The following is a 56,768-nucleotide window of genomic DNA, read 5'->3' as shown; positions in this document are numbered from 1 at the left end:
CCTATGAGGCGTCAGCCTCATAGGCCACTGGTATCAGGGGACGATCTCGACGAGGGGCACCTTCGGGATCTCGCCCGCCGTGAAGGCCGCGAGGTCGATGGTCAGGTCGTCGGTGTCGAAGCGGACCGGCACGTCGAAGGCGAAGCCCGCGGTCACGGCTTCGCCCGCGGCCGGGACATGGCCGGACGCGAAGGCGACGAGCCCGGTGGTCGGGTCGCAGGCGAAGGCCTCGGGCCCGACCTCCCGGCCCGACACAGCCACCCGGACGCTGCCGGCCACCGGCTTGGCGATCCGGCGGCGATAGGGCGCGAAGCCGGTCCCGTAGGTCTTCACCAGCGGGAAGGTCGCGGTGGCGCCATCGCCGGTGCCCAGCGGCTGATCGAGGGGGCCGATCGCCCGGCCGGGCGGCCCGGAGCGGCCGTCGACCCGGTCGCGGAAGCGGAAGCCGTAGAGCCGGCCGCGCCGCTCCTCGAAGAAGGCCAGCACCGCGTGGAGCGCGTCGAGGCCGCGCAGCCCGAACCCGGCCTCGTAGCGGCGGCGGGAATCGGCCCAGCGGCCGTTCCGGTGCTCCCGGCCCGAGGCCAGGGTGACGATCTCGGTCAGCCGCTGCGGGCCGCCGCCGGCACGCAGCGACACGTCGAGGGGGAACAGCACCTCGTGGAAATCGTCGGCCATGGCGGTCCCGGGGGTTGGAGGCAGGGGGTGGCCCGGGCGCTCACGTCGCCCGCTGGCCCCGCGCCACCGCCCGGGCGAGGCTCGCGGTCACCTGGGCCTCGGAGCGGCGGAAGGCCGCCGGGTCGGGGGTCGCGATATTGACCGTCACGGAGACCGGCCGGGCCGGGGCGGCGCCGGCCGCGACGCCGAGGCGGCCGTCGGGGCCGCGGTTCAGCGGCAGGATCGCCTCCGGGCCGGCCTCGCCCATCAGCCCGGCGCCGCCGGCCATCGGGAAGTAGGTCGGCGCCGCCACGACCCCGCCGGCCGCGAAGGGCTGCACCCGCCCGCCCCGGAACACGCCGCCCCGGGCGAAACCGGGCTCGGACCCGGCCCCGAGCACGGCGTTGAGCAGGCCGGTGACCCCGGACTGGAGCGATCCGGCCGCCGCCCGGGTCGCCGCGCCGGCGAGCCGGGTCCCGATCAGGCCGAGCACCCCGTCGAGGCTGCGCCCCGAGGCGGCGCCGCGGGTCAGCGCCGCGTCGAGGCTCCGGCCGAAATTCTGCGCCAGCCGGTCGAGGGTTTGGAGCCGTTCGACCCGCGCGGAATCCTGGGTATCGGCGTCGGTATCGATCATCGGTCAGCCCCGTCTGAGGTCCGGTCGGGATAGGCGGCGAGCAGGTCCTCGAAGGCCTCCCGACTGAGCGGTTCCGGCCGGGCACGCCGGCCGAGGGCGGCGGCGAATTCCCGCGGGGTCGCCGACCAGAAGTCGCCGGGGCGCCAGCCCAGCGCGCCGAGGCCGAGGGCCAGGGCATCGTCCCAGGGAAAGGCTCTCGGGATGCAGGTCTGGACCGGTGGATCCGGTTCCGGGCCCGGGCCGCTCTCCGCCGACGGGGATGCCGCCTTCTCCGACTGAAGCACGGGTCCCCGCTCCCGTGCGGAAGAGGGACAGGGTGAGGGATCCGGTTTTGCCGAAGGGGGCGCGCCCCGAACGTGCGGCAATCGCGCGCTCTGTCCTGCTCCTCCTCCTCCCTCACCCCAACCCTCTCCCGCTCGGGAGAGGGAGCCCGTCGCGCCCGCCAGAGGCGTCGGTGCGCCACTGTCATGACCCGTGTCGCCAGGGGATCGGGAGCGGCCCTGAGGAGTTGCCGGCGCCTCCCCGAAGGCCGCGGCGAGCGCCGCCCCGAGGGCCGTCGTGACGGCCTCGATCCCGCCCGCCAGGGGCAACCCTGCCACCGCCCCGTCGTCGAGATCGTGGCCGCCGCCCCGCAGGGCGACGCCCAGCAGGGCGATCAGGTCACGCGCCGAGAGCCGGCCGGCGCTGAAGCGCGCCGCGAGGCCGGTGAGATCGCCGGCCCCGAGCAGATCCTCCAGTTCGGCGAGGGCCCCGAGGGTCAGGCACAGGGTGTAGCGCTGGCCGCCGAGGTCGAGCGGCACCGCGCCGCGGATCCGGTTCGCCATGGCGTCAGGCCGCCGTGAAGGCGAGCGCGCCCGCCGAATCGAGGCTCATGTCGAAGGTCACCTCGCCGGCATGGTCGCCCCGGTATTCGAGGCTCGCGATCTGGAACGGCCCCTCCAGGATCCCGAAGGCCGGCACCACGATCTGGAAGGTCTCGATCGCCCCCTCGAAGAAGATCAGCCGCAGGCGCGCGTCCGAGGCCTGGTCGCGGAACACCCCGGAGCCGGCGATCGCGGCCCGGCGGACCCCGGCGCCGGCCAGCAGCTCCCGCCAGCGCCCGGCGGAATCGGCGTTGGTGACGTCCACGGTCTCGGCGTTGAGGGTGATCTGGCGGCTGCGCAGGCCGGCCACCGCCACGAAGCCGCCCGCGCCGTCCCCGGCCCGGATCAGCAGGTCCTTGCCCTTCTGCGCGCCCATCAGCCCTCTCCTCACTGGATCTCGGTGACGGCGTCGACCGTCAGGCTCGCCCGGCCCTCGCCGGTCCGGGCGTCGCGGTGAACCCGGATGGCGCGCACCCGCAGCGTGACGAGGCGACAGCCGGCGAGCGGCATCGCCGCATCGGCCAGGAGCGCCGCCATGCGCTCGGCGGCGTCGAGGGCGGTGCGCACCGAGCCGGGTCGGGCGATCACCGCGACGTCGTGGCTGTGGCGGTGGCGCTCGGCCCCGTCGACGGAATCGTCCTGGATCTCGGCATCGCCGAACAGGGCGTAGACCGGGAGCGCCCCCCGGGGCGGCTCGTCGTAGAGCCGGACCCGGCCACCCAGCAGGGCCGCGAGGGCGGCGTCGGGGGTGAAGCGCGCGATCAGGCCGGCGCGGAACGCCAGCAGCGGGCTCGGATCGGTCACGACCGGCTCTCCCCGGGCAGTTCCTCGACATGGCAGACGCGGTCGCGGCCGCGCCCGTCGGGGTCGGTGACTGCGCGGATCGCGAAGCGGCGGGGGCCGGCGGCGAGCCGCATGGTCGGGTCGAGTTCGGCCCGGCCGCGCAGGGTGACCCGGTAGGCGGACAGCGTGTCGGTCCGGCCGCCCGCGAGGCGCTCGACCACCCCCGCCGGCGCCAGGGCGCCCCACAGGACCGGGCCGGCCACGTAGCGGCGCAGCACCCCGCCGAACCCGTCCGGCTCCTCCAGGGGCCGTTTCAGCACGAAGCGCCGCCGCCGGGCGCCCAGCGGCGGCGTGCGGGGTGGGGTCGCCATCGGGTGTCCTCCGGGAGAGGCCGTCACAGCCGCATCCGGCGGAAGGGCGCGGCGAGGTCGGCGGCATCGGTGCGGGCGGCGTCGGGCTCGTCGCCGCGGTGCTCGTAGCGGGCGGCGGCGAGCCGCAGGATCGCGAGGCGCAGGGGCTCCGGCAGGGGCGGCCCGTCGCCGCCGAACCCGGCCGCGACCTCGATCAGGATCGTGCGCCCGGCCGGGTCCGGCACGGCCGGATCGACCCGCAGGGACGGCGCCTCGACCGGGTCGGGGCCGAGGCGCACCAGCCCGGCATCGAGTTCGGCGACGCCGCCCCGCCCGTCCGCCAGCTCGGCGCGGACCAGGGCCACGAGCGGGCTCAGCGGCAGCGGCAGCACCCCTTCCGGCGGCCAGGCGGCCAGCGCGATCCGGTAGCGGCCCGGGACCAGGATCCGGCGGGTCTCGATCTCCAGGCTGGCCCGGACGGCCGTGATCAGGGCCTGGAGCAGCGCGTCCTCGGCACCGCCATCGTCGGAATCGAAGCGCAGGTAGGCGCGCAGCTCGGACACGCCCACCGGCTCGACGGCGGCGGCATCGATGCGTAACGGGATCATCGCGCGTTCCTCTCGCGGGTGGTCCGAATGCTGGTCTCGAAGCGGGTCTCAAAGCGGGTCTCGATGCGCCGCCCGGCGGCTCTCGCCGTCGCCGTGGCGTCCCTGGCGCTCGCCGGCGTTCCGGCGCGGGCCATCGTCGGCGGCGCCGAGGCCCCCGCCGGCGCTGCCGTCATGGTCCTGTCCTCGAAGGGCGGGGTCTGCACCGGCGTGGTGCTCGCCCCCGACACGGTGCTCACCGCCGGCCATTGCGCGGCCGACGCCCCGGAGCACCGCATCCATTTCCGCGACGCCGCGGGCGCGCCGATCCTCGTGGAGGTGGCCGCGCGGGCGGTGCATCCGGGCTACGATGCCGGCGCCGCGAAGGCCCGGCGGCGCTCGATCGATCTGGCCCTGCTGCGCACCGCGACGCCGCTGCCGCCGCGCTTCGCGCCGGCGACCCTGAGCGCCGCGCCGCCGCAGGCCGGGGAGGCCCTGACCCTCGGGGGCTACGGCGCGGCGCGGCCCGGCGACCCGCGCTCCACCGGAACCTATCGCAGCCTCACCCTGCCGGTGATCGAGCCCTACGGGCCGAGCCGGATCCTGGTCTGGCTGCGGGGCGGCACGGGCGGCGCCTGCCAGGGCGATTCCGGCGGGCCGATCGCCGGGCCGGACGGCGTGCGGGCGCTCGCCGCCTGGATCGGCGGCGCCTGCGGGGGCCTGACCCAGGGCGTCCTCGTAGGGCCGCAGCGCGGCTGGATCGACGGGGTGCTGGAGGGCTGGGGCCGGAGCGCGCGCTGGGCGGGTTGAGCGCCCCGCGGGTTCCGGGCGACCCGTGAATCAGATCGCCGCCGGATACGGGCAACGGCCGGACCCAGGCGCGCGTCCCCCTCCCCCCCTTTGCGCGACGCTATTCACCGATCGCTGGCCGAGCCGCTCTCTCCTCCCTTGGCGATCCCGGGCTTGCCCGGGATCGCTCGAGCTTGCAGGGAGGCGTTGAAGGTGGGGGTGGTGCAGGATGGAGCGGTGCGGTGCCGTCTGCACCACCCCCACCCCTTTCCCCTCCCCGCAAGGGGGAGGGGAAAGCGCCTCCCTTTCAAGATGGTGGTGTCAGCCCGAGGCGTGTGAATCCGGTAGCCGCTGCGGGGGAGGGGGACGCGCGCCCTCGCGGGAGGGGGCAGGCCGTCCAAAACAGCTCCGATCGGGATGCCGGCGGTCCGATCGAGGGCCGTCAATCCAGGACCGCACCATAGTCCGCCCGGCCGCGCCGCTTGGCCGTCTCGTAGAGCACCTGGGCGAGCTGCTCGGCCGAGTAGGGCTTGCGCACCAGGGCGAATCCGTGCGCGTCGTCCATGGCCAGGACGTGGCTGTAGCCGGAGGTCAGCACCACCGGCAGGTCGGGGCGGGTGACCTGCAGGTGGCGCGCGAGGGCGAAGCCGCCCATGCCCGGCATGACCACGTCCGAGAAGACCACGTCGAACCGGTTCGGCGTGCTGTCGAGTTCGGCCAGCGCCTCCTCGGCGGATTTCGCCCACACGGGGGCATGGCCCAGATCCTCCAGGATCTGCGTGCAGAAGCGGCCGACCCCGAGATTGTCCTCCACGACCAGGATGCACAGGCCCCGCTGCGGCGCCGGCGCCCGCTGCGCGTCGCGGCCGGCCTCGGCCGCCGCGGCGGGCGCCGCGACCTGCGGCAGGTAGAGGGTGAAGGTGGTGCCGCCGCCCAGCGCGCTCGCCACGTCGATGTCGCCGCCCGATTGCTTGGCGAAGCCGATCACCTGGCTGAGGCCGAGCCCGGTCCCCTTGCCGACCTCCTTGGTGGTGAAGAACGGCTCGAAGATCCGCCCCAGGTCCGGGGCCGGGATGCCGGCGCCCGTGTCGGAGACCCGCACGGCCACGAACGGCCCCCGCGCGCCGGCATGCCCGCGGATCGCGGGCATCGGGCTGTCGCCGTCGAGGCGCAGGGTCAGGCCGCCTTCCCCGTCCATCGCGTCCCGGGCGTTGACCGCCATGTTGATCAGCGCCGTCTCGAACTGGCTCTCGTCCGCGCGCACGAACCGGGGCGTGTCCGGCAGGTCGATGGCGACGCGGATCCGCGCGCCGGTGACCGAATCGAGCATGTCGGCGATGCTGCGCAGCCGCGCGCAGACGTCGAAGACCTGCGGCGTGAGCGCCTGGCGCCGGGCGAAGGCGAGGAGCTGTCCGGTGAGCTTGGCCGCGCGGTCGACCGTGTCGGAGACCGCGTCGAGGTAGCGCCGCCGGCGCTCCTCCGCGAGCTCGGGCCGGCGCAGGAACTCGACCGAGGAGCGGATGATCGTCAGCAGGTTGTTGAAGTCGTGCGCCACGCCGCCGGTGAGCTGGCCGATCGCCTCGAGCTTCTGCGATTGCCGCAGGGCCTCCTCGGCCTGGCGCTGCTCGGTGATGTCGCGCCCGAACCCGTAGAACATCCCGTCCTCCGGGACGACGGTCCAGAGCACGCGCCGCTGGTCGCCGGCACGGGTCACGCAGGACAGCTCCACATCCTCGACCCGCCGGTCCTCGCAGAGCGGCCGGAGGGCGGCCTGCGCCGCCGCGCGCTCCGGGGCCGCCACGAAATCCAGGGCGGTCCGGCCCAGGGTCTCCGCCTCGGACCAGCCGAGCGCCCGGCTCCAGGAGGGGTTCACCGCCTGGACCTGCCCGTCCCGATCCGCGACGAGCTTCAGCACCGGCGAGAGCGTCCAGACCCGGTCGCGGTCCCGGGTCTGCGCGGCGACCTGCGCCTCCAGGTGCTCCGCCCGCGACCGGAGGAGTTCCTCGATCCGCTTCCGCTCGGAGATGTCGTGCGCAAAGACGTAGAACCCGTCGACCGCGCCGTCCGGCCCGCGCCGGGGCAGGTAGCGGGTGTCGGCGGTCCGGCTCTCGCCGTTGGGGAAGGTCCAGGTCCATTCGTGCCGGGCCTCCTCCCCGGCGAGCGTCCGCGCGATGGCGTGGCGCCGGGCCTCGAAGGCCTCGGGACCGAGGAGGTCGGCCACGGTCCGCCCCACGACATCGGCGGCGGAGAGGCCCGTCCAGGTCTCGTAGGCGGCGTTGGCGAACTGGTAGACGAGGTTCCGGTCGATGAAGGCGATCAGCACCGGCATCGCGTCCGCGACGAGGCGCAGCTCGGCCTCCCGCGCCAGGAGCGCCATCTCGCTCCGGCGGCGCTCGGTGATGTCGTTGAACAGGATGGCGACGCGGTTCCGCATCGGCCCGTCGACCCGGTAGGCGTGCACGTCGTACCAGCGCCCGAGGCCCGCGGCCGGCTGCTCGAACCGGACCGGCTCCCCGGTCCGCGCGACCTGGCCGTAGAGGTCGAACCAGCGCTGCTCGTGGTCGGGCACGAGTTCGCGCATCCGCCGTCCGACCACCTCCGTCAGGCCGGTCTGCCGTTCGAAGGCGGCGTTGACCTCCAGGAAGCGGTAATCGACCGCGCGTCCGCCCTCCGCGAAGATCGGCTCCACGAGGCAGAAACCGGCATCGATGAACGCGAACAGCGAGCGGCAGCGCTCCTCGTTCCGGCGCAGGGCGGCCTCGGTGCAGCGGGACTCGAGCTGCGTCATCACCGCCCGGGCGAGCGCCTCGAGGACGAAGACCTGCTGGTCGGTGAGCGTGCGCGGCGCGTGGTCGAGGACGCACAGGGTCCCGACGACCCAGCCGTCGGGCGTCACCAGGGCGACGCCCGCGTAGAAGCGCAGGTGCGGCGGTCCGCCGACGAGGGCGTTGGCGGCGCGGTCCGGCTCCGCCGCCAGGTCCGGCAGGATCAGGACGCCGTCCGCACCCATGGCCTCGGTGCAGAACCCGAGATCGAGGGGCATCACCCGCGCCGTGTGGCCCACCGCGGCCTTGATCCATTGCCGGTCGGCGTCGATGAAGTTGATATGCGCCATCGGCGTGCCGCAGGCCTGGGCGGCCATCTCGGCGATCTCGTCGAAGGCGCGCTCCGGGGGCGTATCGAGGATGGCGTAGGCGTGCAGGGCGGCCAGCCGCCGGGGATGCTCTGGCTCGAAACCCGACCGGCGGGGCATTGTCTGGTTCGGCGACACGGGGCCGTCATAGCCTACGCCTTCGACCCCCCCAAGGGGTTCGATGCGACGGCGCGCCCCCGACAGGGCCAACGACGGGTTGCCGCGACCGCCCGCTCGCGCTGCGGGCGGCTATCTGCAATTGCAGATTGCACGCTCAGGTCCGCATCGCCGGCGGCATCCCCGGCCGGTCCTGCGGCGCTCGGGAGCCGATCACGAGTTCGTGTTCCGGTCCGTTCCGCGAGGGATCGTGACGACGGGGCGGATCAGGGCTGTGGATTGGATCGCCGCGCCCGGGAGCCGCGGCGGCCCATGCCGCGTTGGCCAGCGCTGAGGACACGGATTCGGACGGGCATGGCCAATCGCAGGTTGAAGCCGGGTACACAGCCGGGCGTCGAGGACGCGCCGCTGATGCCCACGGGGGCGCTGGCGGTGGCACTCCTGGGCTTCGCCGCGGGCGCCGGCCCCGTGGTTCACGTCGCCCGGGACGGCCGCCGCCTGGAGGATCTCGCCGCGACCCTCCGGGCCCTCGACCCCGAGATCCGGGTCGCGGTCTTCCCGGAATGGGACTGCCTGCCCTTCGACCACGCCTCGCCGTCCCGGGCCACGATGGGGGCCCGGGCCGCCGTGATGCGCTGGCTGACCGACCGCGCCGCCCTGCCGGATTTCGTGCTGACCACGGCGCCGGCCCTGGTCCAGCGGGTGCCCCCGCCGGAGACCTGGGCCTCGGCCCGGGTGACCCTGCGGGTCGGCGACCCGCTCGACGTCGCCGCGGCGACCGCCGACCTCAAGCGCCTCGGCTACATCCTCGACGAGCGGGTCGACGAGCCCGGCGAGATCGCCGTCCGCGGGCGGACCGTGGAGGTGTTCCCCGCCGCCGCGCCGCGCCCCTGCCGGATCGAGCACGCGGAGGGGCGCGTCGCCGCGATCCGCTCCTACGATCCGATCTCGCAGCGCTCGGTGGCGGAGGCGGACGAACTGGTGATCGATCCCGCCACCGAGATCGTCCTGGAGCCGGGCTCCGGACAGAGTTTCGAGCCCTTCACGGGCCAGGAGCACCGGCTGGACCGCTACTATCCGCGCCTCGTCACGCTCCTCGACTACCTGCCCGAGCCGCGCCTCGTGGTCGAGGACGGCACGGAGGCCCGGATCGACGCCTTCTTCGAGCAGATGGAGGAGGCGCGGGGCCGGTTGAAGGCCCGCGACGGAAGGGGCACGGCGGGGGCGGGCCTCTATCTCACCCCTGCGGGATGGCGGGAGATCGTGGCCGAACGGGGCCGGCTCGCCGCCACAGAGGCCGCCGGTGAGCCGCTGACGCTCCCGTCCTTCGCCCGGGAGCGCCGGCCGGGGACCGCCTTCGCCAAGGCGCTGCGCGCGCGGCTGAAGGCCGGCGACATCGTCGTCCTGGCGGGGACCCGCCAGCCCCTGCGGCGCCTCGTGCGCCAGGCCGGCCGGACCGCCGAGCGCCCGATCCGCCTGATCGACGCCTGGTCCGACGTCGCCGCGGCGGCACCGGGCGACGTCCTGGCCCTGGAGGCGCCGCTGGCGGCCGGGTTCCGGGTGCCCGGCCAGGGCGCCACCGTGATCGCCGCCGCGGACCTGTTCGGACCGGAGGCCGCGGTGGCCGGGGGCGTCCGGGCGATCCTGCCGATGGGCGAGGTCGACCTGCGCCCGGGCGACGTCGCCGTCGACCGCGACCGCGGCCTGTGCGTGTTCGAGGGGCTCGAGCCCGTCGCCACGCCGGGCGGCGAGCCCTCCGAGGCCCTGCGCCTGCGCTTTGCCGGCGGCGGGATCCTGATGGTGCCGGTGGCCCAGGCGGACCGGATCTGGCGCTACGGGCCGGAGCCCGACGCGGTCACCCTGGACAAGCTCGACGGCGGCACCTGGCCCCGGCGCCGGCTGGAGGCCGAGGCCACGATGGCCCGGACCGCCCGGCTCATGCTGGAGGCCGCCCGGGCCCGCCGGGAGACCGAGGCGCCGGTGCTGGCGCCCCCGCCCCAGGACATGGAGCGCTTCGCCGCCGGCTTCGGCTTCGCGCCGACCCCGGATCAGGCCGCCGCCGTCGACGCGCTGATGGCCGATCTCGCCTCCGGCCGGCCGATGGACCGGCTCGTCTGCGGCGATGTCGGCTTCGGCAAGACCGAGGTCGCCCTGCGCGCCCTGGCGGCCGCGATCTTCTCGGGAAAGCAGGCCGCGCTGATCGCCCCCACCACCGTCCTGGCGCGCCAGCACGCCGAGACCCTGCGCCGCCGCTTCGGCCGCTTCGGCGTGGAGGTGGCGCAGCTCTCGCGCCTCGTGGCCCCGGCCGAGGCCCGGCGGGTCAAGGCGGGGCTCGCCGACGGCACGATCCGGCTCGTGGTCGGCACCCATGCGCTGGCCGGCAGCAGCGTGCGCTTCGCCGATCTCGGCCTGACGGTGATCGACGAGGAGCAGCGCTTCGGCGCCCGGATGAAGGCCGACCTGCGCCGCCTCTCGGCGGGCGGCCACGTGCTGACGCTCACCGCCACGCCGATCCCGCGCACCCTCCAGGCGGCCCTGGTCGGGCTCCAGAGCCTCAGCGTGCTGGCCACGCCCCCGGCGCTCCGCCAGCCGGTCCGGACCGTGGTGGCGCCCTTCGACGCCGAGGCGGTCCGCGAGGCCCTGATCCGCGAGCATCGGCGGGGCGGCCAGAGCTTCGTGGTCTGCCCGCGCATCGAGGACATCGCCCCCATGGCCGAGCGCCTGCGCGGCCTCGTGCCCGGCCTCGACGTGCTGGTGGCGCACGGGGACCTGAAGCCCGCGGCCATGGACGAGGTCATGGTCCGCTTCGCCGACGGGGACGGCGACATCCTGCTGGCCACCGCCATCGTGGAGAGCGGGCTCGACGTGCCCCGGGCCAACACCATGCTGGTCTGGGAGGCCGCCCGGTTCGGGCTGGCGCAGCTCCACCAGCTGCGCGGCCGGGTCGGCCGCGGCCAGCGGCGCGGCGTCGTCCACCTGCTCAGCGACCCGGCCGCGCCGCCCCCGCCGGCAGCCCTGCAGCGCCTGCGCGCCCTGGAGGCCCTGGACCGGCTCGGCGCCGGCTTCGCGGTCAGCGCCCGGGACCTGGACCTGCGCGGCGCCGGCGACCTCGTCGGCGAGGACCAGGCCGGCCACGCCAAGCTGGTCGGGCTCGGCCTCTACCAGCACCTGCTGCAACTGGCGCTGACCGCCGCCAAGGGCGGCCGCGCCGAGGATTGGAGCCCGGAGATCGAGCTCGGGCTCCCGAGCCGGATCCCCGAGGATTACGTGCCGGAGCCTGAGATCCGCCTGAGCCTCTACACGCGCCTCCTGCGCCTGCGTGAGGCCGAGGCGATCGAGGCGCTGGCCGGCGAGGTCGAGGACCGGTTCGGGGCGCCGCCGGCGCCGATGCTCGCCCTGTTCGATCTCGCGCGGCTGCGCGCGGCCTGCTGCGAGCTCGGCGTAGCCCGGCTCCGGGGCGGGCCGCAGGGCGTCGCGGCCGATCTGAGGCCGGACCGTCCGCTCGCCGCGATGGCGGTGGCGGACGGGATCGTCCTGCGCGAGGGCCGCGTCGTCTGGAAGCGGCCCTGTCCCGATGCGGCGGCCTGCGCGGCCCTGGCGGCCGACCTCCTCGACCGCGTCCGCGCCGCCCGGGAGCGGGCCGGCTGAGCTTGCGCCGGACGCTTCAAAGGGTCACAGGCGGTCGCGCAGACAACGCGAGAGGGAATGTCCCATGCACGTCACGATTGAGCAGGCCGACCGCGCCATCGCCGCCGCCCGGGCGAAGGCGGTGGAACTCGGCACCCAGATGTGCATCGCGGTGGTCGATTCCGGTAGCAACCTGAAGGCGTTCCACCGCATGGACGACGCCTGGGTCGGCTCCATCGACATCGCCCAGAAGAAGGCCAGGACGTCGGTGTTCTTCGGCATGATGACCGGCCAGATCGGCCAGCTGTCGCAGCCCGGCGGCCCGCTCTACGGGATCGAGCACTCGAACGACGGGCTGATCACCTTCCCGGGCGGGATCCCGATCGTCGATGCCGAGGGGGTGATGTCGGGGGCGATCGGCGTCAGCGGCTCCACCGTGGAGAATGACCACACGGTCGCGGAGGCCGGCGCCAAGGCCATCGGCCGCACCGAATTGCCGGCCCATCCCTGGCGGACCTGAGCCGACGGCCTCGTCCCGGCGGGCGGCCGCCGCGCCGGGGACGGGGGCTCAGGAGGCGCGCCGCGCCAGGGCGCGGCCGATGCCGAGCAGCAGCATCCCCGAGAGCAGGTGCAGGGCGGCGTCGCCGTGGTGACCCAGGGCGGTATGGACCTCCATGCAATGATCGGCCGCCGCGTCGAGATGCTCCAGCGGCGCCGGACGGCCCTCCCGCCGCGGCGCCGACGCGCCGTGCAGGTCGGTGATGTCGATATAGGCGCCGCGCCCGTGCAGGTTGCCGGTCTCGTCGGGTGCCAGCAGACCCCGGTTGAGGATCCAGCGGGTCTCGCCCGCCCCGGTCAGGATGCGGAACTCGAGGGAGACCGGTCCGCCCGTCCGCCGGAGGTTCCGGATCGTGTCGAAGACCCAGGCGCGATCCTCCGGATGGATCCGCCCGAGGGCCACGGCGAGGGGCACGGGCTTGCCCGCCAGTGCGGAATCGCCCGCGAGCAGGAATGCGGCGCCCCGGTCGAGCACGGATCGGCTGGCGGCGACATCCGTATCCCAAGTGCCGACGAACCCCGCGGCCTGCAGGGCCGTGGCTGTCGTGGAAGCCAGAAGCATCGGAACTCCTCAAACCCGCATTCGGCCGACGATCGCTCCGCGGTTCGAGCAACCATCCGACCGGCGGTCTGTGACGTCAATGTCCGGACACGGCAGGCGCAGCAGACCTTTCGAGGTACCGAACACGGTGTCACGAAATACTACATGAATCAACTTTCGATCCGATTTCGGAAATTGCCGGACCTGTCAGGACGTCGGAAGATCCGGATCGGCCGAGGCGGTCGACTGTTCCAGCGATACGCCGGGGCGTGCGGCGGGTCGATGCCCGGGGCCGGATTCCGGGGCCGCCGCGTCCCTGGTGCGGATCCCGATCGCGGCCTAACCTCGTGCCTTCCGCAAAGGGGCATCGCATCGTGGATCGCACCAACCTCCCTCTCTCGCAGGATCGGCTCTGGGACAGCCTCATGGAACTCGCCCGGATCGGGGCGCTGCCCAACGGCGGCAACGATCGCCAGACCCTGACCGATCGCGACGCCGAGGGCCGCGCCCTGTTCCGGCGCTGGGGCGAGGCGGTGGGGCTGACCCTCACCGTGGACAGGATCGGCAACATGATCTTCCGCCGGCCCGGGCGGGATCCGGACGCGGCCCCCGTGGCCATCGGCAGCCACCTCGACACGCAGCCCACCGGGGGCAAGTTCGACGGGCCGCTCGGCGTGCTCGCCGGCCTGGAGATTATGCGCGCCCTGCACGAGGCCGGGATCGAGACCGAGGCGCCGCTCCTGCTGATCAACTGGTGCAACGAGGAGGGCGCGCGCTTCGCGCCGCCCATGAGCGGCAGCGGCGTCGCCATGGGCATCGTCCCGGAGGCCGACGTGATGGCGACCCGGGACCTCGCCGGCGCCGTCTTCGGCGACGAGCTCCGGCGGATCGGCTGGCAGGGCGCGGCGGATCCGGCGGCCCTGCGCGGGCTCGGCGCCTATTTCGAGCTGCATATCGAGCAGGGCAAGCGCCTGGAGGATGCGGGCCTGACCATCGGGGTGGTCGACCGGGCGCTGGCCCAGAGCTGGTACGAGATCACCGTTTTGGGCGAGGAGGCCCATGCCGGCAGCCCCATGGCCGGGCGCCGCGACGCCATGATGGCCGCGGCGGCACTGATCGCGTCGCTCGAAGCGATCGCCCACGACGCGGTCGGCGAGGGCGGCGAGCGCGGCCGGGCCACCGTGGGGGTCCTGACCGCGGAGCCTTCGAGCCGCAACATCACCCCGGGCCGGGTCTGGTTCAGCCTCGACACGCGCCACGGCGACACGGCGCAGCTCGAAGCGATGCGGGCGCGGATCCTGGCCCGGGCCGACGCGCTGGCGGCGGAGCGCGGCGTGACGATCCGCGTCGCGGAGTTCTGGCGCGCGCCGCCGACCGCCTTCGATCCGGTTCTGGTCGACCGGGTCCAGGCGGCCGCCGAGGCGCGGGGCCATGCCTGGACGCGCATGCCGACGGCGATCTACCACGACGCCGTCTATTGCGCCCGCGCGGTCCCCGCGGCCCTGGTGTTCTGCCCCTGCCACGGCGGCATCAGCCACAACGAGGCCGAGAGCATCACGCCGGACTGGGCCGGAGCCGGGATGGAGGTCCTGGCCGACGCGGTTCTGGCCACCGCCCGGATCGTGCGCAGCTGAGGGAACGGTTCCGCCATGCCCGACGACAACGTCATCCGCCCGGCCTTCGGGGCCGTGCGCCGGCCCGCGCCGGCCGGCCAGGCCGAGGCCGACCCGCCGCCCCTGCGCGTCTTCGGCACGGGGGCCGGCCACCGGGTCGGCCTGATCCGGGACCGGGCGGCCGCGGAGGGCGACGTGTTCCGGATCGTGGTCGGGCCGGAGGACGCGCCGTTCGTCGAGACCGTGGCGCTGCTGCCGGCCACCGCCGAGGCGGAGGCCGAGGCCGAGCGGATCGGCTTCGCGATCCTCCGGACCCTGGAGGTGGTCGAGGGCGCGCCCTAGCCGCAACCGGCCCCCGCGGCGGCGGTCTGCGCGGGGGGCAGGACGGGATGCCAGCCGGGCCCGGACGGGCACCGGCGCGCCGGGAGGGACGCATGCGTGAGGGCAGGGTCAGCAGCACGGAGATCGCGATCCCGGCCCGGGCCGGGATGGTCTGGTCGGTGCTGACCGACCTGGACGCCTACCCGGCCTGGAACCCGTTCATCCGCCGGGCGGAGGGCCCGCTGCGGGCGGGCGCGCGCTGGCGCCTGGAGCTGACCCTGAACGGCCGCGCCTACCGGACGGTGCGGGTGCAGGTCACCGCTTGGGAGCCCGGCCGGCGGCTGACCTGGCGCGGTGGCATCCCGATGCCGCCGCTGATCACCGGCACGCACGATTTCCGGATCACCGAGACCCGGCAGGGCGTCGGCCTCGTCCAGGCGGAAACCTTCGCGGGCTGGCTCGCCCCCGTCCTGTTCCCGTGGCTGCGGGCCCGCACGCAGGCCCGGTTCGCCGAGATGAACGCCGCCCTGCGGGACGAGGTCGCCCGCCGGCTGGCCGAGACCGCCTGACCGCGCCCCGTCCGGGGCGCGGTCCGGTCACTCGATCGGCTTGGGCTTGATCACGGGCGAGCGGGTCAGGCTCTGGATCTCGCGGCCCGGCCGCCCGGACTTGCGGGCGATCTCCTCCTCCTGCTCGGCGATGAGCTGGCGGGCCGGCTCGTCACCGTCCAGGCCGCCCAGGATCTCGACCGGCACCCGCCGATTCGAGGCCCGGGAGCCGTCGGTGTAGACGATATCGAACAGAACAAAGCCCCGCTCCTGCGGTCTCGACTTGATGCGCTTGGCCATAGGTGCTGATACGCCGCCGGAATCGGTCGCGGCAAGCCGCGGCGGCGGGCGGGGGTTGCGCGGTGCGCACATGCCGCGCCCGGTGCGCCCTGGCCGATCCGCAGTGATCCCCCGCGCCGTTCCGCACGAAGGCCGCTGGCCTTCGTGCGGAACGGCGCGGCCCAGAAAACCGGAATCCCGGCCCCGATCCGGGCCGGGCCCCAAGCCAACCGAGGACGCCGTCCGTGATACCCTGGGTTCATCTCGATACCGGATCCGTGCCCGGCGGCGGCACCGACCTGCGCCTGATGCGGCGCGGCGAGGAGTTCGCGATCCTGGCCGACACGATCGAGCTGATGAACAACCGCCGCAGCGGCTCCGAAGTGGCGCTCGCGGCGCTGACCTGCGCGCGGCTGGCGGACCGGCCCCGGGCCCGGATCCTGATCGGCGGCCTCGGCATGGGCTTCACCCTGCGGGCGGCCCTGGAGAATCTCGGCCCCGAGGCGCGTGTGGTGGTGGCCGAGCTGGTGCCGGCGGTGATCGCCTGGGCCCGGGGCCCGCTGGCCCACGTCTTCGCCGGCTGCCTGGACGATCCCCGGGTCGACCTGCAGGAGGCCGACGTGAACCGCCTGATCCAGGCGGCGCCGGCGCGCTACGACGCGATCCTGCTCGACGTCGACAACGGCCCGGAGGGCCTGATGCGCCGCTCCAACGACCGGCTCTACGACAGCTGGGGCCTCAAGCGGGCCCATTGGGCGCTGCGGCCGGGGGGCATCCTGGGGGTCTGGTCGGGGGCCCCGGACCGGAAGTTCAAGAGCCGGATGCAGCGCTCCGGCTTCGACGTGGACGAGCGGCGCGTCCATGCCAGCGGCCGCGGCAGCGGTCCCAAGCATGTGGTCTGGCTCGGGACGCGGGGCGCGGCGCCGGGGGCTCCGGCCGTCCCCGGCCGGCCGGAGAAAACCCGCTGATCCGGCGCGCTGCCGCTCACGGTCGCACCCCCTATCCCGGCACCGCGAGGTTCCGCACATTCCCCCCATGGGTGCGAATGACGGGCCTCTCTACACGGTCGAGGTCAGGCCGAGCCGGCACGATCCGGGCCGCTTCACCTGGGCGATCCGCGACCGCGGCAAGCTGGTCCGGGGGTCGTACCGCCCGCACGCCTCCGAGCACGCCGCCCGCGCCGTCGCCCTGGCCGAAGTCGAGCGGCTGATCGGGCATGACGGGCGGTCGGGGAGCGCCTGACACCCTCGCGCCCGTCCCGGCCCGGGCGCTGTCATCCAATCGTCGCAGACGGGCCAGAAAGGCACTCGCTGCAGCCGAGGCAGAGAGGGCTCCATGGACTTCCACCGTCGCTTCACGGTCCTGATGTGCGCCCCGGCCTTCGATCCGGATGACCTGGAGGGCGCGCGCGTCGCCCAGATCGTGGCGGCGGTCGAGCATCGCGGCTTCGAGGTGGTGCGCGCCCGGCGGGTCGAGGACGCGGCCATCGCCGTGCAGACCGACGCGGCGGTGGGCTGCCTCGTGGTCGACTGGGGCAAGCGCGGCCTCGACGGCAAGGCCGCCGCCCTGATCGACATGATGCGCAAGCGCGGCCTGGAGATGCCGATCGTCATCATGGTCCGCCGCAAGCGGCTGGAGGACATCCCGGTCGAATTGCTCGACTTCATCGACGGCTACATCTTCCTGGCGGAAGAGACCCCCGAATTCATCGCCCGCGGCCTGGTCAGCCGGGTCACGCAATACGCCCAGACCCTGAAGACGCCGTTCTTCGGCGCGCTGGTCGACTATGCCGAGAAGGGCAACCAGCTCTGGACCTGCCCGGGCCACAACGGCGGCATCTTCTACAACCGGTCGCCGATCGGCCGGATCTTCGTCGAGCATCTCGGCGAGGCGATCTTTCGCGACGACCTCGACAATTCGGTGCTCGATCTCGGCGACCTGCTGACCCACGAGGGTCCGGCGCTCAAGGCCCAGAAGGAGGCCGCCAAGATCTTCGGGGCCGAAAAGACCTACTTCGTCCTCAACGGCACCTCGGCCTCCAACAAGATCGTGCTGTCCTCCCTGGTGGCCGAGGACGACTTGGTCCTGTTCGACCGCAACAACCACAAGGCGGCCCATCACGGCGCCCTGTTCCTCGGCGGCGGCATCCCGATCTTCCTGGAGACCGACCGCAATGCCTACGGGCTGATCGGCCCGATCTACCACGAGGCCCTGAACGAGACCCGGATCCGGGAAAAGATCCGCGCGAACCCGCTGGTGACCGATCCCGAGGCGTGGCGCCGGGAGCGGCCGTTCCGGGTCGCGGTGATCGAGCAATGCACCTACGACGGCACGATCTACGACGCGCAGGTGATCCTGGAGAAGATCGGCCACCTCTGCGACTACATCCTGTTCGACGAGGCCTGGGCGGGCTTCATGAAGTTCCACCCGCTCTACGCAAGGCGCTTCGCCATGGGGCTGACCGGCCTCGACGAGACCTCGCCGGGCATCGTCGCCACGCAATCGACCCACAAGCAGCTCGCGAGCTTCTCCCAGGCCTCGCAGATCCACACGCGGGACGGGCATATCCGCGGCCAGACACGGCGGGTCGAGCACAAGCGGCTCAACGAGAGTTTTCTGGTCCACGCCTCGACCTCGCCGTTCTACCCGCTCTTCGCCTCCCTCGATGTCGGCGCCCAGATGATGAAGGGGCGCTCGGGCATGATCCTGTGGGACGACACGATCCGGCTCGGGATCGAGTGGCGCAAGAAGGTCCGGGCGATCCGTCGGGAATTCGAGGAGCACGAGCGCGACCCCGCCCGGCGCTGGTTCTTCGACCCGTTCGTGCCGGACGTGACCGTGAACGCCGACGGGGCCGAGGTGCCCTGGGAGAGCGTGGCGACCGACGAGCTCGCCGCCACCCCCCGGCACTGGGAGCTGAAGCCGGGCGCGCGCTGGCACGGCTTCACCCACGTGGCCCCGGGCTACGCCATCACCGACCCGAACAAGCTCACCGTGCTGACCCCGGGCTTCGACCGGAAGACCGGCGCCTATGCCGATCACGGCGTGCCGGCGCCGATCGTGGCCCAGTACCTGCGTGAGAACCGGATCGTCGCCGAGAAGAACGACCTGAACTCGCTGCTCTTCCTGCTGACCCCGGGGGTCGAATCCTCCAAGGCCGGCACGCTGATCTCGGGCCTCGTCGCCTTCAAGCGGCTCCACGACGACAACGTCCCGCTGGAGGAGGCCATGCCCGAATTCGTGGCGCGCCGGCCGAACCGCTACCGCGGGGTGCGCCTGCGCGAGCTCTGCGGCGAGTTCCACGCCTTCCACCGGGAGGCTGGCACCTCGGCGCTGCAGCGGCGCCAATTCGCCCCCGAGCACCTGCCCGAGATGGTGATGGCGCCCAAGCGCGCCGCCCAGATGCTGACCCGCAACAAGGTCGATTACGTGCCGATCGCCGAGGCCGAGGGGCGGATCGCCACCACCCTGATGCTGGTCTACCCCCCGGGCATCGGCACGGTCCTGCCCGGCGAGCGCCTGGACGAGCGGGCCAAGCCGATGCTCGACTATTTCAAGATGTTCGAGGCCTCCGCCAACCTGTTCCCGGGCTTCGAGGCCGAGATCCAGGGCGTCTACCGGGAGGTCGACCCGGACGGGCGGATCCGCTTTCACACCTACGTGGTCCGAGAGGGCGCCTGATGGAGATCGAGGTCGAGACCCCCGGCCCGCCGGTCGCGCAACCCTGCCCGGACATCGTCATCCGCGCCTCCTCGGACGCCGATGTCGAGGCGATGGTGGCGATCTACGAACACCACATCAGCAAGGGCGTGAGCGATGTCGGCGTCGCCGAGGAGGACCGCCTGCTCCCCGACGATCTGAAGCGGCGGCGCAAGACCATGCGCAAGAAGCGCCTGCCCCACCTCGTGGCCGAGCGCGCCGGCCAGGTCGCGGGCTACGCCTACGCGGTGCCGTTCCGGAAGCGCCCGGCCTACCGCTACACCCTCAAGCACTCGATCTACGTGCATCCCGACCACCTGCACGCCGGGATCGGGCGCCGCCTCCTGCCGGCCCTGATCGAGGCCTGCGCGGCCGGCGGCTACCGCCAGATGATCGGCTATATCGACGCCGAGAACGCCGCCTCCCTGCGCCTCCACGAGGCCTGCGGCTTCGTCCAGGCTGGCTATCTGCGGGCGGTGGCGTTCAAGTACGGCCATTGGTCGGACAGCGTGATGGTCCAGCGGGCGCTCGGCACGGGATCCGAGGACCGGCCCGGGGCGTAGGGCGTAGACCCGGCGGGCGCGCCACCACGCTCGGCTTGCCGATAAAACAGGCGCCGACTGCATGCCGTCCGGATCTGCCCGACCCGGCGATGTCTGGGCATCGGACGAACCCGTCCGTTCCGCTACCGCTGCCCCTTGCGACGGGGCCGTGCCGGTGCCCTGCGCGTGATCCGCATCGCATCCGGTGACAGCACATCGGGGGCCGCCTCAAACCCTGAGGCGACCGGCATTGGCGCCGAACCGACAGTCGTTTCGGGGGGCTTGCCGATCCCGGCCGCGTCCAGACGGTCATTGTGACATTTCAATCACGGCCTGAGAGGAAAACCGCGTCCTCGGCGGGAACCACCCCATGACCTCCCGAAGGCTGGCGGGCGAAGACGCGCCCAAATCACGCCACTCAAGAATATAGTCGGCTGCCTATTACGAGACCGGCGGTCGGAATTTTGATATCGCACAAAATCTGTAAAATTTCCTATCTTATGATACGATCGTGTAATGATCGTATGTGGTGGCTTGCGATTTGGAACTTTATTCCACCTAATCTCCGTCGTTTTAGGCGAATGCCTTCCCGATCGCCCGGATCTACCTCGATCACGGTGGGAACAGCACGGTGTTGCATCGCTATCGACAGATTTTCAGGTGCTTCATGATGCGTGTACAGACTGGATTCCGAAACGGCACACCTGCTGAAACCAATCGGCGTCGATCGATCACGACCGCCCTGCGACGGTCGAGCTTCGGCTTGGCGGCCCTGAGCGCATCGATCTCGCACCACGCCCTGGCGCAGAGCCTGGCCGCCACCGACCCAGCGAGCTGGCGCACGAAGGAATACCAGGTCGATTGGGGCCTGGAGGCGATACACGCTGCCGATGCCTATGCGGCCGGCTATACCGGCCTCGGCGTCACGGTCGGCGTCGTTGATTCAGGCTTTTTCCAGTCTCATTCGGAATTCGCCGACGGCCGCGTCAAGTCGGTGTCGATCACCGGAACCTTCGGGTCGGACGGATTTTATTTCATGGATTGGTTTGGAAACCCGATTAATCGGTCTCCGCAACAAAGTTACTTTAAGAAAGGCGATTCTTATTCTGTCCCCGGGCCATATAACGGCGCCTATAACGATTCGCACGGAACACACGTGACCGGGACGATCGCGGCCTCCCGGGACGGCGACGGCATGCACGGCGTGGCGTTCAACGCCAATGTCTATGTCGCCAACACGCAGTCGACCGACAAGATGACCTATGGCGCCAATGCTGATTACTCGTACTTCAAGAATGCCTATGCCAGCGTCTCCGCGGCTGGCGCACGGGTGATCAACACATCCTGGGGCAACGCACCGCCTTCGGACGACTATAACAGCCTGTCGGGATTGAGGAGCTCCTACGCCAAGTTCCTCGGCAAGAAAACCTATTTTGATGCCCTCGATGAAGTCGCCAAGCAGTATGATACCATTTTGGTGTTTGCCGCAGGAAACACACGCAGCAGCAACCCAGATATTCGAGCCGTCCTTCCTTACTTTCGGCCCGACATCGAGCGGAATTGGGTTGCCGTCGGAGCGACCCGGAAAGCCGACAATGGTCAGTCCGATCCTGGCAGCGTCGTACTCGATCAATATTCTGTAAGGGCGGGCTCCAGTAAATATTGGTATATCGCCGCTCCCGGCAGTGCGATCACTAGTACGGCGGCGCATTGGTCGACAGGCGATGCCTGGGATCCGAAGAGCTGGCACATCGATCCGGGCAACCAGACCGGCTACGCGACGATCAACGGCACGTCGATGGCGGCGCCGCATGCCACGGGGGCGCTGGCCGTGATCCTGCAGCGCTATCCGTACATGACCAACGAGCAGGCCCGGGACGTCCTGCTGACCACCGCCTATCACCGGGATGCCGTCCAGGGCACGCCCGACGCCAACCCGAATGCCCCCAACGCCGTCTGGGGCTGGGGCGTGATCGACCTCGCCAAGGCCATGCGGGGACCGGGACAGTTCCTCGGCCCCGTCGCGGCCAACCTCCCGGACGGCACGAACGACACCTGGTCCAACGCCATCTCCGAGGACGCCCTGGTCCAGCGCAAGCAGGAGAACGACGCCGAGGCCGCCGCCTGGGCGACCCGCAAGGCCGCCCAGGACCCGAAGCTGAATCTCGCCGCCCTGCAGGCCGCCCTCCCGGCGACCCGCGCCACCCTCGACGCCGTCGTCACGGCGCTGCGCAGCCGAAGCCAGGCCGCCTTCCTCGCATCCGTGACCGCAAACGACGCCGACCCCGTCGGCAGCAGGGTCCTGGCCGCGTTCCTCAATGCGCGGAGTTACTGGCCTTACTGGCCGTTCACCAATCTCTCGGGCGGCACCCGCGCCGCCATCGGCAACCAGCTGGCCAGCTACCTCGCGGACCCGAACGGCGCCCAATACACTCAGATCGCCGCCGGCATCGCCGCCGCGTGGCAGACCGAGGTGCAGGTCGAGACCACCCGCATCGCCGCCTTCGCCGGCATCCCGACCCGGGGCAGCCTGATCAAGCTGGGCGCGGGCACGCTGACGCTGGCCGGGACCAACAGCTATTCCGGCGGCACGACCGTGGCGGGCGGGACCCTGTCGGTGTCGCGCGAGGCCAATCTCGGCGCCGCCGGGGCGCCCCTGACCTTCGACGGCGGCGTCCTCCAGATCACCGGCACCGGCTTCACCGCCACGGCGCGGCCGATCACCTGGGGTCGGAACGGCGGCGGCCTCGATATCGCCGACCCGGCCAACGGCTTCACCCTCGCCCAGGCGCTCGCCGGATCGGGCGGGCTGGCCAAGCTCGGGGCCGGCACCCTGACGCTCGCCGGCACCAACACCTACACGGGCGCCACCACCGTGGCGGCCGGGACCCTCCTGGCCCGCGGCGGCCAGGCGATCGGCGATCGCAGCGCCGTCACGGTCGCGTCCGGCGCGACCCTGGCGCTGGCCGACGCCGAGACCGTCGGGTCGCTCGCCGGGCTGGGCCGCGTCGCCCTCGGATCCGCCCGCCTCACCGCCGGCGGCGACGACAGCTCCACCACCTTCGCCGGCACCCTCGACGGCGCCGGCGGCCTGACCAAGGCCGGGGCCGGGACCCTGACGCTCGCCGGGGCCAACGCCTATACCGGCGGCACCACCATCGCGGCCGGGACCCTCCAGATCGGGGCCGGCGGCACCGCGGGCAGCCTCACGGGCGACGTCGCCGATGCCGGGATCCTGGCGTTCAACCGCAGCGACGACACCACCTTCGCGGGGGCCGTCTCCGGGCCCGGCAGCCTGGTCCAGCGCGGCGGCGGCACCCTGACGCTCGCCGGGACCAACAGCTACGCGGGCGGCACCGCGATCCTGGCCGGGACCCTCCAGATCGGGGCCGGCGGCACGACCGGCAGCCTCACGGGCGACGTCGCCGATGCCGGGATCCTGGCGTTCAACCGCAGCGACGACACCACCTTCGCGGGGGCCGTCTCCGGGCCCGGGGCCGTGATCAAGCGCGGCGCCGGGACCCTGACGCTCACCGCCGCCCACGGCTTCACCGGCCCGGCCACCGTCGCGGCCGGCGGCCTCGCCCTCACCGCCTCCGCCAGCCTGGCCGCGCCGGTGGTCACCCTGGCCGGCACCACGCTCACCCAGGCCGGGACGCTGTCGGGCGGCCTGACCAATGCCGGCACCGCCATCGCCAGCGGCGCGATCGCCGGCGGCCTGACCAACACCGGCACCGCCATCACCAGCGGCACGGTCGCCGGCGGGGTGACCAACACCGGAGCGCTCACCGCCACGGCGGGCGCCCTCAACGGGCCGATCCGCAACGCCGGGCAAGTCGCCGTCACCGGGCCGGTCTCCTCCGATGCCGGCTTCGCCAACGCCGCCCAGGCCAGCCTGACCGTCACCGGCCGCTACGGCCTCGCCGGGGGGCTCGACAATGCCGGCACCGTCGCGGTCGCGGAGGGCGGCCGCCTCCTGGCCGGGCGCATCGCCAATGCCGGGCTGCTCACCGTCGCCGCCCAGGGCAGCGTCGTCGACGACCTCGTCAACACCGGCCGCCTGGTCAATGCCGGCGCCTACACGGCCGACGCCGTCAACGCCGCCGGGGCGACGCTCGTCAACACCGGCACGTTCGCCACCGTCTCGGCGCCCTTCGCCAACGCCGGCACCCTGGTCACCACCGGCAGCCTCACCGGCGGGCTGACCAATACCGGCTTCGTCCAGGCCGCGGGCGTGCTCGCCGGGCCGGTCGCCAACGCCCCGGGGGCGATGGTCGCGCTCACGGGCCCGACCGCCGGCCTCACCCGGCTGACCAACGACGGCGCGTTCGACCTCGGCGGCACCGCGCTCACCGTCGGCGCGCTCACCGGCACGACGGCGGCCGCGACCCTCGGCAACGGCCAGCTCACGGTCGGCACCGACGGCAGCTCGACCGGCTACGCCGGGCAGATCGTCGACGGCGCCGGCCCGACCAGCCTGACCAAGCTCGGCGCCGGCACCCTGACGCTCACGGGCGCCAACAGCCTCTCCGGCCCGGTCAGCGTGTACGGCGGCGAACTCGCCGTCACCGGCGGCCTGCCCAACGCCGCCGTGTCGCTCGGCGCCGGCAGCCGGCTCACCGGCGCGGGCTGGTTCGGCAGCCTCGCCCTGGGCGCGGGCAGCGCCCTCGCCCCGGGGGCCGGGCCGGGGGCGCTCGGCCGGATCGCCGTCGCCGGCAGCCTGACCCTGGCGCCGGGATCGGTCTACCGGGTCGACGCCACCCCGGACGGCCGCTCCGACCGGGTCGCGGTCGGCGGCACCGCCACGGTGGCGGGCGCCCGGGTCGAGGCGGTGGCCGGCAGCGGGCTCTACGCGCCGCGCACGCGCTACACGATCCTGAGTGCCGCCGGCGGCGTGCAGGGCCGGTTCGCCGGGGTGTCGAGCACCTTCGCGTTCCTGACCCCGTTCCTGGCCTACGCCCCGGACGCGGTCGTCCTGACGCTGGCGCGCAACGACCTGGACTTCGCCGCGGTGGCGCGGACCCGCGACCAGCGCGCGGCCGCCGGGGCGGTTCAGGCCGGGGCGGTCGGCTCGGTCCTCTACGACGCGGTGGCGGTGCTGTCGGCGCCCCAGGCCCGGGCGGCGTTCGCGGCCCTGTCGGGGGACGGCCATGCCAGCCTGGCCGCGACCGCCTTCGCCGGGGCCGGGCTGGTGCGCGAGGCGGTACTCGACCGGCTGCGCTGGGACGGCGCCCCGGCGGCGCGCGCTTACGGCAGCCTGCCGGCGACCGACGCGGCCGACCGGCCCGAGCCGCCGGCGCCGGGGGTGGTCCCGGTGCGGCGCGCGCAACCGGAGCCGGTGAGCCTGTGGGGCCAGGGGCTGGGCAGCCTCGGCCACGCCCGGGCCGACGGCAACGCCGCCGGGCTGTCGCGCCAGAGCGCGGGCTTCGTGATCGGGGTCGACGCGCGCCTGGACGGGCTGGGCGCCGAGGGGCTGGGCGTCGAGGGGCTGGGCGTCGACGGATTGCGGCTGGGGGCGGTCGGGGGCCATGTCGAGACCAGCTTCGCCAGCCCCGGCCAGGTCCAGACCGGGACGCTGGCGAGCACGTTCGGGGGCGTCTACGGCAGCCTCGGGGCGGGCCCGGCGGTGCTGCGGTTCGGGGCCCTGGCGGCGGACGAGCCGGCGCGGCTGCGGCGGGTGGTGGCGTTCCCGGGGTTGACCGACACGCCGACCGCCCGCACCGGCGGGCGCAGCGTCCAGGGCTTCGGCGAGGCCGGCTACCGGATCGCGCTCGGCGCCGGGGCGGCGCTGGAGCCGTTCGTGGGCGCCGGCGCGGTGGCGCTGGGCCGCGACCGCTTCGCCGAGCAGGGCGGGGCGGCCGCGCTGACGGGGGCGGCACGCGGGAGCCTGCTGCCGACCGCCACCGCGGGCCTGCGCGCCGAGGCCCGGCTCGATCCGGAGGCGGCGCTGCCGGTGTCGGTGCACGCGCTGGCCGGCTACCGGCGGACCTTCGGCGACGGGGTTCCCGCGGCGGCGCTGGCGTTCCGGGGCACCGGCGCCCGGTTCGTGAGCGCCGGCCTGCCGATCGACCGCGACGCGCTGGTCGCCGAGGCCGGCTTGGCGGTGCTGATCTCCCCCGCCGCCTCGCTGGGCCTGTCCTACACCGGCCAGATCGGCGCCCGTGCCCAGGACCACGCCGCACAGGGCTCCTTCACGTACAGGTTCTGAACGGGCGCGGGCCGTACCGATCTCCCGGCACGGCCCGTACCGGTCCGGTCAGTCCCGGCGCTCGAAGGCGCCCGCGATGGTGAGGTGCAGGTCGTCGCCGATTAGCGGCTCGTAGGTCGTCACCCCGAACGCGGAGCGCTTGAGCGTGCCGGTGGCGTCGAAGCCGACCGTGACCTTCTTGCTCAGCGGGTTGACGCCGGCCCCGACCAGGGTGACGTCGAGCGTCACCGGCTTGGTCACGCCGTGGAACGTGAGGTTGCCGGTCACCTTCGCCCTGTCCTTGCCCTCGGGGGCGACCTTGGTCGAGACGAAGGTGATGTCGGGGAACTTGGCCGCGTCGAGCCATTGGTCGCCCTTCAGCTCGGCGGTGAGCTTGGCGCTGGTGGTGGCCACCGAGGCGACCGGGATCCTGATCGAGAGCTTGGCGGCCGTCAGGTCCTTCGGCTGCAGGTCGAGGGTGCCGGACACGTCCGAGAAGCCGCCGGCATAGTTCGAGAAGCCCATATGGGAGACCCGCCAGCCGACCTGGGTGTGGTCGGGATCGGCCACGTAGGCGCCGGCCTGGACCTGGGCCGGATCGCGGGTCGCGGGGGTCTGGGCCAGGGCCGGGTCGGCGACGAGGAGGGCCAGAAGGCCGGAGGCGAGAAGCGACTTCACTGCAAACTCCCATGGGCGCGGCGGTACGGGCCGATTCGGCACGCCGCAGGGCTCCTGTAGCGCCGTTCACGGCCACGGTTGAGCCTGCTATCCGGAACCCCATGGTTGCGAGAACGGAAACCTTCCGGGGCGGACTCGACGACGTGCGCGCCTTCTGCGCGGTCGTCGATCTCGGCACGGTCACGGCCGCCGCGGCGAGCCTGCGGCAGACGAAGGGCAGCGTCAGCCGGCGGGTCTCCCGCCTGGAGCGGGCGCTCGGCGCCCGGCTGATGGCGCGCACCTCGCGGGCCGTCTCGCCGACCGCGGAGGGGCTCGCCTTCTACGCCAAGGCGCAGGAGAGCCTGGCGCTCCTCGACGAGGCCGCCGAGACCGTCCGCGATGCGCAGACGGTGCCGGCCGGGCACCTGCGGATCACCACCTCCATCGATTTCGGCATCGAGGTGATGCCCGAGATCGTCGCGAGCTTCCGGACCGCCTATCCGCAGATCACCGTGGAGATGCTGAACACCGACGCGCGCCTCGACCTGGCGGCCAACCGGATCGACCTCGCCCTGCGGCTCGGCGGCGCCGAGGAGACCGGCTACCACGCCGCGGTCCTGGCGACCCTGGCGGTGGGCCTCTACGCCGCCCCGGCCTACCTGCGGCGGCGGCCGGCCCCGGCGACCGTCACCGCGCTGCGCGACCACGACCTGATCCTCGCCCGCGAGCGATTCGGTGCGGCGGCGCTGGCCCTGACCGACGGCAGGGGCCGCACCGAGCCCCTGTCGGTGACCCCGGCGATCCGGGTCAGCGACTTCGCGACCGCGCACCGGCTGACCCTGGCGGGGGCCGGGATCGGCCATCTTCCCACCCTGGTCGCCGCCCGGGCGGTGGAGTCGGGCCAGCTCCAGCGCGTGCTGGCGCCCTGGGCGACCCGCGGCGCGGCCCTGCGCGCCGTCACGCTGGCCGGGCGCGTGTTGCCGGCCCGGGTCCAGGTGTTCCGCGCGCATGTGCGCGACGCGCTGGCGGCCCGCGACGGTGCGCACGAGGCTGAGGATTTAGAGGCGAATACAGTTGAAATTCAGATGGTTGCAGTAGATCGATCGTAGATATTGCCAGATCGATAAAATTCTAACGCGCTGCTTATCGATCCGGTGAGGGGCCTCGGCCACGATGCGGTGCAGCAGATCCTGGACCGCCCGGCGACCGATCCCGGTGGTCCGGGACGCGTCGAACCCGTGTGGACGCCGTCATGCCCCCTCGCAGCAGGAGCCTGCGCTCCCTTCTCCTCATCGGGACGCTCGCGCTGGTCGGGTCGGGGGCCGCGCTGGAGACGGCCCGGGCGACGCTGTCGAGCGGGGCCCGGATCGTGCTGCAGAAGGGGCGCCAGTACCTGCCCACCGACCTGTACCTGCGCCGGGGCGACACGGTCACCCTGCGCAACGGCGACGAGAGCCTGACCCACCACGCCTTCATCGAGGCGGACCGGTTCGCGTTCGATGCCGGCGACCAGGAGCCCGGCACCGAGACGCGGCTGACGCTGGCCGAGCCGGGGGATTTCGTGATCCAGTGCGGCATTCACCCGAAGATGAAGCTGACCCTCCACGTCGAGTAGGCGCCGGGTCCCGACGGGAAAACCGGGGCGTCGACGCCGCGCCGCCGGCCCCACCGCCCGCGGCACCGCGAGATCGCGCGGTTCCGTGCAGGTCGGATCCGCCGCCGCGGCCATGCCGGACAGACAACCTGCCGAAAGAAAAAAGGCCACTCCCGAAGGAGCGGCCCGAAGTCTAGGGAGGAAACGCCCAAGAAGGGCAACGGGATCGCGACGCCATCGCCATCCCGCGACGCACAGATAGGATATCGCATTGCGGCACGCAACGGTCTGAAGGCCGTTCAGGCATGCATAGGTGGCGGATCTATAGCCATAACCCATGTCTTCATCGCATGGCACTGCGGCCGTCCGCGGGATCGGCATCGGAACGTCCGGTACGCGGGCCGTGCTTCGGGCCGCGCCCTCTCCGACGGTGTCCGCTGCGGTGCAGCAGGACGGGCCGGCCGGTGTTTCGGGCCGTGGCCGTTCCGGTCCCGCGTTCATCGCGCGCCTGACGGCCCGCGCCGGTGCGGCCAGACCTCCGGATTGACCAGCCCGCCCGGCTGCCGGCCGGCCAGGACATCGACGACGCGGCCCGCGGCGGTCTCGGCGGTGCGGATCAGGGCCGCCTCGGTGGAGCCGCCGACATGGGGCGTCAGGATCGCGCGCTCCTGGCGGGCCAGGGGGTGGCCGGACGGCAGCGGCTCCTGCGCGAAGACGTCGAGCCCCGCCCCCGCGATCGTGCCGGCCTCCAGGGCCTCCACCAGGGCGGCCTCGTCGATGAGCCCGCCGCGGCTGGTGTTGATCAGGAACGCGCCCCGCTTCATCCGGGCGAGCTGGTCCCGGCCGATCAGGCCGCGGGTGCCCTGGGTCAGCGGCAGGTGCAGCGAGACGATGTCGGCCTCCGCCAGGAGGGCGTCGACCGAGGCGGTGCGCAGGGCGCCGGCCTCGGTGAAATCGGTCTCCGGGCGGCTCGGCCCGTAGGCCAGCACCCGCAGGCCCAAAGCGGCGCCGAGCCGGGCGGTCGCCTGACCGATTGCCCCGAAGCCGATCAGGCCGAGCGTCAGCCCGGCGAGCTCGATCAGCCGGGTGGTGAACTTGAAGCTGTCGTCACCCCGCCGGACCGACCGGTCGGCGGCGGGCAGGGCTTTCGCCAGGGCGAAGATCAGCGCCAGCGTCTGCTCGGCCACCGAGACGGCGTTGGCCCCGGGCGTGTTGACCACCACGATCCCCGCCTCGGTCGCCGCCGCCTTGGCCACGTGGTCGGTGCCGGTCCCGTGCACGCCGATCACCCGCAGGTCCGGCGCCGCCGCGATGGCCTGGGCCGGGAAACCGGTGTTGCGGGTGATGACGGCGACGCAGCCGGCGACGTCGCGGGCCAGGCTCTCGGCGTCGGTGCCGCCGGCCGGGCGCGGCTCCAGCCCGGCCGCGCGCAGCCGGTCGAGGCCCGCCGCGTGGATCGGCTGAACGATGAGGCAGGGACCGGTGATCACGGGAGAGGCAGCCTCTGCGGACGGGCGAGCGGGGGACGGCAAGTCGTTTGCCGCGCGCGTCTTGGGCGCTCCGCGCCGGGGTGGCAACCGGTTCGATGGCAGTGGATCTCCGAGCCGCCGCGCGCCGACGGGGCAAACCCATCCGCGGGGCGCGGGGCCGGACGCGAGAGGCCGGGAGCACCGTGATCCTCTCGGAGGGGAAGCCCGGTCCGATCCGCGCGTCTCCCTCCCCGCGGAGGGGGAGGGCGCGTGACGGTTCCGGACCGCCACACCCGTCGACCGGGCGACGATCGCAAACGCCGATAAGCAGCGCTTTCGCCGACCGAGCGCGGACGCGTTACATTCCGCCCCCCCCGATCCGGAGACGAAGGTTCTCATTCCCGGGGCCGTGCCCAGCTTGCGGTTGCGTCCCGCCGTCCAGCCTGTTTCACATCATCGAATCCGCGACAGCGGGACCACGGGGCCGGTGCGCGTCCTGCCGGTCCCGCCCGCCACGAGTGCCATCGGTCCATGAGACACGACACCCTGCGCCTCGGCGCCTTCTTCTACGCCACCGGGCACCATGTGGCCGGCTGGCGCCACCCGTCGAGCGAGGCGGATGGCGGCCTCGTGCTCGACCGCTATGTCGACTGGGCGCGCAAAGCCGAGGCGGCGAAGTTCGACCTCGTGTTCCTGGAGGACGGGACCGGCATCCGCGACGGCAACCTGCGCTCCAGCGAGCGGACGGCCCGCTCGACCCATTTCGAGCCGGTGACCCTGCTCTCGGCGCTCGCGGCCGTGACCCGCCGGATCGGGCTGGTGGCGACGACCTCCACGAGCTTCAACGAGCCCTACAACGTCGCCCGCCGCTTCGCCTCCCTCGATCACCTCAGCGGCGGCCGCGCCGGCTGGAACCTCGTGACCTCGACCACGGACGCGGAGGCCGCCAATTTCGGCGCCGACGCGATCGCCCGGCACGGCGACCGCTACGCGCGCGCGGAAGAATTCGTCGACGTCGTCCTCGGCCTGTGGAACACCTGGGACGACGGGGCGGTGATCATCGACAAGGCCTCCGGCCAGTTCTCGAAGCCGGACGGTTTTCGCCCGCTGAACCATCGCGGCACGCATTTCGAGGTGCGGGGCCCGCTCAACATCTCGCGCACGCCGCAGGGCCAGCCGGTGCTGGTCCAGGCCGGCGCCTCGGGGCCCGGCAAGGACCTCGCGGCGCGCACCGCCGAGATCGTGTTCACCGCCAACCAGACGCTCGCCGAGGCGACCGAATTCTACGGCGACCTGAAGGACCGGATGGGCCGCTTCGGGCGCGACCGCGACGACCTGAAGGTGATGCCCGGCCTCTTCCCGGTCGTGGGGCACAGCGAGGCGGAGGCGCGGGCGAAGTTCGAGGCGCTCCAGGACCTGATCGACCCGGTGGTCGGCCTCGCCCTGCTGGAGCGGATGATCGGCGGCTTCGACCTGTCGGGCTACGATCCGGACGGGCCCGTGCCGGAACTGCCCGAGGCCAACGGCGCCAAGTCCCGCCAGCAGCTGATGTTCGACCTCGCCCGTCGGGAGGGTCTGACCCTGCGCCAGCTCTACCTGCGGATCGCGGGCGCCCGGGGCCATTCGCAGATCGTCGGGACCCCCGCCCAGATCGCCGACGAGATGGAGGAGCGGTTCCGGGCGCAGGGCGCCGACGGGTTCAACATCATGCCGGCGACCCTGCCCGGCGGCCTCGACGACTTCATCGCCCTGGTGCTGCCGGAACTGCGCCGCCGGGGCCTGGTCCGCGACGATTACGCGGGGTCGACCCTGCGCGCGAATCTCGGCACCCGCCCCCCGCCCCGGAATGCGGCCCGGCCGTCGCCCGAGGCGTGACGCGGCAACCGGGATGGGACCGGCCGGTTTCCCGCCCGTGTCCCATCCCGATCGTCCGGGCCCTCAGGGCCGCGGCAGCGTGTGCAGCGCCCGGAGGAAGGTGTCGACCTCCGCGCGGGTGTTGTAGAAGGCGAGCGAGGCCCGGACCGACTGATCGACCCCGAAGCGGCGCAGGGCCGGCAGGGCGCAGTGATGGCCCGAGCGCACTGCGATGCCGTGGCAATCGAGGTGGCGGGCGACCGCCGCGTTCTCCTGGCCCGCGAGGGTGAAGGACATCACGCTCGCCTTCTCCCGCGCCGTGCCGATCAGGCGCAGGCCCTTCACCTCGGCCAAGCCCGCCTGCGCGTAGTCCAGCAGGTCGTGCTCGTAGGCGGCGATCGCCGGCAGGCCGATGCGCTCCAGGTAGTCGAGGGCCGCCCCCAGGCCGACCGCGCCCGCGATGTCCGGCGTGCCCGCCTCGAACTTCTCCGGGGCGCCCTTGTAGACCGTCCGGGTGAAGGTGACGTCCTCGATCATGTGGCCGCCGCCCTGCCAGGGCGGCATCGCTTCGAGCAGGGCGGTCTTGCCGTAGAGGGCGCCGATTCCCGTCGGCCCGAACACCTTGTGGCCGGAGAAGACCAGGAAGTCGGCGTCGAGCGCCTGCACGTCGAGGGGCATGTGCGGCGAGGATTGCGCCGCATCGACCAGCACCGGCACCCCGTAGGCGTGGGCGAGCGCGATGATCTCCCGCACCGGGTTCACCGTCCCGATGGCGTTGGCGACATGCGTCACCGAGACGATCTTGGTGCGGCCCGAGAGCAGGGCCGCGTATTGCTCGAAGATGATCTCGCCGCGATCGTTGACCGGGATCACCCGGATCGTCGCCCCGGTGGCCTGGGCGAGCAATTGCCAGGGCACGATGTTGGCGTGGTGCTCGATGGTCGAGAGGATGATCTCGTCGCCCGGGCCGATATGGGCCCGCCCGTAGGAATTGGCGACGAGGTTGATCGCCTCCGTGGTGCCGCGCAGGAAGACGATGTCGTCCTTCGAGGGCGCGTTGAGGAAGCGGCGCACGGCCTCGCGGCCGCCCTCGAACAGGTCGGTGGCGCGCGCCGCCAGGGTGTGGGCGGCCCGGTGGATGTTCGAGTTGTGCCGACCGTAGAACGCACTCGTCGCGTCGATCACGGCCTGCGGCTTGTGGGTGGTGGCGGCGTTGTCGAGCCAGACCAGCGGGTGGCCGTTGACGCTCTGGTGCAGGGCCGGGAAGTCCCGGCGGACATGCTCCACGTCGAACGGCGCCGCCACCAGGCTCGACCCCTGCGCGGTGAGCCGCGGCGCCGGGCCCGGCTGGCGGCCCGGCTCGACCCGGGGGTGCGCCGGGGCCCGGCGGGCCGGGACGCCGAGGTTCAGGAAGTAGTAGTCGCCCGCCGGCGCCTCATCCCCGCCGGCCTTCGACGGGGCGGCGGGGACGTTATGCGGGGCCAGCGCCTGCGCGAAGGCGTTGGCGCGGGGATGGTCCGCGGCGATCTGCCGGTGCAGCTCCGGACCGCCCGGGAGGAAGGCCGCCGGCGCCGGGGCGCCGGGGAAGGCGAAGTCCGGCAGGACGGGACGCGGGCTCGCCGGGTGGACCGGCGGGATCGCCGCGACATCGGCGAAGGCCGGGCTCGCAGGACGGTGTGACTGGGCGAGGTTCGGCACGGTCGGGCCGGTGAGGCCCGGCGCGCCGACCGGCGGTGCCCCGAACGACCGGGCGCCGAGGGCCGCGACGTCGGGTTGGTAGCCGTAGGGCAGTCCACCGGTCGGCGCCGAGGGGACGCCGATGGAACCGCTCGGCAGCGGCGCGCCGCCGGGACCCTGCGGCAGCCCCTCGACGCCCTGCGGCAGCCCCTCGACGCCCTGCGGCGCTTGCGGCCCCGCCGGGATCGTCGGCGCGAAGGGCCGGCTCGCCGCCTGCCCCGGCCCGTAGATCTCGCGGGCGAGCCGCCCGACGAGATCCGCGTGGGCGAACTCGGGATGGGCGAACTCGGGATGGGCGAACTCGCCCGGGTTCGCCGCGGGCGTTCCGAAGGCCGGCGCCTCACGCGTAGTCATGGTAATTGCCGAGCAGGACGTTATCGAGGCGGGCGATCGCGTCCTCGACCAGCACGGCGGCCGAGAAGTAGCGGGTCACGAGGTGCGAGGCGATCGAATGGTCGTTGGTGCCCATGTAGCGCACCGACAGGCCGGGCTCGATCTCGCCGGTCACCCCGGATTTCTGGAGGCCGACCACGCCCTGCTCGCCCTCGCCGACGCGCAGGAGCAGGATCGTGGTCGTCTGGGCGCCGGTCACCGGATCGATGTCGATCGGCAGCTTGTCGCTCGGCACCAGCGGCACGCCCCGCCAGGTGATGAACGGCGCGCCGAACAGGTGCACCACCACCGGCGGCACGCCCCGGCGGGTCGCCTCCCGGCCGAAGGCCGCGATGGCGCGCGGGTGCGCCACGAAGAAGGCGGGCTTCTTCCAGACCAGGGTCAGCAGCTCGTCGAGATCGTCCGGGGTCGGCGGGCCGCCGCGGGTCGGGATGCGCTGGCGCGGGCCGACCTCGCCCAGCAGGCCGAACTGCGAATTGTTCAGGAGCTCCCACTCCTCGCGCTCCTTCACCGCGTCGACGGTCAGGCGGATCTGCTCGCGGAGCTGGTCGATCTCGTTGGAGTAGAGGTCGGTGACGCGGGTATGGGTGTTGAGGATCGTCTGGATGGTCGAGAGGTGATACTCGCGCGGATCGACCTCGTAATCCACGAAGGTCGTCGGCAGGCGCGGCTCGCCGGCATGCACCGCCAGGAGCTCGATGCCCTGCTCGCCGTAGGCATTGGAGTGGCCCTTCAGCCGGTCGCGCTCCTCCCGGTCCTGACCGATCCGGGTGCGGATCGCCTCGTCCTCGATCGCGGCGCGGTCGAGGGTCAGCAGGGTCACCGCCGAGAGCGCCTTCACCGCCGGAGCGGGCGCGGCCTCGTCCGCGAGGTCGCCGTCGCCGAAATAGTCGCCCTTCGTGGCGAGCCCCTGGCGGAGGCGGCCCTTGTAGGGGCCGGAGAGGGTCAGCTCGACGGTGCCGTCGGCGACCACGACGAGGCTGCGCTCGGTCGCGCCTTCCTCGCGGATGACCTCGCCGGCCTGGTGCCGGCTCTCGGTGAACTTGCCCGCGAGCGTGGCGAGCTCGCCGTCGCCGAGCCGGCTGAACAGCGGCACCGCGCGCAGGGAGGCGGCCCGGATCGCCCGGCCCTCGGCCTCGGCGGCGAACTCGACCCGGCCGGGGCGCGCCAGCACCACGGCGCGGCGGTTGACCCGGTAGACGCCGCCGGCAACGTCGACGAACGGCAGGAGCCGCAGGAGCCAGCGCGGGGTGTTGGCCGCGTTCTGGACCGATGTGACGGTGGCGGTCGCTAGATTGCGTGCCGCCGTCGCGCTGACGCTCAAACCCGGTCCGCTCATCGGTCATCGTCTCCCAAGCCAAGGTTTCGGGCACGCCGCATCGACCCGCGCCACGGTGGGCTGTCCCGCGGCCATGGCGGGTTCGGCGCAAGTGTTCTCAAGATCGGATCGGCCATTATCGCCGGGTCCGGTCGCATCGGATCAAGTGTTTTCGCGGTGATCCACGATCATGAGCCGCGACCGTGCCGGACTCGATTGCGAGTCAACTCGGTACGATCTGAGTAAGCTTGGAGAATGGTCTCGGTCAATAAAAAGATCTTCTCTTTATCTTGATTTCAAAGAAGACCGTGTCGCCGTACAGACCATCCGTAGAACAAGATCATGCGCACGGCCGCCGCACGGAGAAGATCGTTCCCCGAGCCCGGACCCAGGCGGGCGCCGGTCGACGGCATTGTTTTGAAGGGAGGATTTTTTAGCCCGGCCTAGATCCCGTCGCCGTGCCCGAAGGACTGGTCCATGCTCTGCGCCGGCTCCTCCTCCGGGCGCAGGCGCGAGACGACCCGGGCGGGCACACCCGCCACGGTGGTGTGCGGGGGCACGTCGGACAGGACCACCGCGGCGGCGGCGACCTTAGCGCCCTCGCCGACGCGGACGTTGCCGAGCACCTTGGCGGCGACGCTGAGCAGCACGCCGCGCTCGATCTTGGGATGGCGGTCGCCGCTCTGCTTGCCGTTGCCGCCCAGCGTCACGGACTGGAGGATTGACACGTCGTCGGCCACCACCGTGGTCTCGCCGATCACCACCCCGGTGGCGTGGTCGATGAACACCCCCGAGCCGATTTGCGCGGCCGGGTGGATGTCGCAGCCGAACACCTCGGAGATCCGGCTCTGGACGTGCAGCGCCAGGGTCGCCCGCCCCCGGTGCCACAGCCAGTGGCCGGCCCGGTAGGCCTCGAGCGCCGCGAAGCCCTTGTAGAACAGGAAGGGGGCCAGATAGCGCCGGCAGGTCGGGTCGCGCTCGCGGATGGCGACGAGGTCGCGCACGGCGTGGGCGCCCGCCTTCGGATCCGCCTCGAAGGCGGAGAGGCAGAGGTCGCGCATCGACAGGCGGGCGAGGTCGCCGTCGCCGAGCCGGTGGGCGAGGCGGTAGGCCAGCGCCTGGGCGAGGCTGCGCTGGTCGAGGATCGTCGCCTGGATGATGCCGGCGTAGAGCGGCTCCTCGATCAGGGCGGCTTCGGCCTCGGCCCGCAGGTCCGCCCAGACCTCGTCCTCCGCGGTGCTGCGGCTGAGGGCGCGCAGGGGCGGTTGAAGGGTGGCGAGGGCCGTCATGGCCGGCATGTCCGCGGGATCGCCATCACTGCACCCGCCGGAACAGGTCCGGCAGGTAATGCCGCAGCGTCTCGTGGCCCTCGAACTTCACGTCGATCGTGGCCGGCCGGCCGCCCCGGCCGTGGATGTCGACGATTCGCCCCCGGGCGTTGCGCCAGATCCCGAGGGCCTCGGCGAGGTCGAGCCGTTCGAACACCACCTGATCGCCCCGCCTGATCGTTGCCGAACCCATCGCGTCCTCCTCATGGCGCGGGCCGATTCCGCCGGCCCGATTCCGCGCTCCGAACCCGCTGTGCCGGGCCCGCGCCCCATCCCGGGAAAGCCCTTCTGCCGCCCCCGGAACGGGAGAGAACGTTTGGTTCGCGGCGGGCCCGGAAAGGAGCATGTTTTTCACTAAGTTATTGACATAGCTTGATAATTATAGACGGGGCGGCGTTTGGCAAGGCTTGTCCCCGCCGGCCGCCGGCGATATCCCGGTCGCGGTCAGCCCGGCGCCGGGGCCGTTGCAGCGGGGACACCATCGATGGACGCGTATCTTCCGGCCCTCGGGGGCGGCCTGCTGATCGGCCTGTCCGCGGCGACGCTGCTGCTGCTCAACGGCCGCATCGCCGGCATCAGCGGGCTCGTCGCCGGGCTCGGCAGGCCCGGGGCGCGGCGGCGCGCCGATGCCGCCTTCCTGCTCGGTCTCGTCCTCGGGCCGCCGCTCTTCACGGCGCTGGCCGGGCACGGGCCCCGCATGCGGATCGAGGCGGGGCTGCCGGTCCTGGCGCTGGCCGGGCTGCTCGTCGGCTTCGGCACGCGGCTCGGCTCCGGCTGCACCTCGGGCCACGGGGTCTGCGGGCTCGCCCGGCTCTCGCCACGCTCGATCGTCGCGGTTCTGGTGTTCCTCGCCACCGGCATGCTGACGGTGGCCCTGGTCCGGGTGGCGTCGTGACCGGCTCGGCGCGCGCCCTCGCGGCGCTGACCGCGGGGCTCCTCTTCGGGCTCGGCCTCAGCCTGTCGGGGATGCTCGATCCGGCCCGCGTGCGCGGCTTCCTCGACGTCGCCGGGGCCTGGGACCCGAGCCTCGTCTTCGTCCTCGGCGGGGCCGTGACGGTGTCGGGCTTCGGCTACGCCCTGTCCCGCCGGTTCGGCCACCCGGTCCTGGCCGACAGGTTCGACCTGCCGCAGCGGCGGCGGATCGATGCCCCTCTGGTGCTCGGCGCGGCCCTGTTCGGGATCGGCTGGGGCCTGTCGGGCTTCTGCCCCGGGCCGGCGGTGGCGGCGCTCTCCACCGGCGCGCGGCCGGTTCTCGTCTTCGTCGCCGCCCTGCTGGTCGGCATGGCGGCCCACGACCTTCTGCGCAACCGCGAAGGCGCCGGGACCGGAGCGCCCGCGGAGCCCTGAAGGCTCCGAGACCGGCCCCGGGGCCGGCCTCAGGCGGAGCGCGAGGCCCGCGGCGGGGCGGCGTAGCGGCTGGGGGGACGCGCCAGGCCGAGATGGTCGCGCAGGGTGGCGCCCGCATAGTCGCGCCGGAACAGGCCGCGCCGCTGCAGGAGCGGCACGACCGCGTCCACGAAGGTCTCCAGCCCGTCCGGGAGCACGTCCGGCATCAGGTTGAAGCCGTCCGCGGCCCCGGCCCGGAACCAGGCCTCGATGTCGTCGGCGATCGCCTCCGGGGTGCCCGCGACGATCCGGTGGCCGACCCCGCCGCCCAGCGCCCGCAGGAGCTGGCGCACCGTCAGCCCGTCCCGGCGGGCGAGGGCGACCGTGCCCAGGAACATCGTGTGGTTGGCGTCCGGCGGCAGGGGCAGCGGGTCCGGCAGCGGCTTGTCGAGGTCGAGGCGGGCGGGGTCGATCCGCAGCGTCCCGGCGAGGCGGGCGAGGCTGTAGTCCAGCGGGACGAGGTCCCAGAGTTCGTCCTGACGGCGGCGCGCCTCGGCCTCGGTGGAGCCGATCACCGTGGCGAGGCCCGGCAGGATGACCAGGGCGTCCGGCCCACGCCCGTAGCGCGCCGCCCGCGCCCGCAGGTCCCGGGCATAGGCCACCCCGTCGTCGATGGTCTGGGCCAGGGAGAACACCGCGTCGGCGGTGGCGGCGGCGAGCTCGCGCCCGTCCTCGGAGCCGCCGGCCTGGAAGGTCACCGGACGGCCCTGCGGCCCCCGCGGCACCGTGAGCGGCCCCGCCACGGAATAGTACGCGCCGCGATGGTCGACCGCGTGGACCTTGCCCGGGTCGACGAACCGCCCGCTCGCCTTGTCGCCCAGGAAGGCGTCGTCCTCCCAGCTGTCCCACAGGGCGTGGACCACGTCTGTGAATTCCCGGGCCCGGGCGTAGCGCCCCCCGTGCTCGGCGGCGCCCGCGAAGCCGAAATTGCGCCCGGCGGCGGCATCGGCGGTGGTCACCACGTTCCAGCCGGCCCGGCCGCGGCTGACGAGGTCGAGGGTCGCGAACCGGCGGGCCAGGTTGTAGGGCTCGTTGTAGGTGGTCGAGGCGGTGGCGATCAGGCCGATATGGCGCGTCACCGCCGCCACGCTGGCCAGCACGACCGTCGGTTCGAGGGCGTTGAACGGCCGGTAGTCGATCCGGTCGTTGATCGCCGGGGTGTCGGCCAGGAAGATCGCGTCGAGCTTGCCGCGCTCGGCGACGCGGGCGACGCGCACGACATGGTCGATGTCGATGAACGCGTCCGGCCGGCTGTCCGGCAGCCGCCACGCCGACGGGTAGACCCCGGAATGCAGCAGGTTGACGTTGAGATGCAGGGTGCGGCTGCTCATCGAACGCCTCCGGATCAGCGCACGCGCGGCACGATCTGCGCGGCGAAGCGGCGCATCTCGGCCTCGAACGGCTGGAACTGCAGCATGAACAGGTCGATGCCGGCCGCGTGGAAGGCGCGGATCCGCTCCGCCACGGTGTCGTAGCTGCCGACCAATCCGGCCGCGGTGCCGCCGTTGGTGCCGACGTGCCGGGCGGCCGCCGCGTCGGTCTTGGCGAACATCACGCTGGCCTGGTCGGTGCGGGCGCGGGTGTCGGCGCGCAGGTCCGCGTCCCGCCGCGCCAGGGCGAGCAGCCGGGCGTGCTCCCCGTGCGCCTCCGCGTCGGTGGCGCGGGCGATCACGAAGGCCGAGAGGCCGTAGCGCAGCGGGCCGTGGGCGGCGGGGCGACGGGACACGTCGGCGATCAGGGCGGCGACGTCCTCCAGCGGCTGGCCGTTGATGAACCAGACATCGGCATGGTCGGCGGCCAGCGCCCGGGCCGGCTCCGACTCGCCGCCGAGATAGATCCTCGGCCGCGGCCGGAAGGTGCCGGCGGGGCGGAGCCGGTACTCCGCGACCTGGAAATGCGCCCCCGCGACGGTCACGGTCTCCCCGCGCATCAGCCGTTCCACGAGGGCGATCCATTCCCGGCCGTAGGCGTAGCGGTCGTCATGCGCCGGGAAGGGCAGGCCGGCCTGCTCGAACTCGGCCCGGTTCCAGGCATTCACGAGGTTCAGGGTGAAGCGGCCGCCGCTGATGTGCTCGATCTGGAGCGCCATCTTGGCCAGTACCACCGGGTGGTAGAGCCCCGGCTTGATCGCCGCGATGATCTCGATGCGCCGGGTCAGCGCCGCCAGCGCCGCCGCCCCCGTCCAGGCCTCGAGCTGGTCGCGCTCCGGGTCGTAGGGGTTCATCGTGTGCTGGGCGACCAGCACCGAATCGAAGCCCAGGGCCTCGGCCTCCAGCACCAGGGCGCGGTTGCGCGCCCAGGTCGCGTCGTCCGGCTCGTCGGGGTCGTGATGGGCGGCCCGGGAGCCGTGGACGGCGGCCCAGATGCCGAAGCGGGGCGGTGCGGCGGCCATGGCCTCAGCCCCGCTCAACCCCGCCCCGCCGGCGGCTGCCAGATCGGGACGTCGGTGGCGTCGATCCGGCGCGGGATCAGCTTGGCCTCGTAGAACACGTCGGCGATGGCCTGCTGCTCGCCGAGCTGGCCGCGCTCCACCGGCTCGACCGCGTAGGTCCGGCGGCTGTTGGCGGCGGCCACGACCGCGGGGGGCAGGTCGCCCCAGATCGGGGCCAGCAGCGCCACGGCCTCCTCCGGGTTCGCCTTCACCCAGCCCCCGGCCTCCACGAGGGCGCGATACACGGTCGCCACCACCTCCGGCTGCGCGGCGACGAAGCTGTCGTTGACCAGGTAGTAGCGGTGATAGCTGGTCAGGCCGCTGCCGTCGGCGATGACCCGCACCGGGCGCTTGGCCTCGGCGAAGGCCAGGAACGGGTCCCAGATCGACCACGCGTCCAGGCTGCCCTGCTCGAAGGCGGCCGCGCCCTCCGGCGCCTGGAGATAGGCCGGCTTGATGTCGGCGAAGGTCAGCCCGGCGCGCTTCAGGGCGGCGGCGAGCACGTAGTGGCTGCCCGAGCCCCGGGACACGCCGACCGTGCGGCCCTTCAGATCCGCGACGGTGCGGACCGGCGACTCGGCCGGCACGATGATCGCCTCCGCGGCCGGCGCGCCGCGCTCGCGGGCGTAGAAGGTCAGGGGCGCCCGGGCGGCCTGCGTGAAGATCGGCACCGCGTCGGCGACATCGGCGTGGATGTCGACCGCGCCCGCCGTCATGGGCTCGAGCACGCTGGTGAACAGGTGCCAGGTCGGGGTGAAGCCGAGCGGGGCGAGGCGCTCGGCGAGGGTGCCCTTCACCTTCAGCACGGTGAACAGCACCGACGAGCGCTGCATGCTGATCGTCACCGTGCGCGGGGCCGCGCGCACGGCCGGCGCGCCGAGCGCCACGGCGGCGGCCCCGCCGAGGCCCGCCCGCAGGAGGCTGCGGCGGCTCGGGGCCGTCCGGCCCACGCTATCGTCGATCATCGCGCTCTCCGGATCGTGCGGCCGGCCCGACGGCCGGCCGTCGGCGCGGCGACGGTCCTTCAAGGACTCGCGCCGCCTGTCATCGCGGTCTCTATTGAAGGCCAAAGTCGATCGCGGGATCAAGGAAACGGTCTTCCGATCTCGCCGACCCGCGTGAAAGTCCATTCTTCGCAGCGGCGCGATATCGGGGATCCTGTTCCTGTCTCTCCGGCGCGGAGCAGACCGCACCGCCGCCTCGCGCGTCCACCGTTCCGATGCGCGGCCGGGCGGCGCGGGGGATGGACCGGGTGCAGGCGGCATCGCGCGGGTTTCGGCGCGGAATGGTCTTTCGCGTCGGGCCTGTCTCGCGGGATGAACCTGTTCTCGTTGCGGCTTCTACGAAACGAGACTTCCAAAGGATCGGAGATCTCGCCGTTTCGGCTTGAGATCAGGGTACAACTCCTCGATTCCAGGCGATGCCCTCGGGGCGATGGCCGGGATCGGGGATTCGAAACCATGTCGCAGGTGGATGCGGGCTGGGGCGCGGGCCCGAGCGAACGCTACGAGGCTCTGGCGGATCGCTTCCGCCCGGTCTTCGCCGAGATCCGCGCCACGGCGGTCGCGCGGGACCGCACCCGCGGCCTGCCCCATGCCGAGATCGGCTGGCTGCGCGAGGCCACTTTCACCACCCTGCGCCTCGCGCCCGACGAGGGCGGCCACGGCGCCAGCCTGCCCGAGCTGTTCGCGCTGCTGATCGAGCTGTCCCAGGCCGATTCCAACGTCACCAATGCGCTGCGCGCGCATTTCGGCTTCACCGAGGACGCGCTCTGCGCATCGTCGGCCGAATGGCGCGCCCAGTGGATCGCCCGGATCGGCGCCGGCGCGACGATCGGCAGCGGCGTCTCGGAGACCGGGCCGGCCAAGGTCGGCGCCTTCGACACGGTGGTGCGCCGCCGCGACGGGGACCTGGTGGTCGAGGGCCGGAAATTCTACACCACCGGCTCATTGTTTGCCGACTACATTCACCTCTCGGCCGAGGACGAGGCGGGCGGGGCGGTGACGGCGGCGGTGCCGGTCCGGGCGCCGGGCGTGACCATCGTCGACGATTGGGACGGGTTCGGGCAGGGGCTGACCGCCAGCGGCACCGCGACCTTCGAGGGCGTGGTGCTGGATCCCGCGCTGATCAAGCCCGATCCGGCCCGCTTCCCCTACGCCATGGCGTTCTTCCAGCTCGTGCATCTCGCGACGCTGGCCGGCATCGGCCGGGCGGCGGCCGAGGACGTGGCCCGGCTGGTGGCCGCGCGCACCCGGGTCTACAGCCACGGCAATGCCGGCCGCACCGCGGAGGATCCGCAGATCCTGGCGGTGGTGGGCCGGGTGCGGGGCAACGCCTACGCGGCCGGCGCGGTGGTGCTCAAGGCGGCCGAGGCGCTCCAGCGGGCCTATGCGGCCCATCGGGCCGGCGACGGAGCGGTGGCGGACCGGGCCACGACGCTCGCCGATGTCGAGGTCAACCAGGCGGTGAGCGTGGTCACCGACCTCGTGCTGGAGGCGACCACGAACCTGTTCGACGCGCTGGGCGCCTCCGCGGTGAAGGCGGGTCTCGGCCTCGACCGGTACTGGCGCAACGCCCGCACCATCGCGTCCCACAACCCGCGGATCTACCGGGACCGGATCGTCGGGGCCTTCGCGGTCACGGGCGCACCGCCGCCCCGGCAGTACCGCGTCGGATCGGCGTGAGGCGGCGGCCCGGCCGCGGTGCCGGGCGCCGTGTCCGACGTCGTTCATCGTCGGTCACGGCGCGCCGCGTGCGGCGAAAATCGAGTATAGACGCACGAGGATGCTGATTCAGCAGCAATAAAGTGTTGTATGATCCTGCAGTCTGTCCCGTAAAAATAACTTTCGATGGATGAAAGTCCCCCGGATTGTCCGGGGTCGCACGTGTTATGGTTTTTTCACGACCTTGCTGTTCTAGTGGTTGACGGTCGTCGCGTGACCAAACGACTTTGAAACGGTGGCGCCGTGACATCGAGACCCGTGTTGTCGACAGGATCGCTCGGATTGCGCAGTCCGGTCAGCCGGAGGGGGGCACTGATCGCCGGCCTGTCGACGCTCGCCGGCTGCGCCACGCTGTTGCCGCCCAAGGAGACGAAGCTCACCGTCAAAATCGGGACTGCGGCGACCGTGAATCCATCGGCCGCGGATGTGTCGTCGCCGCTGCTGTTTCGCGTCTACACCCTGCGGGCCGACACCAAGTTCCTTCAGAGCGATACCCAGTCCCTCTACGATGCGGATGCCGCCACCCTCGGCACCGATCTGCTGAGCAAGCACGAATTCCTGCTGGCGCCCTCCGCCGAGGACGGCTTCACCGCGACGGTGCCGGCCGAGGCCGCCTTCGTCGCCGTGGTGGCCGGCTTCCGGCAGCTCGACGTGGCGCAGTGGCGGGCCGCGGCGCCGATCAAGGTCGCCCAGATCAACACCGCGTTGATCTGGGCGACCGGTCTCGACATGACGCTCACCGTCCAGGCGGAGCCCAAGGCCTGGCCCCTGTGACTGCGGGGTGCCGCGACGTTCGGAGCGATGACCCCCCCGCGGGGGAGCACGCCGTCCGATCGCCGGCCGACCGCGTCGTCGCGCGTTTCGCCTCCGGCCACCTCTCCTTCGCGGACGCCGCGCGGACGTTGAGGAGCGGGGAACCGCCGGTCCGGGCGGATGCCGCGCTGGCGGCGCTGCAGCGCGCCATCGACGGCCGCCTGCTGCCTTTTCGGCTCGCGTGCCTGCTGTACGACGCGGTCGCGGCGCCGGCTCCCGCCGCCGACCGAGGCGCGATCGCGGACCGCATCGGCGCGGCCGATCTCGGCCGCCTGATCGCGCGGCTGCGGGCGCAGCTCTCCCCGCCCGGAGCCCCCGCCGGGTGGGGAGAGCCCCGCATCGGTCAGGTGTTGCGCGACCGCTTCGTCCTGGATGCCGAGATCGGGCAGGGCGGCATGGGTGCGGTCTACCGCGCCATCGATCGCCGCCGCCAGGAACTCGACACGCTGTCGCCCTTCGTGGCGATCAAGATGCTGGCGCCGCGCTGGGCGGGCGACAGGACGGCGATGCGGGCGCTGGAGGCGGAGGCACGCCATACGCAGGCGCTGCGGCATCCGAACATCGTCGCGGTCCACGACTTCGACCGCGACGGCGCCGACGCCTTCATCGTGATGGAAAACCTCGTCGGCCACGCGCTCGACGTGATGCTGGACCGCTATCCGGGCTTCGCCGGCAGCGCGCTGGCCCGGGCGACCCTGACCCAGCTCCTGGACGGCCTGGCCGCGGCGCATGCCCGCGGCGTCATCCACGCGGACCTAAAACCCTCCAACCTGTTCATCTGCACCGACGGGGACCTGAAGATCCTGGATTTCGGCATCGCGGCGATCCTGTGGGAGGGCGGCGCCGACAGCGCGATCGGGCGGGCCATCACCCCGGCCTATGTGAGCCCCGAGCGCCTGTCCGGCCAGCCCCAGACCCTGCGCGACGATGTCTATGCCCTGGGCTGCCTGATCCACCTGTTCCTGACCGGCCGGCATCCCTTCGCCCGCCTCGACGCGCGCGAGGCGCGGCGGAGGGGGTGCGTGCCCATGCCGATCACGGGCGTGTCCGACGCCATCAACGCCCTCGTGGCGCGCGCCCTGTCGTTCGATCCGGCCGCGCGGCCCATCAACGCGTGCGAGGTTCAGGCCGGCATCCGCTTCCCGTGAGACCCGGCCGACGGCCGCCCCTCCGTGATGAGGTCCGCGATCCGGTGCAGGCCGGCGGCGAAGGCGGTCCAGGCGGGGGACTGGCCCGGGCGCGGGCTGCGGCCCGGCGGCCCGATCCCGTCGCAGCGGGGCAGGATGGCGGCGACCGGCCGGCGGCAGGACGCCGCCATCGCGTCGGCGCAGGCCTGGACGTCGAGCCCCGGCGCGGCCTGATTGCCGACGATCAGCATCCGGGCGGGTTCGAGCCGCTCCAGCAGCGTCAGGTCCAGGCCGGCGTGCCGCTGCGGCTCGGTGGGCAGCAGGACGAGCAGGCAATCGGCCAGGGCGGCGGCCAGAACGGCGTCGTCGCCGAACCCCGCCGGCGCGTCGAGGATCAGCAGGTCGAGGGCCAGGACCTCCATCGCCTGGCGCAGGCCGCGGGCGAGCCGGCCGGGATCGAGTCCGTCGTTCAGCAGGCGGGCGATCTCCCCGGGGGCCGGGCTGGCCGGCAGCAGGTACAGCCCGGCCCCGGCCGGCAGCGGCCCGGGCAGGTCGCCCCCGAGGTCCAGGGCCGCCTCGGCGATCCCGCAGCGGTGCCAGAGGAAGTCGTTGAGGCAGGCCGTGGCGGCCACGCCGAACAGCGCGTGCAGGTCCGGCGCCCGCAGGCAGCAATCCGCGACGCCGACCCGCCGCCCGCCGCGGGCCGCCTGCACCGCGAGGTGGCCGGCGAGCGTGGTCGTGCCGACGCCGCCGCGCGGGCTGTGGACGGTGACGATCACCGGCCCGGAATCCTCAGCGCCGGATCGCCCAGAGTTCCATATGCGCGTCCGGGAAGTCCCCCGACAAATGGACGGCGACGCCGCCGGAGGTGGCGAGACTCGCCCAGAGCGGACTGTCCGGCTTGAGCTCGAAATAGACCGCGCCGGAATGGTAGGGGAGCTGGCGCGGCGCCACCGCCAGCGGCTGTACCGGGATGCCGGGCAATTGCACGTTGACCAGCTCGCGGATCTGCTCCACCGGGCCGATCTTGATCAGCGCCGGCAGCGCCCGGCGGATCGTGTCCTCCGGCAGGGCCGCCTTCACCACCAGCACGAAGCCCGCGGTGGTCAGCAGGGTCTTGTCCGGGATGAGTCCGACGCGGATGCCGTATTTGCGGTCCTGCAGCGGGATCTGGATCGCCGATTGCTCGATCACGGCGCTGAGCGAGCGCCGCAGCGCCAGCATCACATCGGCGATCAGCGTCGCGAGGGTCCGCCAGACTTCGGCGGCGAGGGTGTTCTGCATGCTCTCCGACGCGACGACACCGATCGCGGCAATCGCCAGGATCGCGTCGTCCACCGCCTTGTCCCGGTAGATGACCCGTGACGCGGCGCGTTCCGGGATCGGCCCGGCGCAGCTCCAGCGCGCGATGATGTCCCGCAGGCCGTGGCAGACCAGAATCGCCGGCTGCGGGTTCTGCTTCGATGTCGACGCGGTGGTCCAGGCGATCGAGGAGAGCTGCTCGAGGCCGAAGCCGGCATCCCTGTCGATGGTCCGCCGGGGTTCGATCCTGATGGCCGCGCCGACCGCCTTTTCGAGGGCAGCCCGGGCGTCCGCCGTCAGGGGCCGGGGGGCATGCAGGCGGTAGAGGGGATCCCGGAAGGCCACGTGGGTTCCGATCCGGGCGATGATCTCGATGTCGGTGTCGTGACGCGCTGCGGACCGCTCGATGGCCGGCACGTCCAGGTCGCAGACCACGCCATAGGCGTCCGTGCGGACGATCTGCGACCACGGCAGGCCCTCGCGCGGCGTCCGGCGCGTGGCCTCGATCAGGGGCTGCTCCGCCGCGCGGGCCTTCAACGTGTGGCCATGGATCGCGGTGACGACCGAGTGGGGCCGCATCTGATCGATGGTGCTGTAGATCAGGATAACCACCAGGCACAGCGCGGCCCCGGTCATCAGGAGCGACAGCAGGGCCCCGAGGATCGGTTTGTGCTCGGGGCTGGCGCTGCCCAGCGTCAGCAGGACGAACACGCTGAGCCCGACGAAGAAGCCGAAGCTGACCTTGTTCGAGCGCCGCTGAATGAACTGGTCGTAGACGTCCGTGGAGAGCGTCGCGGCCGTCTGCTGCACGGCGATCAGCAGGAGCGAGAAGGTGATCGAGGTCACCGTGATCATGCCGGACGCGACCGTGCCGAGGAGGCTCGCGATCGCGGCGGTGTCACCGAGCAGGTGAGCCAGCCACGGCAACGGGGCGGGACCGGGCCCGCCCCAGAGGATGTCGTCGAGGACGTAGGTCAGCGCGAAGAGGCCGAAGAACCCGGCGATGACGATGAGCGGCAGGCCGATGAACTCGCGCAGCGACCGCCTTGCGAGCGCCAGGAGCCGATCGACCACGTGGCTTGCGATCCTTATCGGGCGACGGCGGGCAGGCTTCCGGATCGGTGCGTCACGCCGATGCCCCGGTCGGGAGGGCGCGGTGCGGGCCGGTCCCGACCAGCGCCGCTCGACGCTCGACCGCGTGCACCGGCGGCCCGATCAGCGACGCATGTCCGTGGGCAGGTGCTGGATCGGATCGACCGTGCCGCCGTTTCCCGCGCCCTGCACCGACCCCCCCGACGTCATCACATCGGTGGACGAACTGATGGCGCTGGGCGGCGCGACGCGACCCGTCGACTGGTCGGCCGGCGCCACCGGACTGTCGGACCGATGGGTCCCCGGAGGAAGGGTCGCGGGCGTGGGTTGGTCGATCCGGCTCCCCGCCGACTGCGCTTGCGCCGCGCTCGACATCGCCAGGATCATGAGTCCGAGACCGCCGACGGTTCCCAGACAGGCCGAAAAGGGACGCGCAGATCGCTTGAACAATGGAGTGTCCTTGAAGGAGTAGGCCTCGGTCCCCGGCCATGCGCGGCGAGCCGCGCGTGGCCGGGGTTGCGGATGGTCGAGCCGCTCCGGCGCCGCGCTCGACCGGACTTGCGCGCCCTACTTGACGCCGCTCGGCTGGCCGGTCGGCCCCATACCGTTTCCGCGGCCGTTCGGCGCCGACGCGGAGGCCGTCCCAGCCCCCTTCCGCATCATGTGCCGCCGATGCTTCGTCGCGCGGTTCCGGGTCATCCGAGCCCAGCTTGTCGGAGCGCCGTTCAATCCCGCGACCCGATCGCCGCCGCGAGCGGTCGCCGGTGTGGCCAGGCTCGTGGCAACGATCATGAAGCCTGCGGCCAATCCCATGAACCTGAGTGACATGATCGTTACCCCCCCCTGGAATTATGGAAACAATCTGGAAACAGAGATCCGAACTCTAGGTGGCCTGAATAGTTCCGCAGTCAGAAACGCGTCATCCGTTCCGCGAAACGATCCCCGGGCGGAACGACCGCTCTCAAGCGCAGCTCCGACAGGGGGCACGGCAGCGTCGGGCCGGACGCGGGGCGACCGCCCGGCCTGATCCCGCCTCGGACCGATCCGCTCGGGGATACGGGCATCGGTGCCGCTGCCCGGGAGACAGCGCAGGGGAGACGTCGCATGACGGAAGGTGCCCGGATCGTCCATGTCGTGTTCGGCCGGTCGGTCGCCGCCACGCTGCGCGACACCCTGGCGTCGCTCGGCATCCCTGAGCCCGTGATCGGCCTGCCCGACAGCCTCAGCGTCGGTCCCATCGACCCGGCCGATGCGGATACCCGGCAGGCCTGGGACAGGTCCGTCCTGCGGTCGGGGTCCGCGCTGCGGGATGAACGCGACGACGACCCGATCGACGCGGAACAGGCCTGGGCCGCGGCGACCGCGCCCGGCACCGCGCCGGTGTTCTGGGCGTGCCTGCGCGCGCCGGCGGAGCACGCCTGCTTTCTGGCCTTCGCCGCCCGGATGCACGGGAGGCCCTTCGATTTCGTCGACGCGACCGACCTCGACATCACGACGGCGGACGGGATCCGGAGCCCCTGGTCCCTCGGTATGCTGCGGCGGCAGGACATCGTCGCGTCCAACCTCTACGCGCGCCGGCGTCCGCTCTCGCCCGACGCGCGTCGGGCGGCGTCGGATGCGTGGTCGCGCCTGCAGCGCGAGAACGCGCCGTTCCGGATCGTGCGGGACGGGCGCTTGGTGTCGGCACCGCTCACGCATTACGACGCCCTGCTGGTCGGGCAGGCCGGCCCGGACTGGGAGATCGCCGCGCGCCTGATCGGCCGGGCGATGGCGACGTTCTGGGACGCGCCGAGCGGCGACGGCACGGGGGACGCCGTCCTGTTCGGGCGCATGCTGGCGCTGGGGGAGGCCGGCGCCCTCGAGATCGCCGGTCCCGGACCGGGCCTGCGCGCCTATCAGGTCCGCCGTCCGGCCGGGTGAGAGGCGACCCGACGGGATGCGGTGCCCGCACCCCATCCCGGGCGATCCGACCTGCTGTCCGGCCATGCCGACGCGCTTGCCGCGCCCGATCCGCTGCGCCACGGGGGACGGCGCCCGGCAAACCTGTCGCCGGCCGGCAGGCCGTGCCGGGGCGGCGTGCTACGCCCTGCAGCGCGCGACGACCTGGCGGAGGGACTCGCGCTCCTGGGCCGGTGCGAAGCGATCGGCGCGCTCTGTACAAAAGGCGCCGAGGGCGCTCAGGAACCCGGGCTCCTCTTCGGCCCGCAGGAGCAGGGCGGCCAGGGCCGCGTCGTCGCCGACCGGGAAATAGCCGGGATAGGTCGGTCCCAGCAGGCCGCGGGTGCCCGGAATGTCGGAGGCGATCACCGGCAGGCCGGCCACGACGGCCTCCGACACCACGTTGGCCCCGCCCTCCTGGTGGGAACTGAGGACCATGACACGCCCGCGGGTCAGCCAGCGCCGCACCAGGGATCCGGGCCGGTCCCCGAGCCACAGGTAGCGCGGATTCTCGGCCATCTCGGCGTGCGCCCGGGCCGCCCAGACCGCCTCGTGGGCCCCGCCGAGATGGACGACGCGCAAGCGCGACCGGGCCGGAAGCCGCCGGGCGGCGCGGGCGGCGCGGAACGGGTCCTTCTCGGCGCGCAGGTGTCCGACGACGAGGACCTCGAACGCCTCCGCGGAGGCCGGCCAGCGCTGGCGACGGGGCAGGGCGGACTGGAACACGACATCGACCTTGGCGCGGTGACGCTCCGGAAGGGCGGCGGGGATCAGGTCGTGCAGGCCGATCAGCCGGTCGGCCAGGTCGAGCGAGCGCAGCGTCGGCTCCGGGTCGGCCGCGAGATAGTGGTAGACGTCGGTGCCGGTCAGGGCGACGATGAGCGGCCGCTCCGGGTGGAGCGCCTTGAAGCGCGCGATGGACGCGGCGCTGCGCCAGGCGTGCAGCGCCAGCATCAGGTCGGCCTCGCTCTCCGGATCGTAGATCGTTGCCACGTCGACTTGATGGCCGAGATCGCCGAGGATGCGGGCCCAGCGCATCGCCGTCGTCCGGTTCCCGGCGCGCGACCGCTTCGCCGCCGGCGTGATGAGGCTGATCTTCATGATTGCGACAGGCTTCCAGGACGTCTGATGACCGCACAGGTTTCCGCCGCCGATCTCGTGGCGATGCTGCAGGACTCCCGGGCGCGAACGCTCGAACTCGTGGCAGGCCTCGACCGTGCGCAACGCATGGGGCCACAGCACGACATCGTGAACCCCCTCCTCTGGGAAATCGGGCATCTCGCCTGGTTCCACGAACAGTTCATCCTGCGCGGCCCCGACGGACATCCGCCCCTGATGGACGGGGCCGATGCGCTCTACGATTCCGCGCGGGTGCCCCACGCGACGCGCTGGTCGATCCCGCTGCCGGCGCTGCCCGAGACCCTGGCCTACATGGCCCGCGTCCACGCGGCCCTGATCCGGCGTCTCGCCGATCGCGAGCCCACACCCGAGGAGGCCGATCTCTACCAGCTCGTGATCTTCCACGAGGACATGCACGACGAGGCCTTCACCTACACGCGCCAGACCCTCGGCTACCCCGCGCCCGCCTTCGCCGCATCGGCCTCCGCCCGGCCTGCGGGAACCGGTCCCTGGCCCGGCGACGTCGCCGTGGGCGGCGGGACCTGGCGGCTCGGGGCGGAGCCCGGCGGCGGCTTCGTCTTCGACAACGAGAAATGGGCGCATCCCGTCTCCGTCGCACCGTTCCGCATCGCCCGCGCGCCGGTGACCAACGCCGAGTTCGCGGCCTTCGTGGCGGATGGCGGCTACCGGGAGGCGGCCTACTGGGACGCGGAGGGCGCGCGCTGGCGCGACGGCTGCGGCGCCGAGCACCCAATCTACTGGACGCGTCGCGGCACGCGGGACTGGACCGTTCGCAGATTCGACCGGGACGCGCCGCTGGCCCCCGACCAGCCGGTCGTCCACGTCAGCTGGCACGAGGCCAACGCCTATTGCCGCTGGGCGGGACGGCGCCTGCCCACGGAGGCGGAGTGGGAGGCCGCCGCCGCCGGTGCCCCGGCCCGCGACGGGACCCTCGACACGGCCAAGCGCCCCTACCCCTGGGGCGAGGCGGCGCCCACCCCCGAGCGCGCCAATCTCGACGGCGGCCATCTCGGCTGCGTCGACGTCGCCGCCTACCCCGCGGGCGACAGCGCCTGGGGCTGCCGGCAGATGCTCGGCAACGTCTGGGAATGGACGGCGAGTCCGTTCCTGCCCTTCCCCGGCTTCGCGCCCGATGCCTACAAGGAGTATTCGGAGCCCGCCTTCGGGACCCGCAAGGTGCTGCGCGGCGGCGCCTGGGCGACCCGCGCGCGCATGGTCGACACCGCCTATCGCAACTTCTTCGGCCCGGACCGCCGCGACGTCTTCGCCGGCTTCCGCACCGTGGCGCTCTAGCCGCGCGCAGCAGGCGCACGAGGCGGGATCGAACCCGCCTCAGGCCTCGACCTGGATGCCGGGGGGGCCGGCCTCGAACCGACCGACGATGGCGGCCTGCGCGAAGCCCGCGGCGCGGACCTGGGCCAGGATCGCCTCGGCCCGACCGGGCGCGCAGGTCACGAGCAGGCCGCCGGAGGTCTGGGGATCGGTCAGGATGTGGCGGCGCCAGTCCGGCAGACCCTCGGGCAGGGTCACGTGGTCGCCGAAGCTCGCCCAGTTGCGGTGCGAGGCCCCGGTGACGAAGCCGTCCCGCGCGAGCGCCTCGGCCCGGGGCAGGAGCGGGATCGCGCCGCCCGCGACGACGAAGGTCAGGCCGGCGCCGCGCGCGAGTTCGAGGCCGTGGCCGAGGAGGCCGAAGCCGGTGATGTCGGTGATGGCGTGGACCTCCGCGTCGCCCGCGAGATCCGCCCCGACCCTGTTGAGGCGCGTCGTGGTGGCGACGAAATCGGCATAGCCCGCGGCATCGAGGGCCTCGCGCTTGATCGCGGCGGAGTAGATCCCGACGCCGAGGGGCTTGGTCAGGATGGCCACGTCGCCGACCCGGGCGTCGGCGTTGCGCCGGACGCGGGCCCGGTCGCACAGGCCGATCACCGCGAGGCCGTAGATCGGCTCCGGCGTGTCGATCGAGTGGCCGCCCGCGATGGGGATGCCCGCCTCCGCGCAGGTCGCGGCGCCGCCCTTCAGGATCCGGGCGACGACCTCGGGGGCGATCTTGCCCACCGGCATGCCCAGGATGGCGAGCGCGAGGATCGGCTTGCCGCCCATGGCGTAGACGTCGGAGATCGCGTTGGTGGCGGCGATCCGGCCGAAATCGTGGGGATCGTCCACCATCGGCGTGAAGAAGTCCGTGGTGGCGATCAGGCAGGTCCCGTCATCCAGCGCCCAGACCGCGGCGTCGTCGGCCGTCTCGTTGCCGACGAGCAGGCGCTCGAACGGGCCGGCCACCGGCTGGTCGGCCAGCAGCGTGCGCAGCACCGCGGGGTCGAGCTTGCAGCCGCATCCCCCGCCATGGGCGAGGCTGGTGAGGCGAACCGGGGGCGTGTCCATAGTTGATTCCTGTGGCATCGGGGGCTGTGACGGGCGCGGGTTGGGCCGGTCCTACCAGACAAGGGCCCGCCGCCGCGATCGCGCGGCATCGCCCGGCGAAATCCATCCGCGACACGGGGTCGCCCGGCGCGGCGAACCCGCGCCGGCACGCGCGCATCGTCCCGGGAGGCGGGTTCCGGCTTTCGGGAAAAGACGATGCGGATCAGAAAATTAGCGTCGCGTCCCGGTTCCGGTTTCCGCGACGATGCGCTAGCCGTCAAGGGACGGGTCCATCGGCCTCCGCCTGCGGGCGTCGAATGTCGGAACACGGCTGGGAGCGGCGATGCTGAGACGGACGTTGAACGGTGCGTTGCTGGCGGGGCTGGGAAGTCTCGTCGTGTCCGGTCCCGCGGGCGCGCAGGAGCGCGCCAAGCCGGCCTTCGTCTTCACCGGCATTCCCGACCAGGACGAGAGCCGCCTCGTGGAGCGCTTCGGCAAGGTCGCGACCTATCTCGAGGACAAGCTCGGCGTGCCCGTGACGTACATCCCCGTGAAGAGCTACCCGGCGGCGGTGACGGCCTTCACCAACGGTCAGGTCCAGCTCGCGTGGTTCGGCGGATTCACCGGGGTGCAGGCGCGCAAGGCCTCCCCCGGCGCGCAGGCGATCGCGCAGGGCGCGGAGGACGCGGCCTTCAAGACCTACCTCATCGCCAACACCAAGACCGGGCTGACGAAGGCGGCCGACTTCCCGAAGGCGATCGCCGGCAGGACGTTCACGTTCGGCTCCCGCGCCTCGACCTCGGGGCGCCTGATGCCGGAATACTTCATCCGCGAGGCGTTCCCGGGCAAGACCCCGGACGAGGTGTTCGCCCGCGTGGGCTTCTCCGGGGACCACAGCCGCACCATCCAGCTCGTCCAGTCCGGGGCCTTCGAGGTCGGGGCGGTCGACTACTCGGTCTGGGACCTCGACAGCAAGGCCGGCAAGGTCGATCCGAAGGAGGTCGGCATCATCTGGGAGAGCCCGCCCTTTCCCGACTACCAGTGGACCGTGCGGGGCGATGTCGACGCGATCTACGGCGCCGGCTTCACGGACAAGCTGAGGGCGGCGCTCGTCGGCATCACCGATCCGGCCATCCTCGCGCCCTTCGCCCGCTCGAAGTTCATCCCCGTGACCAATGCTGCCTACGCGCCGATCGAGCGGGTGGCGAAATCCACGGGCCTGCTGGACTGACGCGGGCGCAGCGCGGTGACCGTACCCCGACCCGAGCCGGAGATCGTCCTGTCGGGCGCCCGGGCGGCTTATGACGGCAAGCCCGTCCTGTTCGGGGTGGACCTGACCATCCGGGCCGGCGAGCGGGTCGCCCTGATGGGACGCTCGGGGGCGGGGAAGTCGACCCTGCTCGGGTTGATCCACGCCCAGGCGCGGGCCCGCACCGCGCTGATCCCCCAGGCGGCGGCCCTGGTGCGGACCCTGTCGGTCTTCCACAACGTCTATATGGGCCGGCTCGACCGGCGCTCGACCCTGCACAACCTGCGCACCCTGGCGTTTCCGGCCCGCGCCGACCTGTCGGAGATCCGGGACGTGCTCGGGGAGGTCGGGCTCGCCGGAGAACTCCGCGCCAAGGCCGGCGCCCTGTCGGGGGGGCAGCAGCAGCGCGTCTCCGTGGCGCGCGCGCTCTATGACGGGCGCCCGATCCTGATCGGCGACGAACCGGTCTCGGCCCTGGACCGCGCGCAGGGCGGCCGCGTCTTGGAGCGTCTGGCCGCCCGCCACGAGACCCTGGTGCTGGCCCTCCACGACATCGCCCTGGCGCTCGCGCATACCGACCGGATCGTCGTCCTCGATGCCGGGCGCATCGTGCTCGACGCCCCCGCCCGCGACCTTGACGAAGCGGCCCTGGTCCCGTTCTACGGGCAGGCCGCGTGAGCGTCCTCCGCCGGATCCCGGGCTGGGGCTACGCGGCGGTGACGCGCTGGTTCGCGGCCGGCGCGCTGGCCGCGCTCCTGGCGGCCGATCTCGCCGTCACCAGCCTCCATCCCTGGGCCGACCTGCGGCGCCTGCTCGGCGGCCTGCTCCATCCGGACTTCCCGGCGGTGGAGGTCTGGAGCGTCGTCTACACCATCGCGTTCGCGATCCTCGGGGTGACGCTGGGGGCCGGGGCCGGCTTCGTCCTCGCCATACCCTTCGCCCGGGCCCGGAGCGTGCGCCTCGTCTGCGCCGGCCTGCGCTCCGTGCACGAGCTGTTCTGGGCGCTGCTCCTGATGCAGGTGTTCGGCCTGTCGGCCACCACCGGCATCCTCGCCATCGCGCTGCCCTATGCGGGCATCTGCGCCAAGGTCTATTCCGAGATCATGGAGGAGGCCGACCTCGCGGCCCTGCGGGTGCTGCCCGCGGGAACCGGTGCCGTCTCGGCCTTCGTCTACGGCCGCCTGCCGGACGTGGCCGCCGCCTTCCGGCATTACACGCTCTACCGGTTCGAATGCGCCATGCGCTCGACCCTGGTGCTCGGCTTCATCGGCCTGCCGACCATGGGCTTCTACCTCGAATCCGCCTTCCGGCAGGGTCGCTACACCGAGGCTGGGGCCCTGCTCCTCGTGTTCTACGCCCTGATCGGCTCGCGCCGGCTGTGGATGCGGCTCGCGACCCTGCCGGTCCTCCTCGTCGCCAGCGTCCTCGCCCTGCCGCGGACCGTCGGGACGACGCACTGGCTCGCCAGCCTGGGACGCTTCGTGACGCACGACATCGTCCCGAGCCCGCTCCGGTCCGGCGCGCTCCTCGACCCGGCGACCTGGAGCCGGCTCGGGCTCTGGTTCCAGCCGATCCTCACCCAGCAGATCCTGCCCGGCGCGGTCCAGACCCTGGTGCTCGCCCAGGTCGCGCTGGTCGCCACCGCGCTGGGCGCCCTGCTCCTGTTCCCCCTGGCCTCCCGCCGGTTCGCCGGTCCGATCGGCCAGCCGTTCGGGCGCGTCCTCCTCGTCGTCGTGCGCTCGACGCCGGAATACATGCTCGCCTACGTGCTGCTGCAGCTGCTCGGACCCTCGATGCTGCCGGCGATCCTGGCGCTGACGATCCACAATGCCGGCATCGTCGGCTATCTGATGGGGCGTCATGCCGACGATCTCCCCTACCGGGCCGACGCCCCGACGGGCCTGAACCTCTACAGCTACGAGACGGTGCCGCGGCTCTACGGGCAGTTCCTGGCCTACCTGCTCTACCGCTGGGAACTGATCCTGCGCGAGAGCGCGATCTTCGGCATCCTCGGCGTCGCGACGCTGGGCTTCTACGTCGACGCCGCGATCTCGGAGCTGCGCCTGGACGTCGCCGTGCTGCTGATCGGGGCGACCGCCCTCCTGACCATGCTGGTGGACGCCCTGTCGCGGACCCTGCGCCGGTCCCTGCGCCTCACCGAGCTGCCGATCCGCCTGTCCGAGCCCCGGCACGGATCCGCCCCGAACCCACCCCTCCGGACGGCCTGCTCCTGACGGGCCCGCGGCCCTTCACCGACCCGTGGCTGCGACCGTGTCGTCCAGTCCGATCTGTGAGCCCGCCGGGCGAGGGGCCGGGCGAGGCGCGGGACGCGTGCGGGTGAGATCCGGACCGCGGTCGCCTCGCGGCTCGGCCGCGCTCACGCGGCCTGGCGGGAGGCGGCGAGCCGCTCGGCATACTCGATCGCCTCGATCAGGCTGCGCTCGTTGGCGGTCCCCTGGCCGGCGATGTCGAAGGCGGTGCCGTGATCGACCGAGGTGCGGATGATCGGCAGCCCGAGGGTGATGTTCACCCCCGACAGGTCCATCCACTTGCCGGTGGCGGGATCGATCTCGAACCCCAGGAGCTTCACCGGGATGTGCCCCTGGTCGTGGTACATGGCGACCACCGCGTCGTATTGGCCGGCGCGCAGCTTCACGAACACCGTGTCGCCCGGCACCGGGCCGTGGATGTTCAGCCCGTCGGCATTGGCCTGCGCGATCACCGGGGTACTGACATCGATGTCCTCGCGCCCGAACAGGCCGCCCTCGCCGGCATGGGGGTTCAGCGCGGCGATGGCGATCTTCGGGTTCGTGATACCCAGGCGCTTCAGGGATTTGCCGGTGAGGTCGATCACGAGGCGCAGGCGCTCCGGGGTCAGGCGCTAGGGCACGTCCTGCAGGGCGACGGGGGTGGTGACGTGCGAAACACGCATGTTGCCGTGAGCGAGCATCATCACCGAGCGGAGCACGCCGGTCAGCTCAGCCAGCATCTTGGTCTTGCCGTCATACTGGAAGCCACCCATGTTCAGCGATCC

Annotated in this window: 48 protein-coding genes and 2 pseudogenes; 24 read left to right on the top strand and 26 right to left on the bottom strand. The window is 72.8% G+C overall.

All coding sequences use genetic code 11. From position 1 onward, the window contains the following. Positions 1-33 precede the first annotated feature (33 nt). From MKK69_RS15005 to MKK69_RS14970, 8 genes and pseudogenes are all read right to left on the bottom strand, one after another. Positions 34-675: a DUF2460 domain-containing protein gene (locus tag MKK69_RS15005; RefSeq protein WP_243968969.1), complete on the bottom strand. Its 642-nt coding sequence runs from the start codon at positions 673-675 to the stop codon at positions 34-36. Between the two features lie 40 nt (positions 676-715). After that, on the bottom strand, positions 716-1,288 hold the full coding sequence (locus MKK69_RS15000) for a phage tail tape measure protein (protein WP_243968967.1): 573 nt from the start codon (positions 1,286-1,288) through the stop codon (positions 716-718). Then, positions 1,285-1,572 carry a phage tail assembly chaperone gene (locus MKK69_RS14995; protein WP_243969030.1) on the bottom strand — a complete coding sequence of 96 codons (288 nt, stop codon included), beginning with the start codon at positions 1,570-1,572 and terminating at the stop codon, positions 1,285-1,287. The genes MKK69_RS15000 and MKK69_RS14995 overlap by 4 nt, the downstream gene beginning before the upstream one ends. Positions 1,573-1,794: 222 nt before the next feature. Further along, positions 1,795-2,112: pseudogene (locus tag MKK69_RS14990) on the bottom strand (gene transfer agent family protein); the annotation flags it as partial. 4 nt (positions 2,113-2,116) lie between these two features. Continuing rightward, a complete protein-coding gene (locus MKK69_RS14985) occupies positions 2,117-2,527 on the bottom strand; it encodes a phage major tail protein, TP901-1 family (protein WP_243968964.1) in 411 nt (136 codons plus the stop codon). 11 nt (positions 2,528-2,538) lie between these two features. Then, positions 2,539-2,955, bottom strand: a complete 417-nt coding sequence (locus MKK69_RS14980) for a DUF3168 domain-containing protein (protein ID WP_243968962.1) — start codon at positions 2,953-2,955, stop codon at positions 2,539-2,541. Next, on the bottom strand, positions 2,952-3,305 hold the full coding sequence (locus MKK69_RS14975; RefSeq protein ID WP_243968960.1) for a head-tail adaptor protein: 354 nt from the start codon (positions 3,303-3,305) through the stop codon (positions 2,952-2,954). Before MKK69_RS14975 ends, MKK69_RS14980 begins: the two co-directional genes overlap by 4 nt. Positions 3,306-3,328: 23 nt before the next feature. Beyond that, positions 3,329-3,892, bottom strand: a complete 564-nt coding sequence (locus MKK69_RS14970; RefSeq protein ID WP_243968958.1) for a hypothetical protein — start codon at positions 3,890-3,892, stop codon at positions 3,329-3,331. 27 nt (positions 3,893-3,919) lie between these two features. On the opposite strand from MKK69_RS14970, the gene MKK69_RS14965 reads away from it, so the two are divergent. Further along, a complete protein-coding gene (locus MKK69_RS14965) occupies positions 3,920-4,678 on the top strand; it encodes a S1 family peptidase (protein WP_243968956.1) in 759 nt (252 codons plus the stop codon). A 421-nt stretch (positions 4,679-5,099) separates the two neighbouring features. On the opposite strand, the gene MKK69_RS14960 is transcribed toward MKK69_RS14965, so the two are convergent. Continuing rightward, entirely contained in the window at positions 5,100-7,910 is a 2,811-nt protein-coding gene (locus tag MKK69_RS14960) for a PAS domain-containing protein (RefSeq protein ID WP_243968955.1), read from the bottom strand. 351 nt (positions 7,911-8,261) lie between these two features. Here MKK69_RS14960 and MKK69_RS14955 point away from each other — a divergent pair, with 351 nt between their 5' ends. After that, the gene (locus MKK69_RS14955) at positions 8,262-11,555 is read left to right on the top strand and encodes a DEAD/DEAH box helicase (protein ID WP_243968954.1); all 3,294 of its coding nucleotides are present in this window, start codon (positions 8,262-8,264) and stop codon (positions 11,553-11,555) included. Positions 11,556-11,619: 64 nt separating this feature from the next. Then, entirely contained in the window at positions 11,620-12,054 is a 435-nt protein-coding gene (locus MKK69_RS14950; protein ID WP_243968953.1) for a GlcG/HbpS family heme-binding protein, read from the top strand. 48 nt (positions 12,055-12,102) lie between these two features. Here the strand turns inward: MKK69_RS14950 and MKK69_RS14945 are convergent, their stop codons facing one another. Further along, positions 12,103-12,654, bottom strand: coding sequence for a PAS domain-containing protein (locus tag MKK69_RS14945; RefSeq protein ID WP_243968951.1), 552 nt, complete (start codon positions 12,652-12,654; stop codon positions 12,103-12,105). A gap of 350 nt (positions 12,655-13,004) precedes the next feature. Here MKK69_RS14945 and MKK69_RS14940 point away from each other — a divergent pair, with 350 nt between their 5' ends. The 3 genes from MKK69_RS14940 to MKK69_RS14930 all read left to right on the top strand — a co-directional run bounded on the left by MKK69_RS14940 (position 13,005) and on the right by MKK69_RS14930 (position 15,136). Then, positions 13,005-14,267, top strand: coding sequence for an allantoate amidohydrolase (locus MKK69_RS14940; protein ID WP_409564816.1), 1,263 nt, complete (start codon positions 13,005-13,007; stop codon positions 14,265-14,267). Between the two features lie 15 nt (positions 14,268-14,282). After that, positions 14,283-14,588, top strand: a complete 306-nt coding sequence (locus MKK69_RS14935; RefSeq protein ID WP_243968949.1) for a hypothetical protein — start codon at positions 14,283-14,285, stop codon at positions 14,586-14,588. A 92-nt stretch (positions 14,589-14,680) separates the two neighbouring features. Further along, positions 14,681-15,136, top strand: coding sequence for an SRPBCC domain-containing protein (locus tag MKK69_RS14930; RefSeq protein WP_243968948.1), 456 nt, complete (start codon positions 14,681-14,683; stop codon positions 15,134-15,136). 27 nt (positions 15,137-15,163) lie between these two features. On the opposite strand, the gene MKK69_RS14925 is transcribed toward MKK69_RS14930, so the two are convergent. Continuing rightward, on the bottom strand, positions 15,164-15,415 hold the full coding sequence (locus tag MKK69_RS14925; RefSeq protein WP_243968946.1) for a hypothetical protein: 252 nt from the start codon (positions 15,413-15,415) through the stop codon (positions 15,164-15,166). Positions 15,416-15,639: 224 nt separating this feature from the next. Here MKK69_RS14925 and MKK69_RS14920 point away from each other — a divergent pair, with 224 nt between their 5' ends. From MKK69_RS14920 to MKK69_RS31015, 5 genes are all read left to right on the top strand, one after another. Next, positions 15,640-16,362 (top strand): spermidine synthase, encoded by a 723-nt coding sequence (locus MKK69_RS14920; RefSeq protein ID WP_243968944.1) that lies wholly within the window; start codon positions 15,640-15,642, stop codon positions 16,360-16,362. 67 nt (positions 16,363-16,429) lie between these two features. Continuing rightward, positions 16,430-16,636 carry a hypothetical protein gene (locus MKK69_RS14915; protein WP_243968942.1) on the top strand — a complete coding sequence of 69 codons (207 nt, stop codon included), beginning with the start codon at positions 16,430-16,432 and terminating at the stop codon, positions 16,634-16,636. Positions 16,637-16,729: 93 nt separating this feature from the next. Further along, entirely contained in the window at positions 16,730-19,075 is a 2,346-nt protein-coding gene (locus tag MKK69_RS14910) for an Orn/Lys/Arg decarboxylase N-terminal domain-containing protein (protein ID WP_243968940.1), read from the top strand. Beyond that, the gene (locus MKK69_RS14905) at positions 19,075-19,656 is read left to right on the top strand and encodes a GNAT family N-acetyltransferase (RefSeq protein ID WP_243968938.1); all 582 of its coding nucleotides are present in this window, start codon (positions 19,075-19,077) and stop codon (positions 19,654-19,656) included. The genes MKK69_RS14910 and MKK69_RS14905 overlap by 1 nt, the downstream gene beginning before the upstream one ends. Positions 19,657-20,302: 646 nt before the next feature. Beyond that, positions 20,303-25,843, top strand: coding sequence for a S8 family serine peptidase (locus MKK69_RS31015; protein WP_313900857.1), 5,541 nt, complete (start codon positions 20,303-20,305; stop codon positions 25,841-25,843). 48 nt (positions 25,844-25,891) lie between these two features. Here MKK69_RS31015 and MKK69_RS14890 read toward each other — a convergent pair whose 3' ends face one another. After that, a complete protein-coding gene (locus tag MKK69_RS14890; protein ID WP_243968936.1) occupies positions 25,892-26,500 on the bottom strand; it encodes a YceI family protein in 609 nt (202 codons plus the stop codon). A gap of 101 nt (positions 26,501-26,601) precedes the next feature. Here MKK69_RS14890 and MKK69_RS14885 point away from each other — a divergent pair, with 101 nt between their 5' ends. Beyond that, a complete protein-coding gene (locus MKK69_RS14885; RefSeq protein ID WP_243968934.1) occupies positions 26,602-27,588 on the top strand; it encodes a LysR family transcriptional regulator in 987 nt (328 codons plus the stop codon). Between the two features lie 143 nt (positions 27,589-27,731). After that, on the top strand, positions 27,732-28,094 hold the full coding sequence (locus tag MKK69_RS14880) for a hypothetical protein (RefSeq protein ID WP_243968931.1): 363 nt from the start codon (positions 27,732-27,734) through the stop codon (positions 28,092-28,094). 476 nt (positions 28,095-28,570) lie between these two features. Here MKK69_RS14880 and MKK69_RS14875 read toward each other — a convergent pair whose 3' ends face one another. Beyond that, positions 28,571-29,563 (bottom strand): hydroxyacid dehydrogenase, encoded by a 993-nt coding sequence (locus MKK69_RS14875; RefSeq protein WP_243968929.1) that lies wholly within the window; start codon positions 29,561-29,563, stop codon positions 28,571-28,573. Between the two features lie 510 nt (positions 29,564-30,073). Between MKK69_RS14875 and MKK69_RS14870 the strand changes: the two genes are divergently transcribed. Continuing rightward, on the top strand, positions 30,074-31,417 hold the full coding sequence (locus tag MKK69_RS14870) for an LLM class flavin-dependent oxidoreductase (protein ID WP_243968927.1): 1,344 nt from the start codon (positions 30,074-30,076) through the stop codon (positions 31,415-31,417). Positions 31,418-31,480: 63 nt separating this feature from the next. On the opposite strand, the gene MKK69_RS14865 is transcribed toward MKK69_RS14870, so the two are convergent. The 4 genes from MKK69_RS14865 to MKK69_RS14845 all read right to left on the bottom strand — a co-directional run bounded on the left by MKK69_RS14865 (position 31,481) and on the right by MKK69_RS14845 (position 36,365). Next, positions 31,481-33,487 carry a family 2A encapsulin nanocompartment cargo protein cysteine desulfurase gene (locus tag MKK69_RS14865; RefSeq protein ID WP_243968925.1) on the bottom strand — a complete coding sequence of 669 codons (2,007 nt, stop codon included), beginning with the start codon at positions 33,485-33,487 and terminating at the stop codon, positions 31,481-31,483. After that, positions 33,474-34,865, bottom strand: coding sequence for a family 2B encapsulin nanocompartment shell protein (locus tag MKK69_RS31010; RefSeq protein WP_279598390.1), 1,392 nt, complete (start codon positions 34,863-34,865; stop codon positions 33,474-33,476). Before MKK69_RS31010 ends, MKK69_RS14865 begins: the two co-directional genes overlap by 14 nt. Before the next feature lie 422 nt (positions 34,866-35,287). Further along, positions 35,288-36,133, bottom strand: coding sequence for a serine O-acetyltransferase (gene cysE / locus MKK69_RS14850; RefSeq protein ID WP_243968923.1), 846 nt, complete (start codon positions 36,131-36,133; stop codon positions 35,288-35,290). Between the two features lie 25 nt (positions 36,134-36,158). Next, a complete protein-coding gene (locus tag MKK69_RS14845) occupies positions 36,159-36,365 on the bottom strand; it encodes a hypothetical protein (protein WP_243968922.1) in 207 nt (68 codons plus the stop codon). Positions 36,366-36,656: 291 nt separating this feature from the next. Here MKK69_RS14845 and MKK69_RS14840 point away from each other — a divergent pair, with 291 nt between their 5' ends. Together MKK69_RS14840 and MKK69_RS14835 are read left to right on the top strand one after the other, a co-directional pair. Beyond that, positions 36,657-37,067 (top strand): YeeE/YedE family protein, encoded by a 411-nt coding sequence (locus MKK69_RS14840; RefSeq protein ID WP_243968920.1) that lies wholly within the window; start codon positions 36,657-36,659, stop codon positions 37,065-37,067. Then, positions 37,064-37,519, top strand: a complete 456-nt coding sequence (locus MKK69_RS14835) for a YeeE/YedE family protein (RefSeq protein WP_243968918.1) — start codon at positions 37,064-37,066, stop codon at positions 37,517-37,519. Before MKK69_RS14840 ends, MKK69_RS14835 begins: the two co-directional genes overlap by 4 nt. A 29-nt stretch (positions 37,520-37,548) precedes the next feature. Here the strand turns inward: MKK69_RS14835 and MKK69_RS14830 are convergent, their stop codons facing one another. From MKK69_RS14830 to MKK69_RS14820, 3 genes are read right to left on the bottom strand one after another with little or no spacing between them, the layout of a single operon-like run. Next, a complete protein-coding gene (locus MKK69_RS14830) occupies positions 37,549-38,889 on the bottom strand; it encodes an LLM class flavin-dependent oxidoreductase (protein WP_243968916.1) in 1,341 nt (446 codons plus the stop codon). 14 nt (positions 38,890-38,903) lie between these two features. After that, positions 38,904-39,950: an LLM class flavin-dependent oxidoreductase gene (locus MKK69_RS14825; RefSeq protein ID WP_243969021.1), complete on the bottom strand. Its 1,047-nt coding sequence runs from the start codon at positions 39,948-39,950 to the stop codon at positions 38,904-38,906. A gap of 14 nt (positions 39,951-39,964) precedes the next feature. Then, on the bottom strand, positions 39,965-40,954 hold the full coding sequence (locus MKK69_RS14820; RefSeq protein ID WP_243968914.1) for an ABC transporter substrate-binding protein: 990 nt from the start codon (positions 40,952-40,954) through the stop codon (positions 39,965-39,967). 495 nt (positions 40,955-41,449) lie between these two features. Between MKK69_RS14820 and MKK69_RS14815 the strand changes: the two genes are divergently transcribed. From MKK69_RS14815 to MKK69_RS14805, 3 genes are all read left to right on the top strand, one after another. Next, entirely contained in the window at positions 41,450-42,673 is a 1,224-nt protein-coding gene (locus tag MKK69_RS14815) for a monooxygenase (protein ID WP_243968913.1), read from the top strand. Between the two features lie 321 nt (positions 42,674-42,994). Next, positions 42,995-43,486 (top strand): type VI secretion system lipoprotein TssJ, encoded by a 492-nt coding sequence (gene tssJ, locus MKK69_RS14810; RefSeq protein WP_243968911.1) that lies wholly within the window; start codon positions 42,995-42,997, stop codon positions 43,484-43,486. Between the two features lie 128 nt (positions 43,487-43,614). Continuing rightward, on the top strand, positions 43,615-44,673 hold the full coding sequence (locus MKK69_RS14805; protein WP_243968909.1) for a serine/threonine-protein kinase: 1,059 nt from the start codon (positions 43,615-43,617) through the stop codon (positions 44,671-44,673). Here MKK69_RS14805 and MKK69_RS14800 read toward each other — a convergent pair. The 3 genes from MKK69_RS14800 to MKK69_RS14790 all read right to left on the bottom strand — a co-directional run bounded on the left by MKK69_RS14800 (position 44,649) and on the right by MKK69_RS14790 (position 47,496). Next, complete coding sequence (locus MKK69_RS14800) at positions 44,649-45,431, bottom strand: tyrosine-protein kinase family protein (RefSeq protein ID WP_243968907.1); 783 nt, start codon at positions 45,429-45,431, stop codon at positions 44,649-44,651. The two genes, MKK69_RS14805 and MKK69_RS14800, sit on opposite strands and share 25 nt — an antisense overlap. 13 nt (positions 45,432-45,444) lie before the next feature. Then, entirely contained in the window at positions 45,445-47,028 is a 1,584-nt protein-coding gene (gene tssK / locus MKK69_RS14795) for a type VI secretion system baseplate subunit TssK (protein ID WP_243968905.1), read from the bottom strand. Positions 47,029-47,169: 141 nt separating this feature from the next. Further along, entirely contained in the window at positions 47,170-47,496 is a 327-nt protein-coding gene (locus MKK69_RS14790; RefSeq protein ID WP_243968903.1) for a hypothetical protein, read from the bottom strand. A gap of 654 nt (positions 47,497-48,150) precedes the next feature. On the opposite strand from MKK69_RS14790, the gene MKK69_RS14785 reads away from it, so the two are divergent. Continuing rightward, a complete protein-coding gene (locus MKK69_RS14785; RefSeq protein ID WP_243968900.1) occupies positions 48,151-48,966 on the top strand; it encodes a DUF3658 domain-containing protein in 816 nt (271 codons plus the stop codon). Between the two features lie 159 nt (positions 48,967-49,125). Here MKK69_RS14785 and senB read toward each other — a convergent pair whose 3' ends face one another. Then, positions 49,126-50,085, bottom strand: coding sequence for a selenoneine biosynthesis selenosugar synthase SenB (senB, locus tag MKK69_RS14780; RefSeq protein WP_243968898.1), 960 nt, complete (start codon positions 50,083-50,085; stop codon positions 49,126-49,128). A gap of 27 nt (positions 50,086-50,112) precedes the next feature. Here senB and senA point away from each other — a divergent pair, with 27 nt between their 5' ends. Beyond that, the gene (gene senA, locus MKK69_RS14775) at positions 50,113-51,417 is read left to right on the top strand and encodes a selenoneine synthase SenA (RefSeq protein WP_243968896.1); all 1,305 of its coding nucleotides are present in this window, start codon (positions 50,113-50,115) and stop codon (positions 51,415-51,417) included. A 39-nt stretch (positions 51,418-51,456) separates the two neighbouring features. On the opposite strand, the gene selD is transcribed toward senA, so the two are convergent. After that, a complete protein-coding gene (gene selD, locus MKK69_RS14770; protein ID WP_243968894.1) occupies positions 51,457-52,506 on the bottom strand; it encodes a selenide, water dikinase SelD in 1,050 nt (349 codons plus the stop codon). 322 nt (positions 52,507-52,828) lie between these two features. Here selD and MKK69_RS14765 point away from each other — a divergent pair, with 322 nt between their 5' ends. The 3 genes from MKK69_RS14765 to MKK69_RS14755 are packed head-to-tail and all read left to right on the top strand — an operon-like array spanning position 52,829 to position 55,968. Beyond that, a complete protein-coding gene (locus MKK69_RS14765) occupies positions 52,829-53,716 on the top strand; it encodes a putative selenate ABC transporter substrate-binding protein (RefSeq protein ID WP_243968892.1) in 888 nt (295 codons plus the stop codon). A gap of 15 nt (positions 53,717-53,731) precedes the next feature. Further along, a complete protein-coding gene (locus tag MKK69_RS14760; protein WP_243968890.1) occupies positions 53,732-54,412 on the top strand; it encodes an ATP-binding cassette domain-containing protein in 681 nt (226 codons plus the stop codon). Further along, positions 54,409-55,968, top strand: coding sequence for a PhnE/PtxC family ABC transporter permease (locus MKK69_RS14755; protein ID WP_243968888.1), 1,560 nt, complete (start codon positions 54,409-54,411; stop codon positions 55,966-55,968). The genes MKK69_RS14760 and MKK69_RS14755 overlap by 4 nt, the downstream gene beginning before the upstream one ends. A gap of 143 nt (positions 55,969-56,111) precedes the next feature. Here the strand turns inward: MKK69_RS14755 and MKK69_RS14750 are convergent. After that, positions 56,112-56,768: pseudogene (locus MKK69_RS14750) on the bottom strand (PdxA family protein); the annotation flags it as partial.

It is taken from the genome of Methylobacterium sp. J-026 (genome assembly GCF_022829585.1).
GTDB lineage: Bacteria > Pseudomonadota > Alphaproteobacteria > Rhizobiales > Beijerinckiaceae > Methylobacterium.
Note: the sequence above shows the minus strand (reverse complement) of the source record. Positions and strands in the feature narration are given on the sequence as shown.

Excerpts from the sequence above, each read along its gene's own strand:
- MKK69_RS15005 (WP_243968969.1), bottom strand. The coding sequence starts at position 675 with ATGGCCGACGATTTCCACGAGGTGCTGTTCCCCCTCGACGTGTCGCTG.
- MKK69_RS15000 (WP_243968967.1), bottom strand. The coding sequence starts at position 1,288 with ATGATCGATACCGACGCCGATACCCAGGATTCCGCGCGGGTCGAACGG.
- MKK69_RS14985 (WP_243968964.1), bottom strand. The coding sequence starts at position 2,527 with ATGGGCGCGCAGAAGGGCAAGGACCTGCTGATCCGGGCCGGGGACGGC.
- MKK69_RS14975 (WP_243968960.1), bottom strand. The coding sequence starts at position 3,305 with ATGGCGACCCCACCCCGCACGCCGCCGCTGGGCGCCCGGCGGCGGCGC.
- MKK69_RS14970 (WP_243968958.1), bottom strand. The coding sequence starts at position 3,892 with ATGATCCCGTTACGCATCGATGCCGCCGCCGTCGAGCCGGTGGGCGTG.
- MKK69_RS14965 (WP_243968956.1), top strand. The coding sequence starts at position 3,920 with ATGCTGGTCTCGAAGCGGGTCTCAAAGCGGGTCTCGATGCGCCGCCCG.
- MKK69_RS14960 (WP_243968955.1), bottom strand. The coding sequence starts at position 7,910 with ATGCCCCGCCGGTCGGGTTTCGAGCCAGAGCATCCCCGGCGGCTGGCC.
- MKK69_RS14955 (WP_243968954.1), top strand. The coding sequence starts at position 8,262 with ATGGCCAATCGCAGGTTGAAGCCGGGTACACAGCCGGGCGTCGAGGAC.
- MKK69_RS14950 (WP_243968953.1), top strand. The coding sequence starts at position 11,620 with ATGCACGTCACGATTGAGCAGGCCGACCGCGCCATCGCCGCCGCCCGG.
- MKK69_RS14945 (WP_243968951.1), bottom strand. The coding sequence starts at position 12,654 with ATGCTTCTGGCTTCCACGACAGCCACGGCCCTGCAGGCCGCGGGGTTC.
- MKK69_RS14935 (WP_243968949.1), top strand. The coding sequence starts at position 14,283 with ATGCCCGACGACAACGTCATCCGCCCGGCCTTCGGGGCCGTGCGCCGG.
- MKK69_RS14930 (WP_243968948.1), top strand. The coding sequence starts at position 14,681 with ATGCGTGAGGGCAGGGTCAGCAGCACGGAGATCGCGATCCCGGCCCGG.
- MKK69_RS14925 (WP_243968946.1), bottom strand. The coding sequence starts at position 15,415 with ATGGCCAAGCGCATCAAGTCGAGACCGCAGGAGCGGGGCTTTGTTCTG.
- MKK69_RS14915 (WP_243968942.1), top strand. The coding sequence starts at position 16,430 with ATGGGTGCGAATGACGGGCCTCTCTACACGGTCGAGGTCAGGCCGAGC.
- MKK69_RS14910 (WP_243968940.1), top strand. The coding sequence starts at position 16,730 with ATGGACTTCCACCGTCGCTTCACGGTCCTGATGTGCGCCCCGGCCTTC.
- MKK69_RS14905 (WP_243968938.1), top strand. The coding sequence starts at position 19,075 with ATGGAGATCGAGGTCGAGACCCCCGGCCCGCCGGTCGCGCAACCCTGC.
- MKK69_RS31015 (WP_313900857.1), top strand. The coding sequence starts at position 20,303 with ATGATGCGTGTACAGACTGGATTCCGAAACGGCACACCTGCTGAAACC.
- MKK69_RS14885 (WP_243968934.1), top strand. The coding sequence starts at position 26,602 with ATGGTTGCGAGAACGGAAACCTTCCGGGGCGGACTCGACGACGTGCGC.
- MKK69_RS14880 (WP_243968931.1), top strand. The coding sequence starts at position 27,732 with ATGCCCCCTCGCAGCAGGAGCCTGCGCTCCCTTCTCCTCATCGGGACG.
- MKK69_RS14870 (WP_243968927.1), top strand. The coding sequence starts at position 30,074 with ATGAGACACGACACCCTGCGCCTCGGCGCCTTCTTCTACGCCACCGGG.
- MKK69_RS14865 (WP_243968925.1), bottom strand. The coding sequence starts at position 33,487 with ATGACTACGCGTGAGGCGCCGGCCTTCGGAACGCCCGCGGCGAACCCG.
- MKK69_RS31010 (WP_279598390.1), bottom strand. The coding sequence starts at position 34,865 with ATGAGCGGACCGGGTTTGAGCGTCAGCGCGACGGCGGCACGCAATCTA.
- cysE (WP_243968923.1), bottom strand. The coding sequence starts at position 36,133 with ATGACGGCCCTCGCCACCCTTCAACCGCCCCTGCGCGCCCTCAGCCGC.
- MKK69_RS14845 (WP_243968922.1), bottom strand. The coding sequence starts at position 36,365 with ATGGGTTCGGCAACGATCAGGCGGGGCGATCAGGTGGTGTTCGAACGG.
- MKK69_RS14840 (WP_243968920.1), top strand. The coding sequence starts at position 36,657 with ATGGACGCGTATCTTCCGGCCCTCGGGGGCGGCCTGCTGATCGGCCTG.
- MKK69_RS14830 (WP_243968916.1), bottom strand. The coding sequence starts at position 38,889 with ATGAGCAGCCGCACCCTGCATCTCAACGTCAACCTGCTGCATTCCGGG.
- MKK69_RS14825 (WP_243969021.1), bottom strand. The coding sequence starts at position 39,950 with ATGGCCGCCGCACCGCCCCGCTTCGGCATCTGGGCCGCCGTCCACGGC.
- MKK69_RS14820 (WP_243968914.1), bottom strand. The coding sequence starts at position 40,954 with ATGATCGACGATAGCGTGGGCCGGACGGCCCCGAGCCGCCGCAGCCTC.
- MKK69_RS14815 (WP_243968913.1), top strand. The coding sequence starts at position 41,450 with ATGTCGCAGGTGGATGCGGGCTGGGGCGCGGGCCCGAGCGAACGCTAC.
- MKK69_RS14785 (WP_243968900.1), top strand. The coding sequence starts at position 48,151 with ATGACGGAAGGTGCCCGGATCGTCCATGTCGTGTTCGGCCGGTCGGTC.
- senB (WP_243968898.1), bottom strand. The coding sequence starts at position 50,085 with ATGAAGATCAGCCTCATCACGCCGGCGGCGAAGCGGTCGCGCGCCGGG.
- senA (WP_243968896.1), top strand. The coding sequence starts at position 50,113 with ATGACCGCACAGGTTTCCGCCGCCGATCTCGTGGCGATGCTGCAGGAC.
- selD (WP_243968894.1), bottom strand. The coding sequence starts at position 52,506 with ATGGACACGCCCCCGGTTCGCCTCACCAGCCTCGCCCATGGCGGGGGA.
- MKK69_RS14765 (WP_243968892.1), top strand. The coding sequence starts at position 52,829 with ATGCTGAGACGGACGTTGAACGGTGCGTTGCTGGCGGGGCTGGGAAGT.